This window comes from Pseudoalteromonas rhizosphaerae, assembly GCF_028885455.1.
GTDB lineage: Bacteria > Pseudomonadota > Gammaproteobacteria > Enterobacterales > Alteromonadaceae > Pseudoalteromonas > Pseudoalteromonas rhizosphaerae.
In genome coordinates this window covers 3978924-4036594 of the sequence record NZ_CP118496.1, presented here as the reverse complement: position 1 = coordinate 4036594, position 57671 = coordinate 3978924, and the positions used below count along the sequence as shown (strand labels likewise).

General features: G+C 41.4%; 54 protein-coding genes and 1 pseudogene (1 of these 55 only partly in view). 31 read left to right on the top strand and 24 right to left on the bottom strand.

Features of this window, described 5'->3' with window-relative positions; translation table 11 throughout:
- The first annotated feature begins 22 nt into the window (after positions 1-22).
- From PVK79_RS17380 to PVK79_RS17295, 18 genes are all read left to right on the top strand, one after another.
- Positions 23-733, top strand: coding sequence for a Crp/Fnr family transcriptional regulator (locus tag PVK79_RS17380; RefSeq protein WP_257326256.1), 711 nt, complete (start codon positions 23-25; stop codon positions 731-733).
- Between the two features lie 164 nt (positions 734-897).
- On the top strand, positions 898-1071 hold the full coding sequence (locus tag PVK79_RS17375; protein ID WP_257326255.1) for a hypothetical protein: 174 nt from the start codon (positions 898-900) through the stop codon (positions 1069-1071).
- Between the two features lie 100 nt (positions 1072-1171).
- On the top strand, positions 1172-1294 hold the full coding sequence (locus tag PVK79_RS17370; RefSeq protein ID WP_257326254.1) for a hypothetical protein: 123 nt from the start codon (positions 1172-1174) through the stop codon (positions 1292-1294).
- A gap of 85 nt (positions 1295-1379) precedes the next feature.
- Positions 1380-2579: an acetate/propionate family kinase gene (locus PVK79_RS17365; RefSeq protein ID WP_257326253.1), complete on the top strand. Its 1200-nt coding sequence runs from the start codon at positions 1380-1382 to the stop codon at positions 2577-2579.
- Positions 2580-2750: 171 nt separating this feature from the next.
- The gene (locus tag PVK79_RS17360; protein ID WP_257326252.1) at positions 2751-3566 is read left to right on the top strand and encodes a PRC-barrel domain-containing protein; all 816 of its coding nucleotides are present in this window, start codon (positions 2751-2753) and stop codon (positions 3564-3566) included.
- Between the two features lie 2 nt (positions 3567-3568).
- Positions 3569-4768 (top strand): magnesium/cobalt transporter CorA, encoded by a 1200-nt coding sequence (corA, locus tag PVK79_RS17355; RefSeq protein WP_257326251.1) that lies wholly within the window; start codon positions 3569-3571, stop codon positions 4766-4768.
- 311 nt (positions 4769-5079) lie between these two features.
- Entirely contained in the window at positions 5080-5316 is a 237-nt protein-coding gene (locus PVK79_RS17350; protein WP_182731035.1) for an SHOCT domain-containing protein, read from the top strand.
- A gap of 74 nt (positions 5317-5390) precedes the next feature.
- A complete protein-coding gene (locus PVK79_RS17345; protein WP_257326250.1) occupies positions 5391-7784 on the top strand; it encodes a phosphoketolase family protein in 2394 nt (797 codons plus the stop codon).
- On the top strand, positions 7781-9301 hold the full coding sequence (gene atpD, locus PVK79_RS17340; RefSeq protein ID WP_257326249.1) for a F0F1 ATP synthase subunit beta: 1521 nt from the start codon (positions 7781-7783) through the stop codon (positions 9299-9301). Before PVK79_RS17345 ends, atpD begins: the two co-directional genes overlap by 4 nt.
- Positions 9285-9680, top strand: a complete 396-nt coding sequence (locus PVK79_RS17335) for a F0F1 ATP synthase subunit epsilon (protein WP_257326248.1) — start codon at positions 9285-9287, stop codon at positions 9678-9680. The genes atpD and PVK79_RS17335 overlap by 17 nt, the downstream gene beginning before the upstream one ends.
- Positions 9681-9704: 24 nt before the next feature.
- The gene (locus PVK79_RS17330; RefSeq protein WP_257326247.1) at positions 9705-10061 is read left to right on the top strand and encodes an AtpZ/AtpI family protein; all 357 of its coding nucleotides are present in this window, start codon (positions 9705-9707) and stop codon (positions 10059-10061) included.
- A complete protein-coding gene (locus PVK79_RS17325; protein WP_220493566.1) occupies positions 10051-10419 on the top strand; it encodes an ATP synthase subunit I in 369 nt (122 codons plus the stop codon). Before PVK79_RS17330 ends, PVK79_RS17325 begins: the two co-directional genes overlap by 11 nt.
- A complete protein-coding gene (locus PVK79_RS17320) occupies positions 10409-11101 on the top strand; it encodes a F0F1 ATP synthase subunit A (protein ID WP_182731039.1) in 693 nt (230 codons plus the stop codon). Before PVK79_RS17325 ends, PVK79_RS17320 begins: the two co-directional genes overlap by 11 nt.
- Before the next feature lie 78 nt (positions 11102-11179).
- Positions 11180-11461, top strand: coding sequence for a F0F1 ATP synthase subunit C (locus PVK79_RS17315; protein WP_145242870.1), 282 nt, complete (start codon positions 11180-11182; stop codon positions 11459-11461).
- 3 nt (positions 11462-11464) lie between these two features.
- Positions 11465-12370, top strand: coding sequence for a F0F1 ATP synthase subunit B family protein (locus PVK79_RS17310; RefSeq protein ID WP_257326246.1), 906 nt, complete (start codon positions 11465-11467; stop codon positions 12368-12370).
- Positions 12363-14021: an alternate F1F0 ATPase, F1 subunit alpha gene (locus PVK79_RS17305; protein ID WP_257326245.1), complete on the top strand. Its 1659-nt coding sequence runs from the start codon at positions 12363-12365 to the stop codon at positions 14019-14021. Before PVK79_RS17310 ends, PVK79_RS17305 begins: the two co-directional genes overlap by 8 nt.
- A complete protein-coding gene (locus PVK79_RS17300; protein WP_182731042.1) occupies positions 14018-14935 on the top strand; it encodes a F0F1 ATP synthase subunit gamma in 918 nt (305 codons plus the stop codon). The genes PVK79_RS17305 and PVK79_RS17300 overlap by 4 nt, the downstream gene beginning before the upstream one ends.
- Before the next feature lie 421 nt (positions 14936-15356).
- Positions 15357-16982: a methyl-accepting chemotaxis protein gene (locus PVK79_RS17295; RefSeq protein ID WP_182731043.1), complete on the top strand. Its 1626-nt coding sequence runs from the start codon at positions 15357-15359 to the stop codon at positions 16980-16982.
- Between the two features lie 70 nt (positions 16983-17052).
- On the opposite strand, the gene PVK79_RS17290 is transcribed toward PVK79_RS17295, so the two are convergent.
- From PVK79_RS17290 to PVK79_RS17280, 3 genes are all read right to left on the bottom strand, one after another.
- A complete protein-coding gene (locus tag PVK79_RS17290) occupies positions 17053-17460 on the bottom strand; it encodes a type 2 periplasmic-binding domain-containing protein (protein WP_145242880.1) in 408 nt (135 codons plus the stop codon).
- Between the two features lie 10 nt (positions 17461-17470).
- Positions 17471-18616 carry a porin gene (locus PVK79_RS17285; protein WP_257326244.1) on the bottom strand — a complete coding sequence of 382 codons (1146 nt, stop codon included), beginning with the start codon at positions 18614-18616 and terminating at the stop codon, positions 17471-17473.
- A gap of 296 nt (positions 18617-18912) precedes the next feature.
- The gene (locus PVK79_RS17280; protein WP_145242884.1) at positions 18913-19281 is read right to left on the bottom strand and encodes a hypothetical protein; all 369 of its coding nucleotides are present in this window, start codon (positions 19279-19281) and stop codon (positions 18913-18915) included.
- Between the two features lie 95 nt (positions 19282-19376).
- On the opposite strand from PVK79_RS17280, the gene PVK79_RS17275 reads away from it, so the two are divergent.
- Positions 19377-19913: a GNAT family N-acetyltransferase gene (locus tag PVK79_RS17275; protein ID WP_145242886.1), complete on the top strand. Its 537-nt coding sequence runs from the start codon at positions 19377-19379 to the stop codon at positions 19911-19913.
- Positions 19914-20005: 92 nt separating this feature from the next.
- The gene (gene ggt / locus PVK79_RS17270) at positions 20006-21676 is read left to right on the top strand and encodes a gamma-glutamyltransferase (RefSeq protein ID WP_257326243.1); all 1671 of its coding nucleotides are present in this window, start codon (positions 20006-20008) and stop codon (positions 21674-21676) included.
- A gap of 454 nt (positions 21677-22130) precedes the next feature.
- On the opposite strand, the gene PVK79_RS17265 is transcribed toward ggt, so the two are convergent.
- Positions 22131-22589 carry a hypothetical protein gene (locus PVK79_RS17265; protein ID WP_182820353.1) on the bottom strand — a complete coding sequence of 153 codons (459 nt, stop codon included), beginning with the start codon at positions 22587-22589 and terminating at the stop codon, positions 22131-22133.
- Between the two features lie 115 nt (positions 22590-22704).
- Positions 22705-22926 (bottom strand): hypothetical protein, encoded by a 222-nt coding sequence (locus PVK79_RS17260; protein WP_257326242.1) that lies wholly within the window; start codon positions 22924-22926, stop codon positions 22705-22707.
- A 408-nt stretch (positions 22927-23334) separates the two neighbouring features.
- On the opposite strand from PVK79_RS17260, the gene PVK79_RS23600 reads away from it, so the two are divergent.
- Positions 23335-23415, top strand: a complete 81-nt coding sequence (locus PVK79_RS23600) for a hypothetical protein (RefSeq protein ID WP_425607896.1) — start codon at positions 23335-23337, stop codon at positions 23413-23415.
- 306 nt (positions 23416-23721) lie between these two features.
- Here the strand turns inward: PVK79_RS23600 and PVK79_RS17255 are convergent, their stop codons facing one another.
- Positions 23722-24834 carry a hypothetical protein gene (locus PVK79_RS17255; protein ID WP_257326241.1) on the bottom strand — a complete coding sequence of 371 codons (1113 nt, stop codon included), beginning with the start codon at positions 24832-24834 and terminating at the stop codon, positions 23722-23724.
- Positions 24835-25001: 167 nt separating this feature from the next.
- Between PVK79_RS17255 and PVK79_RS17250 the strand changes: the two are divergent.
- Positions 25002-26229, top strand: a pseudogene (locus PVK79_RS17250) (IS110 family RNA-guided transposase).
- Positions 26230-26240: 11 nt separating this feature from the next.
- On the opposite strand, the gene istB reads toward PVK79_RS17250, so the two are convergent.
- From istB to PVK79_RS17235, 3 genes are all read right to left on the bottom strand, one after another.
- Positions 26241-27014, bottom strand: a complete 774-nt coding sequence (gene istB / locus PVK79_RS17245; RefSeq protein WP_182762799.1) for an IS21-like element helper ATPase IstB — start codon at positions 27012-27014, stop codon at positions 26241-26243.
- On the bottom strand, positions 27011-28045 hold the full coding sequence (gene istA / locus PVK79_RS17240; protein WP_182762801.1) for an IS21 family transposase: 1035 nt from the start codon (positions 28043-28045) through the stop codon (positions 27011-27013). Before istA ends, istB begins: the two co-directional genes overlap by 4 nt.
- 908 nt (positions 28046-28953) lie before the next feature.
- A protein-coding gene (locus PVK79_RS17235; protein WP_257324972.1) for an IS3 family transposase occupies positions 28954-30113 on the bottom strand; the annotation gives its coding sequence in 2 pieces (ribosomal slippage) (positions 28954-29840 and positions 29840-30113; 1161 coding nt in all).
- Positions 30114-30904: 791 nt separating this feature from the next.
- On the opposite strand from PVK79_RS17235, the gene ltrA reads away from it, so the two are divergent.
- Entirely contained in the window at positions 30905-32260 is a 1356-nt protein-coding gene (gene ltrA / locus PVK79_RS17230) for a group II intron reverse transcriptase/maturase (RefSeq protein ID WP_257326240.1), read from the top strand.
- 68 nt (positions 32261-32328) lie between these two features.
- Here the strand turns inward: ltrA and PVK79_RS17225 are convergent, their stop codons facing one another.
- Entirely contained in the window at positions 32329-33063 is a 735-nt protein-coding gene (locus PVK79_RS17225) for an FRG domain-containing protein (protein ID WP_257326239.1), read from the bottom strand.
- A gap of 409 nt (positions 33064-33472) precedes the next feature.
- On the opposite strand from PVK79_RS17225, the gene PVK79_RS17220 reads away from it, so the two are divergent.
- Positions 33473-34447 (top strand): transposase, encoded by a 975-nt coding sequence (locus PVK79_RS17220; RefSeq protein ID WP_257326238.1) that lies wholly within the window; start codon positions 33473-33475, stop codon positions 34445-34447.
- 362 nt (positions 34448-34809) lie between these two features.
- Here PVK79_RS17220 and PVK79_RS17215 read toward each other — a convergent pair whose 3' ends face one another.
- The 4 genes from PVK79_RS17215 to PVK79_RS17200 form a co-directional block, all read right to left on the bottom strand.
- Positions 34810-35739 carry a hypothetical protein gene (locus PVK79_RS17215; protein ID WP_257326237.1) on the bottom strand — a complete coding sequence of 310 codons (930 nt, stop codon included), beginning with the start codon at positions 35737-35739 and terminating at the stop codon, positions 34810-34812.
- A gap of 67 nt (positions 35740-35806) precedes the next feature.
- A complete protein-coding gene (locus PVK79_RS17210; protein ID WP_257326236.1) occupies positions 35807-37315 on the bottom strand; it encodes an SIR2 family protein in 1509 nt (502 codons plus the stop codon).
- A 909-nt stretch (positions 37316-38224) separates the two neighbouring features.
- Positions 38225-38776 carry a hypothetical protein gene (locus tag PVK79_RS17205; protein ID WP_257326235.1) on the bottom strand — a complete coding sequence of 184 codons (552 nt, stop codon included), beginning with the start codon at positions 38774-38776 and terminating at the stop codon, positions 38225-38227.
- A 138-nt stretch (positions 38777-38914) separates the two neighbouring features.
- Positions 38915-39244 (bottom strand): SUI1 family translation initiation factor, encoded by a 330-nt coding sequence (locus PVK79_RS17200; protein WP_145240330.1) that lies wholly within the window; start codon positions 39242-39244, stop codon positions 38915-38917.
- A 157-nt stretch (positions 39245-39401) separates the two neighbouring features.
- Between PVK79_RS17200 and PVK79_RS17195 the strand changes: the two genes are divergently transcribed.
- The 4 genes from PVK79_RS17195 to PVK79_RS17180 all read left to right on the top strand — a co-directional run bounded on the left by PVK79_RS17195 (position 39402) and on the right by PVK79_RS17180 (position 43348).
- Positions 39402-39707, top strand: a complete 306-nt coding sequence (locus PVK79_RS17195; protein WP_145240332.1) for an STAS domain-containing protein — start codon at positions 39402-39404, stop codon at positions 39705-39707.
- Entirely contained in the window at positions 39707-41365 is a 1659-nt protein-coding gene (locus tag PVK79_RS17190; RefSeq protein ID WP_257326234.1) for an ATP-binding SpoIIE family protein phosphatase, read from the top strand. The genes PVK79_RS17195 and PVK79_RS17190 overlap by 1 nt, the downstream gene beginning before the upstream one ends.
- Before the next feature lie 53 nt (positions 41366-41418).
- Positions 41419-42078, top strand: coding sequence for a histidine kinase (locus PVK79_RS17185; RefSeq protein WP_182731054.1), 660 nt, complete (start codon positions 41419-41421; stop codon positions 42076-42078).
- 79 nt (positions 42079-42157) lie between these two features.
- The gene (locus PVK79_RS17180) at positions 42158-43348 is read left to right on the top strand and encodes an amino acid aminotransferase (protein WP_149983417.1); all 1191 of its coding nucleotides are present in this window, start codon (positions 42158-42160) and stop codon (positions 43346-43348) included.
- A gap of 119 nt (positions 43349-43467) precedes the next feature.
- Here the strand turns inward: PVK79_RS17180 and PVK79_RS17175 are convergent, their stop codons facing one another.
- From PVK79_RS17175 to PVK79_RS17135, 9 genes are all read right to left on the bottom strand, one after another.
- Positions 43468-44307, bottom strand: a complete 840-nt coding sequence (locus PVK79_RS17175; protein ID WP_257326233.1) for a Tim44 domain-containing protein — start codon at positions 44305-44307, stop codon at positions 43468-43470.
- Positions 44308-44519: 212 nt separating this feature from the next.
- Entirely contained in the window at positions 44520-45323 is an 804-nt protein-coding gene (locus tag PVK79_RS17170) for a DUF3379 family protein (RefSeq protein ID WP_182735578.1), read from the bottom strand.
- Positions 45323-45838 (bottom strand): sigma-70 family RNA polymerase sigma factor, encoded by a 516-nt coding sequence (locus tag PVK79_RS17165; RefSeq protein ID WP_246175621.1) that lies wholly within the window; start codon positions 45836-45838, stop codon positions 45323-45325. Before PVK79_RS17165 ends, PVK79_RS17170 begins: the two co-directional genes overlap by 1 nt.
- 112 nt (positions 45839-45950) lie before the next feature.
- Positions 45951-47597, bottom strand: coding sequence for a BatD family protein (locus PVK79_RS17160; RefSeq protein WP_257326232.1), 1647 nt, complete (start codon positions 47595-47597; stop codon positions 45951-45953).
- On the bottom strand, positions 47591-49498 hold the full coding sequence (locus PVK79_RS17155) for a VWA domain-containing protein (RefSeq protein WP_145240349.1): 1908 nt from the start codon (positions 49496-49498) through the stop codon (positions 47591-47593). The genes PVK79_RS17160 and PVK79_RS17155 overlap by 7 nt, the downstream gene beginning before the upstream one ends.
- Complete coding sequence (locus PVK79_RS17150; protein WP_145240351.1) at positions 49498-50484, bottom strand: vWA domain-containing protein; 987 nt, start codon at positions 50482-50484, stop codon at positions 49498-49500. The genes PVK79_RS17155 and PVK79_RS17150 overlap by 1 nt, the downstream gene beginning before the upstream one ends.
- Positions 50477-50914 (bottom strand): DUF4381 domain-containing protein, encoded by a 438-nt coding sequence (locus tag PVK79_RS17145; RefSeq protein ID WP_145240353.1) that lies wholly within the window; start codon positions 50912-50914, stop codon positions 50477-50479. Before PVK79_RS17145 ends, PVK79_RS17150 begins: the two co-directional genes overlap by 8 nt.
- Before the next feature lies 1 nt (position 50915).
- Positions 50916-51860 carry a DUF58 domain-containing protein gene (locus PVK79_RS17140; RefSeq protein WP_145240355.1) on the bottom strand — a complete coding sequence of 315 codons (945 nt, stop codon included), beginning with the start codon at positions 51858-51860 and terminating at the stop codon, positions 50916-50918.
- Between the two features lie 3 nt (positions 51861-51863).
- Positions 51864-52820 carry an AAA family ATPase gene (locus tag PVK79_RS17135; protein ID WP_064667661.1) on the bottom strand — a complete coding sequence of 319 codons (957 nt, stop codon included), beginning with the start codon at positions 52818-52820 and terminating at the stop codon, positions 51864-51866.
- A 285-nt stretch (positions 52821-53105) separates the two neighbouring features.
- Here PVK79_RS17135 and fadI point away from each other — a divergent pair, with 285 nt between their 5' ends.
- The 3 genes from fadI to PVK79_RS17120 all read left to right on the top strand — a co-directional run bounded on the left by fadI (position 53106) and on the right by PVK79_RS17120 (position 57373).
- Positions 53106-54416 (top strand): acetyl-CoA C-acyltransferase FadI, encoded by a 1311-nt coding sequence (fadI, locus tag PVK79_RS17130; RefSeq protein WP_145240359.1) that lies wholly within the window; start codon positions 53106-53108, stop codon positions 54414-54416.
- The gene (fadJ, locus tag PVK79_RS17125) at positions 54416-56710 is read left to right on the top strand and encodes a fatty acid oxidation complex subunit alpha FadJ (protein ID WP_257326231.1); all 2295 of its coding nucleotides are present in this window, start codon (positions 54416-54418) and stop codon (positions 56708-56710) included. Before fadI ends, fadJ begins: the two co-directional genes overlap by 1 nt.
- Before the next feature lie 144 nt (positions 56711-56854).
- Complete coding sequence (locus PVK79_RS17120; RefSeq protein WP_182735582.1) at positions 56855-57373, top strand: GNAT family N-acetyltransferase; 519 nt, start codon at positions 56855-56857, stop codon at positions 57371-57373.
- 52 nt (positions 57374-57425) lie between these two features.
- On the opposite strand, the gene PVK79_RS17115 is transcribed toward PVK79_RS17120, so the two are convergent.
- Positions 57426-57671 carry the 3' portion of an MmcQ/YjbR family DNA-binding protein gene (locus tag PVK79_RS17115; protein WP_145240364.1) on the bottom strand. It continues 141 nt past the right edge of the window, so 246 of the gene's 387 nt are visible here — the last part of the coding sequence; its start codon lies beyond the right edge, outside the window; its stop codon occupies positions 57426-57428.

Below are 57671 nucleotides of genomic sequence, written 5' to 3'. Positions count from 1 at the left end.
AATAAAGCGCTCAAGGAATAATATGAATAGTCCAATCGCTAACAAGTTATTAAATTTCTTCCCTTTAGCAGCTAAAAATAAAGTATTTCCTCAACTTAAACTCGTCATGTTGCCTTTGGGAAAGGTGATATATGAGTCTGGGCAAAATCTTACTTGTGTGTATTTTCCGATAGATTGTATTGTTTCGCTTCTTTATGTGACTGAAAATGGCTCATCAGCTGAAATATCAGTTGTCGGAAATGAAGGGTTAGTGGGAATTGCTGTTTTTATGGGGGGAGAAAGTACTCCTAAAAGGGCGGTTGTACAAAGTGCAGGGTACGCGTATTGCCTACCAGCGGCGATATTACGTAGCGAATTTAATAATGATGCCACAATTCGCATGTTGCTATTACGGTACACCCAAACATTAATTGCGCAAATGGCACAAACTGCGGTTTGTAATCGTCATCACTCGATTGACCAACAACTTTGCCGATGGCTATTACTCTCTCTCGATCGGCTGAGAACCAATAACCTAACGATGACTCAAGAGTTAATTGCAAATATGCTAGGCGTTAGAAGAGAAGGCGTCACTGAAGCTGCGGGTAAACTACAAAAGTTAGGCGTGATCACTTATAAGCGAGGTCATATAACGGTGACAGATAGATGCAAACTTGAGATGCTGTGTTGTGAATGTTACGCAGTGGTTAAAAAGGAAACAGACAGATTAGGAGAAATTCCAAGCATGGTATAATTTTTAATCTTAGATGTTCAGCACCTATTAACCGCCTTAATCGCAATTGATACAAATTTCAGCATGTAAAGTGCCCTAGCGTACAGATAGTTAAATGAGCTCACCTTAAACTCATCTTGTTAGCCTTTTACAATGACGTAATGGGCAAGATGGTAGAGGTCATTATGAACATTTCAAATACTCAGGAACAGTCTGTTACACAAGTGCCAAGTGAACAAAAAGCCGCTGCAGTAGAGACCAGTTATAGCGGGCAAAAACCACAATTTAAACAATCCGCTAATAAACCCAAAAAGACATTAGCAGAGCACCGTAAACACTCAGACATAAGCGATATATAAAGTGTATTACAGCAGCAAGTACACTTACCGTCGACTCTAACGCTTACGTTTTTACACCGAGTTATTAAGAGATTAAGACAATCATAATCCAGAGGTAACTATGAAAAAATTAGCTCATACTGTCAAGCTGAGTGATAAAAAATCAGCTAAAGCTAAAGCTAAAGCTGCTAAAAAAGATTTACCAGATATCATTTACCTAGGTCAACAAAGATTAAAAAGCTAAAAGCCATATTCACCAATCACTAATTTACGCGGTAATAAAGTGAGCATGCTGTTCACTTTACTACCGTTATGCTTAAGGAGTCATAATGTCAGTTGTGAATATGCACATCCTTACTATTAATGCGGGTTCATCGAGCATCAAATTTGCTGTATTTACTCCTGCGGGTTTAGCAACGCCATTGTTAAGTGGAAAAATTGAGCGCATTGGTATGGCAGGGACTTTATTAACCTTTGTTGATAAGCAGCGTAATCTGGATGGCCGCCTTCAACCTGATTGTGATGATCATCAAGAAGCAGCCAAGTTTCTAATCAATTGGTTGCAGCAACACATTGGTTTTGAAAAAATAACTGCTGTAGGCCATAGATTGGTTCATGGCTGGCAACATGCAAAGCCGGAGCTTATAACGCCTGCACTGTTGGCTGAGCTACGAGATATAATTCCTTATGCGCCAGAGCATTTACCGAATGAAATATTGCTGATTGACACTCTGCAGCAACAATTTCCTAAACTACCGCAGGTCGCTTGCTTTGATACCGCCTTTCACCATTCATTACCACCAGTAGCAAAGTTGCTGCCAATTCCGCGTCGGTTTGATGCATTAGGTATTCAGCGTTATGGCTTTCATGGTATCTCCTATACATATTTAATGACCGCATTGGCTAATAACTATCAAAACACTCCATTGCCGCAACGAATTATTCTCGCCCATTTAGGCAATGGTGCGAGTATGGCAGCAGTACTTGATGGTCGTTGTATTGACACCAGTATGGGGTTTACACCTTGTGGTGGGTTAGTCATGGGGTCACGTTGTGGCGATTTAGATCCTGGTGTTATCCACTACATTAAGCTGCATGAAAATATCAATAGTCAACAATGCAATCATCTCCTTAATCATCAATCCGGTCTGTTAGGGGTATCTGAAATTAGCGCAGATATGCGAGATTTATTACCACTTGAAAATACCGATCAACGCGCAGCACAGGCAATCGAACTATTTTGTTATCAGGCTAAAAAATGGCTCGGGGCTTATAGCGCCTCTTTGAATGGACTAGATACTTTGGTATTTAGTGGGGGGATTGGTGAAAATGCGGCAAGTGTACGGGCAAAAATTTGTGCAGGCATGCAGTACCTTGGTATTGAACTCGACCAAACTCGTAATAATAACCACGAAAGTATAATTTCCATTGCTGGTGGGGCGGTAACCGTCCATGTTATTCATACCGATGAAGAGCAAATGATTGCCAGTATGGTGTGTGAGTTACTTATGCTGGATGGATCTCAGTAATTGTAAGCTGCAATTTTGCCGCGCTATAAGCTGATTTAGGGTATCAGCTAAAGTTAAAACCTCTAGTAAAGCTAACTCTTTCGCTAATGTATGCTATCGAACGGAACATCTGATTATTTACCGTAAAATCACGTAAAGAATATCGAACTTTATGCTACTAGGAGTAAATTTATGTTGCACAGCGCAGATGACTTGAAGGCATGTAAGATCCAATCAGTTGATGGCGATTTAGGTAAAATTAATGATTTATATTTTGATGATGAAGGTTGGGCTATTCGTTATCTTGTGGTTACCACTCATAATTGGTTTTTTAAACGCGAAGTTTTAGTTTCACCCATCGCATTAGATACACCTGATTGGCTAAATAAAATGATGCCGGTGAATTTGAGCCAAAAACAAGTCGATCATAGTCCTGACATTAGCGCCCATAAGCCGGTTTCAAGACAACAAGAAATAAAATATTTTAGCTACTACAGTTACCCTATTTATTGGGGCGGCACTAGTATATGGGGCAATGGTCTTTATCCTGTCGCGGGGATGCTAGAAAACGACACCACTAATCAACAACCCAATACCAGTGAAGCCAAGCAAGATAAAACATCTCAAAACAATGATCCACATTTACGCAGTTGGCAAAAGGTCAAAGGATTCGTCGTTAATGGCTCTGACGGTGAAATAGGACATATACAAGGCTTATTAATTGATGAGCACACCTTTGCCATACGTTATGTCATTGTGCGAGCCAACGATTGGTGGATAGGTCATGATATTTTAGTGGCTCCGCATTGGTTTAATGACCTGAAGTGGGCTGAGTCATCCGTCAAAGTGAATCACACTCGTGCAGAAATTCAAGGTGCTCCCGCTTATGAGCCTTTAGTTAAAATGGACCGTGATTGGGAAATTGCTATGCACGATCATTACGCAAGGGAAGGATATTGGAGTAAGGAATCCGACTCACCAATAAAACAAAGCTCAACGTCACCATAACCATGAAGCGGATTAAAAAAACAATCAAAGGGCAAGTTTCAAAAGAGCAGCTAGTCGCTTCATTACTTGATTCTACACTTGATTTATCGCGAACTAATTCAGTCAATAAACAGAACCATCAAATTGAGCCGGGAGAATTACCCGGCATTGAGCATGTTGCTGATGCCCAGAATCCGCCCGCCCCCGGCACTGTATTAATTACTTATACGGATTACTCGCCAACACGAATCGAAACCAATGAAATTACTAACCTTGATGAGTTTCTGAAAAAGCCGATGCCCAAATGGGTTAAAGTCAGATGGTTTAATGTCAGTACAATCCATCCGTATATTATTAGTTTGTTTCAACAACATTTTGCCTTTCATACATTGATTGCAGAAGATGTTTTGCACATTCCGCAACGACCCCGCATTGAGTTTTTTGATGATCATTTGTTTGTTGTTTTGCGCATGCTCAAGCCTTCAACACATAAGTCTGACGATACGTTAATAAACTCGGTGCCAGATATCGAACAAGTAAGTATATTTGTGTATGACAAAGTACTCATTTCTTTTCAGGAAGCCCCAGACGATGTTTGGCAACCGATCCGTGGTCACCTGCAGAACGAAAATCGTCGCATTCGAAAAAATGGTAGCGGATATTTGCTCTATACCTTGCTTGATGCTGTCGTTGATTATTGTTTTCCCGTACTAGAAAAGTATGGCGATATCCTCGAAGATCTCGAGCTTTTGACCTTAGAAAGTCCATCACCACCGGTGCTGCATCGTATTTATTGCATCAAACGAGAGCTGATACTGCTGCGGCGTATTATTTGGCCACTACGGGAAGTTGTTGATCACTTATACCGTGAAGAGGGCGGCAGAATTGATGAGACCACACGGCCATATTTACGCGATGTTTATGAACACACGATTCAAATTGTTGAAATTGTTGAATCGTATCGAGAGATCGCAAGTGGTTTAACTGACCTGTATATGTCAGCTATCTCTAATCGGATGAATGAGATCATGAAAATGTTGACTATTATGGCGTCGGTATTTATCCCATTAACATTTATTTCCGGAGTTTATGGTATGAATTTTCAATTTATGCCGGAGTTGACGTGGCGTTGGGGTTACCCGCTTATTTGGGCTGTTTTTATTATGATTACTATCGGATTACTCATATTTTTTAGGCGCAAAGGCTGGCTCGGCAATAGCTAATCTTAGCTGTGTTAAAGCTTGTTTTAATGGAGTCTAAATGCCTATTAGTTATCTTTAAATTGTTGTAACTGTAATTTAAATACATGTACTTAGGGTAAATGCCAAAGCAACGACGATAGCGAAAAATCTTGTATATTCTTGATTTAGTTTATTGCTCAGGGCAATACCTTTAAGCCTTATAGTATTTCAGCAAAGATTAATGGTGATGAGTACGCTATCGCACAGAGCTTGAAGTTATCTCGTTTTACAATGGTATAGAAGGCGGCAGCAACGTTGTTGTCTTATTTTGATTATTCAATAGGAGAATACAAATGGATCATGGCTATTGGAACGATTGGTATATTGGTTGGGGTTGGTTTTTATGGATCGGTATATGGTTTTTGTTAATTTCGAGTTTTAGTCATTGGGGTTACAGTTATCGCACACATCGTCGTTATGTTGCGAACACTGATAAAACGGCGCTCGACATTCTTAATGAGCGGTATGCGCGTGGTGATATAGAGCAACAAGAATTTGTCAAAATGAAGGAAGAAATCAATAAAAGTTAGTCTTTTAATTGAATAATTTTAAGACTCCTTATGTCTTTATGAGCGTAGCACAAACGCTCTTTGGAGCAGCTAAGATGCAAGCCAAGGATAATAGTAGAACACTGACATCTGAACAATTATATCTGATTGATGCTTATTGGCGAGCGACTAATTATTTGTCGGTTGGTCAAATTTATTTGTCCAACAACCCTTTGTTAAAACGTCCTTTAGAACTCAGTGATATAAAAGTTATGTTACTTGGACACTGGGGGACAACTCCAGGTCAGAACTTTATTTATGTGCACTTGAATCGAGTGATCAAACAACACGATTTAAATATGATTTATGTTTCAGGTCCTGGTCACGGCGGACCTGCTGTGGTTGCGAATACTTACCTTGAAGGAAGCTACAGCGAAATCTACCCAGACATCAGTCAAGATGAAGCAGGATTACAAAAGCTGTTTTTACAGTTTTCTTTTCCAGGGGGGATCCCTAGCCATGCGTCACCCCAATGCCCTGGCTCGATCCACGAAGGTGGTGAGTTGGGTTATTCCCTAAGCCATGCTTTTGGGGCAGCGTTTGATAATCCCGATTTAATTGTTGCTTGTGTGGTTGGTGATGGTGAAGCTGAAACGGGGCCGCTTGCAACTGCTTGGCATAGTAATAAGTTTCTCAGCCCTGCCACTGACGGCGCTGTATTGCCAATACTGCATCTCAATGGTTATAAAATTGCTAATCCAACAATTCTTGCCCGTATTCCTAAAGACGAATTAACGCAGTTAATGCGTGGTTATGGTTGGACGCCTATTTTTGTTGAGGGTGATGAGCCAACTCTGATGCACCAAGCGATGGCGGCAGCCCTTGATAAAGCCGTGCAGCTTATTAAAAAATTCCAACAAAATGCGCGTGAAAATGGTGACTTAAATCGTCCAGCGTGGCCGATGATCATACTTAATTCGCCAAAGGGCTGGACCGGTCCTAAAGAAGTCGATGGATATAAAATTGAAGGAACCTTCCGCGCTCATCAAGTGCCAATTTCAGCACCGGTGAATCATCCCGGACATTTGGCGTTATTAAGTGACTGGTTAAGTAGTTACCGACCCCAAGAACTGTTTGACGAACGTGGTTGTTTGTTACCAGAGATAGCCGCGTTGGCGCCAACAGGTGAACGCCGTATGGGGGCAAATCCTCATGCTAATGGCGGTTTATTACTACAAGATTTAAAAATGCCCGATTACCGAGATTACGCCTGCGAGGTGACAACGCCTGGTGTACGCGGTGTGGGTGATACCCGAGTGCTTGCGCCATTTCTGCGTGACGTCACTAAGTTAAATGACAAAGAGCAAAACTTTCGGGTGTTTGGTCCCGATGAAACTATTTCCAACGGTTTGGCTGCCTTGTTTGAAACCACCCGTCGACAATGGGATGTGACCACGTATGCGAATGATGAATATTTAGCACCGAGCGGCCGAGTGGTCGAAATGCTCAGTGAACACCAATGTGAAGGCTGGCTTGAGGGTTACTTGCTGACTGGCCGTCACGGGTTGTTTAACTGTTACGAAGCGTTTATTCATATTATTGATTCTATGTTTAATCAACATGCAAAATGGTTAAAAGTATCATCGGCATTGTCGTGGCGGCCTAAAATTGCCTCGCTTAATTATTTATTGGCATCTCATGTTTGGCGTCAGGATCATAATGGTTTTACCCATCAAGATCCGGGTTTTATTGATGTTGTAGTCAATAAAAAGGCGGAGATTGTTCGCGTTTACTTACCACCCGATGCGAATTGTTTATTGTCGGTGATGGATCATTGTTTACGCAGCCGTCATTACGTCAATGTGGTGATTGCAGGCAAACACCCAGCTCCGCAATGGTTAACAATGGAAGAAGCTGAAAAACATTGCGCACAAGGAATTGGTATTTGGCATTGGGCTGGCAATCTTAGTGACGATGCCATTGAGCAAACGCCTGATGTGGTTATGGCTTGTTGTGGTGACGTGCCTACACTCGAAACATTGGCGGCAGTATCAATTTTGCGTGAATATTTGCCAACGCTTAAAGTGAGGGTGGTTAATGTGGTTGATTTAATGCGTTTACAGCCAGAAACCGAACATCCGCATGGATTAAATTGCCAAGATTTTGATGCGTTGTTTACCACCGACAAGCCAGTAATATTTGCTTTTCATGCTTACCCATCACTTATCCATCAACTTACTTATCGTCGCACTAATCATCACAATATCCATGTTCGCGGCTATAAGGAAGAAGGCACAATTACGACCGCCTTTGATATGACGGTATTAAATGAAATTGACCGTTTTCACTTGGTTATTGATGCACTCGAACGATTACCGCAAACCGGCGCTAAAGGCATCGAGCTTAAGCAGTTATTACATGAAAAGTTAATTGCGCATAAAAAATATATCAACAAAAATGGCCTTGATATGCCAGAAATTCGTGATTGGCACTGGACTTCATCAGTATGACCACATCTGTCCTGCAACCCGCTGATAATAAGTTAAATGTTGGCAGCATAATAGCAATACGTGGCAGTGTCATTGACGTCTGTTTTGCGACAAAGTTGCCGCGTATTCATTCAATACTGACCGTAGATCTGAGTGATATCGCGCTAGGTGATACAGAGCAAGTCGTTATTGAAGTGTTAGAGCAACGCAATGCCAAGCAGGTACGGTGTATAGCTTTAACACCAACGCAAGGGCTCGCCCGCGGAATGCAAGTTAAAGACAGTGGTAACCCTTTGTTAGCACCGGTTGGCAGCGGTATTTTATCGCGGATGTTTGATGTGTTTGGTAAACCGATAGACCGTCAAGGCAGTTTGACAGATATTAAATGGCGCTCGGTTCATCGAGCACCACCAACACTTAGTGAGCGCTCTACACAGTCGCAAATTTTCACAACCGGTATCAAAGTAATTGATGTACTCGTGCCGCTAGAAAAAGGCGGCAAAGCAGGGTTATTTGGCGGTGCAGGGGTCGGTAAAACAGTTTTGCTCACTGAAATGATCCATAACATGGTAGGCAAGCATAAAGGGGTGAGCATTTTTTGCGGTATAGGTGAGCGCTGTCGAGAAGGTGAAGAGCTTTATCGGGAAATGAAAGCGGCAGGTGTATTGCCTAATATGGTGATGGTGTTTGGTCAAATGAATGAACCACCAGGGAGTCGTTTTCGGGTTGGTCAAGCGGCATTAACCATGGCTGAGTATTTTCGCGATGATGAACACCGTGATGTATTGTTATTGATTGATAATATTTTTCGGTTTATTCAGGCAGGCTCTGAAGTATCTGGTTTGATGGGACAAATGCCGTCACGACTCGGTTATCAACCGACGATGGGCACCGAGTTGGCCAGCTTAGAAGAACGTATTGCGAATACCAATAATGGGGCTATTACCTCTATTCAAGCTGTGTATGTGCCTGCTGATGATTTTACTGATCCGGCTGCGGTACATACGTTTTCTCACCTATCTGCGTCCATTGTATTGTCGCGACAACGCGCCAGTGAAGGACTATTTCCTGCTATTGATCCCCTACAGTCAAACTCCAAAATGGCCAGTCCAGGTATTGTTGGTGAACGGCATTATCAACTGGCGCAAAAAGTGCGCAGCACTTTGGCTCAGTATGCTGAGCTTAAAGATATTATTGCGATGCTTGGCTTAGAGCAACTGTCGCCGGAAGATCGTTCCGTCGTTGGGCGTGCGCGTCGGCTGGAACGTTTTCTTACTCAGCCATTTTTTACCACCGAACAGTTTACTAATCATAAAGGTAAACTTGTTAGTCTTGATGAGTCGTTAGATGGCTGCGAGCGTATCCTCAACGATGAATTTAAAGATTATCCTGAAAGTGCGCTTTATATGATAGGCAATATCGATGAAGCAAAACTAAAGAGCAGACCAAATAAACAGGCATCAAGTGCCACTGACACCGCAAGTACAGTGAAAAATGCCGCCAAAGCAGCGGGAGCAGACAATGAACATGCACCTTAAACTGCTTTTACCCTCACAGGTCTTTATTGATAAAACCGATATTAGCAACATTATTGTCGAAACGAGCAATGGGTCGTACGGCTTATTACCGCATCGGCTTGACTGTGTGGCGGTGCTTACGCCGGGCATTCTGACTTTCTCAATCATCGCCGAGGGCGAAATATTCGTAGCCGTAGATGAAGGAGTGTTGGTGAAAACAGGACTCGATGTTTTGGTGTCTGTGCGTAATGCCCTAGTTGATAGCGATTTAACTAAGTTACGCGCCGCTGTAGAGCAAGACTTTCTCGCAATCAATGAGCAAGCCCTGCAAGTGCGTGCAGTAATGGCAAAATTGGAAAGCGGTTTTCTGCATAAGTTTGTTAGCTTTAAACAACAGTAAAGCGCCCTCAGCAAGGCAAATAATATGAATGAGCGTAAGTTGAAAACAGCTACTAAAGCAAAGCCGACATTAGCGACAAAAGTCGGCATTAAAGCCACGCGCAAGTTAAAAGCGCGCAGTCATTCGCAGCAACGAGTGTGGTTTGGCTTAGGAATGATGGGGTTAATTGGCTGGTCAGTCGCGATACCTACCTTAGTGGGAGCAAGTATCGGAGTCTATGTTGATGGTCATTATCCCAGTGAAAGATCTTGGACACTAGCCTTGTTAGTCGCAGGTTTGGCACTTGGTTGTTTTAATGCATGGCATTGGATAGAGAAAGAAGATCTGGCAATAGGTGAAGAGCACAAAGCCACCGCAGAGAAGGAACATAATGATGAGTGATACAGTGAACTTAATGCTGATCTGGTGCTTAGGTTTAGCATTGGGTGGTTTTTTTTTCGTAGGTCTTTGGTGGACGGTACAAAAAAGTATTCGTTCAGCGCATCCGGCGTGGTGGTTATTAAGCAGTTTGCTGGTGCGTATGACAGTAACTATCGCAGGCTTTTACTTAGTTGTAAGTCATGAAATGGCTAATGCGTCATTGCTACGTTTACTGATCTGTTTGTTTGGATTTATTTGCGCACGACTTATCACAGCCCGCGTGGTTGCGAAAATGACAGCTAGATTGGATACACCAGTACAGCAAGTAGCCGTTATTGAGCAGCTTAATCCACATGAAGGATCGCAACATGCACCTTAGTCCCGATGTAGTGATTTATTGGCAGCTTGGCTTTGTGAAAATTAATGCAACCATTGCTTTTACATGGGCACTGATGCTGCTGTTGACCCTTGGCTCTATGCTGATCACTCGAAATATATCAACTAACTTGCAACGTTCGCGCTGGCAAAATTTTTTAGAAATTATAGTCACGGGGATTGAAACGCAAATAGAAGAAGTTGGTTTGCAACAGGCGAAAAAATACCTCTATTTTCTTGGTACCTTATTTTTATTTTTGGTTAGTGCAAGTATCTTCACTATTGTTCCCGGCTATGAGCCGCCCACAGCGTCACTCTCAACGACAGCGGCACTGGCACTTAGTGTATTTATCGCGGTGCCAATGTTTGGCATTGCACAGCAGGGCGTTGTTAACTATCTCAAATCTTATATGGCGCCGACTATGATTATGTTGCCATTTAATATCATTAGTGAATTGTCACGCACATTGGCATTGGCTGTGCGCTTGTTTGGCAACATGATGAGTGGTGCGATGATTATTGGTATTTTGTTGACCATCACCCCTTTTATTTTCCCTATCGTGATGACGGCACTAGGGCTACTAACTGGCATAGTGCAAGCCTATATTTTTACTATTCTTGCAGCCGTCTATATTGCGGCCGCAACACAAACTCGCCAACCGGATAACAGATCAGACAGCAAGTGAATGCCACAATAATGAACATCAATTAATCTTAACATTACATTTTTGCTTACTTTAACAATGAAAGATTTTGGAGATCACATGGACAGTATGACAATGATTGCAATCGCCTCGATAATTATTTCGGGCATCACTACCAGTATTGGGTGTATAGGTCCGGCTCTTGGCGAAGGACGTGCAGTCGCTGCTGCACTGAGTGCCTTAGCTCAACAGCCTGATGCTTCAACGACCATCACGCGCACCTTGTTTGTTGGTCTGGCGATGGTTGAATCCACAGCGATTTATTGTTTTGTGGTATCGATGATCTTACTTTTTGCAAACCCGTTTTGGAATTATGCCATCGCGCAAGCCACAGGATTGTAAGCCATGTTAATTGACTGGTTCACTGTAGCAGCACAGGCTGTTAATTTTTTGATCTTGGTATGGTTGTTAAAACGTTATCTTTACCAACCTATTTTGCATGCTATTGACGACCGTGAGCAACGCATTGCCGATGAGCTCGATGCTGCTGCGGCAAAACAGCAACAGGCCAGCGCTGAGCGAGCTATATTTGAAGATAAAAATAACCAATTTGCTCAAGAGCGTGACACGTTATTACAGCAAGCAAAAGATGATGCTGATGCAAAACGACAGCAGTTACTGGCTCAGGCAGAACAAGACGTTGCTGCATTACATGATAAACATCAAGCAATAATCGCCGCAGATGCTGAACATCTGACCAATATACTGAGGCGTAAAACCAGCGATGAAGTATTTGCTATCACCCGCAAAACCTTACACGACCTTGCAAGCGCAAGTTTAGAGCAGCAAGTCACTCAGGTATTTATAGCGCAATTAAGTGAGTTGCAGCCAGCGGCAAAAGCGACGCTAGTAAAAGCACTCAAAGCCAGCAAAAAACCGGCATTATTAACGAGTGCATTTGAGTTGCCTGATACAGAGCGCGCTGCTATTGATAAAGCGATTAAAGCAACATTTGGCGCTGACATTGACTTAGAGTTTGCCACCTCAGCAGAGCTTATTAGTGGTATTGAATTGAGTACTAATGGCCAAAAATTAGGCTGGAATATTGCTGACTACCTGCAGTCGCTTGAACAAGACGTTGTGGCGCTGCTAAAACAAAATGGCAAAGCTGTTGAGCAGGGAGCAGCTGACAACAAAACCAAGCGCAGTAGTGATAATAAACCAAACGATGAGCTGCCTGAACAAGAGCAAGATAAAGGCAAAGTACTTACTAGCAAACCCATTACTAACATTGAAAACCACCATGAGTGATGCAACTAATACAACTAATACAACTAATACTACTAATACAACTAATAGCAGCCAATCTTCGGCTTTAATTCGCCAAGCAACAACAGCTTATCATAGCGAAACACTCGATAATATTTTCGACAACTCATTCGCTCTAATCGAAAAAGCTCGTAAGGCATTTTCGCCTCAAATGAAATCGTATGAGGTGGGTATAATTACCAATATTGCAACCGGTATTGCCAAAGTATCAGGATTACCCAGTGCCGGTTTTGAAGAGATGTTGATCTTTGCTGGCAATGTGCGAGGTATCGTGTTCAATGTCGATATAGATGAGTTAGGCGTGGTATTACTTGGCGATTACGCACATTTACAAGCTGGTGATGAGGTTCGACGCAGCGGTCATGTTATGGATATCGCTGTGGGTAATGAGTTATTGGGGCGCGTTATTAATCCTCTTGGTCAGGTGCTAGATGATGGGTTACCTATTCAAGCCACGCAGCATTTACCAATCGAACGCACGGCAACGGCGATAATGGATCGCGCTGCGGTGACAGTGCCGTTACAAACGGGATTGATTGTTATTGATGCCTTGATCCCAATAGGACGAGGGCAACGGGAGCTTATTCTGGGTGATCGACAGACCGGAAAAACCGCGATTGCCATCGACACTATTCTCAATCAACACGATAAAAATGTGATCTGTGTTTATTGCGCGATAGGGCAACGGGCTTCGAGTGTGGCAAAGGCTGTGGCGACTTTACGTGAACAAGGCGCAATGGCTTATACTGTGGTGGTGGTTACCGAAGGCAATGAACCGGCGGGCTTACAGTACATTGCCCCGTATGCAGCGATGAGTATCGCGGAATATTATATGCAACAGGGGCAAGATGTACTGATTGTTTTTGATGATTTAACCAAACATGCGCGCGCATACCGTGAACTGTCGTTGCTGCTTCGTCGTCCACCTGGGCGTGAAGCATTTCCTGGCGACATTTTTTATATTCACTCACGTTTACTTGAGCGCGCCACTCAATTAAATAAAGCACTTGGCGGTGGCTCACTTACTGCACTGCCTATCATTGAAACAGAAGCACAAAATATCTCAGCTTACATACCCACCAACTTAATTTCGATCACCGATGGGCAAATATATTTATCTCCATCGTTATTTGAATTGGGTGTTTTACCCGCTGTTGATGTTGGTAAATCTGTTTCGCGTGTTGGCGGCAAAGCTCAACTGGCAGCGTTTCGGGCTGTAGCGGGCGACCTAAAATTGACTTATGCACAATTTGAAGAGCTAGAAACATTTGCTCGCTTTGGTGCGCGTTTAGATCAAGATACCGCAAAATCAATTGAACATGGCCGCCGTATTCGCGCCAGTTTACGCCAGCCAGAATCATCTCCGCTTCCAGTCGCTGAACAAATCATATTATTACTTGCTTTGACTTCGGGCCTATTTGATACCATTGCATTAGCAAAAATGAGCGCAGCAAAAAATGCTTTACGAGGTATTATCAATCGTTTGCCTGCTGAATTATCAACGCGATTAGCAACCTCAGGATCATTAAGTGACGAGGATCATCAAAATATCATTGCTCTATCAAAACAAGCGCTGGCGAGTATTGAAGATAGTAATGCGCCATTGCTGGCTGACGGCTCTGAACAACCATGAGTAATACCGCTGCTAATTTGCGTCATAAAATCGACAGTGCCAGCGATTTAAAAGGAGTTGTGCGGACGATGAAGGCGCTTGCCGCATCGAGTATTAGTCAATACGAAAAATCGGTCAGCTCATTAACTGATTACTATCGAACGGTAGAATTAGGATTAAGCGCTACGATACAGGCGGTTGATGTTAATTTACCTGCGGTGGGTGCAATATCGAATACAGATAAGCAGGGCGATAATATAGTCAGTGCTATTGTGTTTGGCTCCGATCAAGGTTTAGTTGGGCAGTTCAATGAAGATATTGCTGACTTTGCAATTAAAGCACTGGCCGATTTAGGCGCGCAATCTCAGACCACACAACTGCAAGTGTGGGCGGTGGGTGAGCGAGTCTACTCACGACTCGCCGATGCCGGTTTATCTATGGAAAAAAGTTTTACGGTGCCCACTAGCATAAATGAGATCACCGCGTTGGTTGGGCAAATTCAAATTGATAGCGAAACACACCTTGCTAATGCAAGCGCTGCCCGTGTTTATGTATTTTATAATCAGATGCAATCGGGCGCTCAGTATCAGCCAATATCACAACGATTACTGCCGCTTGATCAAAAATGGCAACGAGAGTTAGCACAAATCCCTTGGCCGACAAAACGATTACCCGAAATTTTAGGTAGTAATGATATGACACTACGGGCATTGATCCGCGAATACATATTTATTTCGCTTTATCGCGCCTGTGCTGAGTCGTTGGCCAGTGAAAATGCTAGCCGGCTTGCGGCGATGCAGCGTGCAGAAAAAAACATAGAAGAATTATTAGACAATCTCGGTAAAGAGTTTCATGTGCTAAGGCAAAGCTCTATTGATGCAGAGCTAAGCGATGTACTGGCAGGTTATGAATTACTTAACTTGAATGCTGATTAAATAATCTATTAAGCCTTGTAACTCAAAATGAAGTTAGAACTAAGATATTTGCGTATTTCGCATCTTAATTTGTTGAGTTATTGAGTAACACGTTTTTTATAGTCAAGGTGATGTAATATTTGTTGATATTTCCAACATAGTGTAGCCATATTTCAGCTCTTTTAACGATAAGTTCTGCTATATTGAAATAAAGAGAGTATATATTGTTAATATTAGTTAGTTATTGTGTGCTCAAATAATAACCTTGCAAGCACAAAAACAACAGATTGCTCTAGTTATCTAGTTTTTATCGGGCGATTGATATATTTTTTGTGCCTTTTGTGAACTTTTATGGCAATAAAGCTAGATAAATTAAAAATATAGTTAACACTTATAACTAATAGGCCGATAATACACATAGTTAAATAATAAGGTAGATCGCATGGCTTCAAGTTTGTCTTTTCAGGACCTAAGCATAAGTAAAAAAATTCACGCTATCACGAGTATTGCTGTTATCGCTTTTGTGGTTATTGTATTAATCAATTATATTTCGATGGTGGACAATCGGGGCTCATTAGACGAACTTGAAAAAACATCTTATCAAGTGGTAAAACTAACATCAGCGAACGTCGGGTTACTTGAAAAATTAGATGAGCTTTATACACAAGCAGTTACATTTGGCGAACAAGATATTGTTGATAAAGCAAAAGAGACGCTGACAGCATTAACTGAGAACCTTGACGCAATAAATAATATTAATAGTACCTACATTGATAGGCAAACACGCACACAGTTAACCGAATACGCTGCTATATCAACAAAAATTGCTAACGATATGATCAGTGGAACTGCTGATTTTAGTAAAATCCAGCAGCAAGCACAATCTAAAACCAATATGTATAACTCGGTGTTGCAAAGTCTTAAAGCTGCTCAGCAACGTGCTGATGCGCGCTTTTTTGAGTTGGTAAAAAATACCAAGTCACGCTCTGATCATGCATTAACGTTAATGCTGGTTGTGTCATCTGTTTCATTGTTATTACTATTATTTATGGCTATTTGGATTGCTCGTGGAATTGCTGCCGCCGCCAGTGATGCGGCTGGCAATTTACGCTTATTAGGTGAGGGGAAAGGCTCTCTTAGCACGCAGCTTACAGTTCGTAGTGAAGATGAAATCGGCCAAGTTGCAATTAACTTCAATACATTTATAGCCTTGTTAAGAGAGTCGGTACTCGAAGTAATGGCGGTGTGTGAACCCTTGATGGAAAACTCAACGCGCTTAGTGCAAGGCATGGAACAAGCAGAAAATGCGACCAGCAAGCAAACCGCAGATGCTGAAATAGTTAAACAGTCGATGGAAGAAATGAAGCAAAGTGTAGGAGACATTTCACATTCGGCAGCAAGTGCCTCACGTGCAGCGCAAACGGCTGAGCAAGAAGTGGAACAAAGCCGTTCACAGATCCGAACATCGGTCACTGAATCTCAGACGTTAAGCGCTGAAATTAATCGTGCCGCTTCGACGATTAACAAGCTAGCGGATGATACAAAAAATGTAACTCAGATACTTAATGTGATCACTTCGATTGCAGAGCAAACCAACTTGTTAGCACTTAATGCTGCTATAGAAGCTGCGCGAGCGGGTGAACAAGGACGTGGTTTCGCTGTGGTTGCTGATGAAGTCAGAGAGTTGGCATCGCGTACGGCTAAATCAACCAATGAAATTCGTGAATTATTAAACACCTTAACCAGTGCTGCAAACGAGTCGGTTAGCGCTATGACATCGGCGCGTGATATGGCCAGTAATAATGCAACAGCGGCAGAAAATACAGGTATTTCAATTGAAAAAATTGCAGAGCAAATGCTTGAAATTAATGGTATGAACTCACAAATTGCAGCAGCCACTGAAGAGCAAACATCAGTTGCGGCAATGGTGGTCGAAAATGTATCTAATATGCATACATCATTCGAAGATACTATGGCTTCGCTTACTGCAGTTCGTGATGTGGCGAAGAACTTACATTACTTGTCTGATAATCTATTGGATGCGACGGCTAAATTTAAAGTCGAATAACCTTGTAGTTATAATAAAAAACGCCTTGTGGTTAGATACCACAAGGCGTTTTTTATTTAAGTTATAACAGCTAGAAAGTTGCGATTACTTTCACTGCATCACTGACTTTACTGCTATCAATATAGCCAATAGCATCGGCATTACTCGAAACAAAGTCGATCACCGCTTGGTCATTATCTAGTTTTTCTGGCGGTGTACCTTTACCAGTAAAAACCAATTTTGACCAATAGGCATTAAGTTGGCTACTTGATTTACCAACCACTTTGTCATTGAACTCATCAGCAATACTGTTGCCGTTTTGATTTACTGGATTTACTTTCACACCATCCGCGAATGACTTGCTTTTGCCAAGGTAGATTTTTTTGATTTCATCTTGGTCTATCGCGTTGGCATTACCTGTATTTACGATCACAGTAACGCCTGCAAACGCACTAAATGAACAGGCAGACATAAGACCCGCTAAAATTAGTTTTTTCATAACCATCCCCTTAAAAAACCAAATCAACAGCAACGGCAATAACATCCGTTTCAGTATCTGAGATATCATCATTAAAACGGCTAAAATCAACTTTTAGTGCCGCAGATGGGTGAAAGTCGTAACGAGTTCCGATAGTGTATACATTACTTTGTGCACGAACACCATCGAGTGCCTGATTAATCCCATTATTGAGAGGAGGCACTTGGGTTAATTGATCAAAGCGAGATTTGTCATGTTTGTCGTCATTATCTTCATAGGTAAAATGAACGATCCACTCATCCATACGATAACCAATCGACGCATAATATTGTGATTGTTTTGCTAAGATACTTTTTTCAACTTCAAACTGTGTATATTCGGCATCAAATAATATGTTGTTATAGTCAATCGAAAAACCCACACCAATAAATGTACCGTCATCTTCATTTATAGCAATATCATCAGCTTGAGTTATTAGGCCGTTGTCGCGCAGTAATTGTTCAAGGCCATTAATAGCTTGTCCGCCAGCTTCACCATTGCTTAAATCAATAGAGGTTTCAGCGACTAAGTAAGCAGCGCGAACACTAAACCAATCATACGATAGAGTCCAGTTAACCCCTGCGATGTCGTTTAGTTTGGCTTCATCATTGTTTGTAACTGCTGCAATGTCACCATCAAAGCCACCATAAATGACTTGTAAGGTTGAATCCCAATCTCCTATTTGTGAAGTGTGCAGTAGGCTCAAGCCTTCATAGGTAGAAAATGGAATACTATAAACAGACTGCGGTGGTCTTACCCAGCGATAAGCATAGCCAACATCTAAGAAGTCAGAGTAGCGATAAAAAGGCACACGCATTTTACCCGCACTGAGTTGCAGCTCATCGGTAAATTCGTATGTTAAATAAGCCCATTCAAATTCGGCATCAAAGCTATTGTTACCACGGGCTACAATTTGTGCAGTTGCACTGAGCTTATCTTGTAAATCAGCCGATAATTGTAAAGCAAAAACGCTTTCATTTTTAAATGAAATGTCGTTGTCGTACCCGTATCGAGTTGTATTATCATCCAATGTTTTGCCACCAACAATAGAGGCAAAACCATTAATACGCACTTCTGCAAATGAGCTCGCAGGTGCGCATACAGCACATAAAGCAATTGCGAGAGGAAGTTTTTTCATTGTGTATCCTAAGTTTTTAGTATGTTGATTTCAGCTAGAGTATAGGAGTAAATATGTGAATTATCGACAGTTTAACAGTATCATTTTGATTTTATATATGTATTTTTTAAAATGAGGTAAGTGTGGTAGGTAACTTGAAAACAACCCGTACGATCAGCCGAGCTGATCTAATTATATTGCGAATGTAGGCTGCCCTAATAGCAGCCTAATCAGATAAAATAGGTGTTAACATCAACTCTGACGAGAAATTCAGTAATGCAGCGAACTATAAAAATAGCAGTTTAAAGTGCAGGGGGTTAGTTATTACTTTCTTTGTCATGTTCTTCACGTGCGGCTTGTAATTCTTCAACGAGCTGTTGGGCTTTTTGCTTGGTTTTTTCGGTTAACTCGCCTGCTGCTTCTTTACTTTCAAGCCAGGCATCTAAAGCCACCTCTTTGCCATCATCATACATATCAAGGCCAAGTTTTTTACTTTCTTGCAGTAGCTCATCAAGTGATTCACCTTTAAATTGATTGCTGGTTTCTTTTACTTCATCCCATGCATCATTAAGTGCTTTTTTAACCTCAGCTTTTGCTTCAGCCGCTTCTTTTTTTGCTTCGCTGGCGTCTTCGCAACCGGTTAGTGCTACACAGCCTAATAAAACTAAACTTGCTAATTTGTTCATATTTGTTCCTTTGTATAATAATGATGTCCCGAGGAATATTTCCTCTGGTACAGTATTGATGGCAATCTTAAAACAAGCAATATACAGGCTAGAAAATGAATATACCTCGAACAGCACGACTTAATTTTAAATTAATGGATGAAAATGACAGTGCGCTACTGTTTGAACTCGATAACGACCCACAGGTTATGGAGTACCTTACTCGTGGCAAGACGACGACCATGAGCACCATCAAAGACGTTTTTATTCCGCGCATGCAAGCCTACCGCAATCCACAACAGGGCTGGGGGCTTTGGCAAGTTAACCTTAATGATAATGACAGCTTTATTGGTTGGATATTAATTCGGCCAATGGGGTTTTTTACTGCAGAGCCGGATTTTAGTGATATTGAAATTGGCTGGCGTTTTAAACGCACAAGTTGGGGTAAAGGTTACGCCAGTGAAGCCGCGCAAGCCGTTGCCGATGTGATCACCGCCAATGCTGAGATCAAGGCACTTAGCGCCACTGCACTAAAAGACAATAACGGCTCGATTAAAGTGATGGAAAAGCTGGGTCTGCAGTTTATTGAACACTATACCCATAGCGACGAGTTCGGCGAGTTACCAGCCGTGTTATATCGAAAATTTGTGTAAAGTTGTTCATTGTAGTTTGACCCTTGTTAACTGAATGTGTATTAATGGGGTTAATAAAATAATCAAAAAATAAAGTCAACAAGGAATTAAATATGTTTGCAGGTGTAAAACATTTACTGATTTTTAGTGTCATTGTAATGCAGTTACACATAATGGCATTGGCAGCTAGTGGCAAAACAGCTCAAGCAGCAGTGGCTATGCCCGATAGTTACAGTAGTGACGTAGCAAGAGCCATTTTGGAGCAGGGCGGTAACGCGGTTGATGCAGCCATTGCTGCGCAATTTGTATTAGCCGTTACTTTGCCTGAAGCGGGAAACATTGGCGGTGGTGGTTTTATGCTGATCCAAAAAGACGGGCAAGGCGACTTTATAGATTACCGCGAAACAGCTCCAATTGCCGCTCATCGCGATATGTATTTGGATGACAAAGGTAATGTGGTTGCAAATAAATCGATATACGGCATTCACGCCAGTGGGGTACCCGGTAGTGTGGCGGGTATGTGGCTTGCTCATCAAAAACACGGCACACTTGATTGGAAAACCCTTGTTGAGCCTGCAGTAAAGTTAGCCGAACAGGGTTTTATTGTTCACCCGAAATTAGCCAGCAGTATTGAGCGCTACATTGCCCGCATGGCTAAAAAAGACGTAACAATTAACTTTGCTGATTATTTTGCCAGCGCTAAAGCGAATCAAAACTTTAAGCAACCTGAGCTTGCAGCCACGTTAAAACGTATTCGCGAGCAAGGTAAGGCAGGATTTTATGAAGGAGAAACTGCTAAAATCATTGCCGATTTTATGGCTGAAAATGGCGGGATCATTACGCAAGCGGATTTAAAAGCCTATCAAGCAAAATCACGTACCCCGATGAAAGCCGCTTGGAACGGTTACCAAGTACTCACATCACCACCACCAAGCTCCGGCGGTATTGCAATAATACAATGGTTAAAAATGTACGAGCTGACTAAACCCAAAGCAGGGCTTGAGAACAACTCCACAGCATATATTCATTTATTAGCAGAAATTGGCAAACGCGTATTTGCTGATAGAGCAGAGTACTTAGGTGATCCAGACTTTTTTGACGTGCCAAAGAGCGAATTAATCGCCATGGATTATCTTAAAAAGCGCAGTAGCAGCATCACACTCGATAAAATATCGACGACTGAAAACATTAAACCAGGGTTATATGAAAGCGAACAAACCACGCATTTTTCTATAGTTGATAAATGGGGTAATGCAGTATCGAATACCACCACCATTAATTTAGGTTATGGCAGTGGTGTAGTCGTTGCTGGCGCGGGCTTTTTGCTTAACGATGAAATGGATGACTTTAGTGCCAAACCAGGGGTGATGAATGTATTTGGCGCGCTCGGTGGTAAAGCCAATGAAATCCAGCCGCATAAGCGTATGCTTAGTTCAATGACGCCAACTATCTTACTCAAAGGCAATAAAGTTAAAATGGTTACCGGCTCACCTGGCGGCACCACCATAATAAGCTCGGTGTACGAATCTATTTTAAACGCGGTTGAATTTAATATGAGCGCCGATGAAGTGGTAAATAGCCCGCGTTTTCATCATCAACTTTGGCCTAAAAATGTCATACGTCATCATGCAGGGTTAGATGCAAGCGTTGTTAAAGCACTAGAGAAAATGGGCTACACCTTAGACGAGCGCCATTTTGGTGATATGCATGTGATCATCGAACGTGATGGCAAACTAGATGCCGGCTCAGAAGCGTCAGGGCGCGGTAAGGCGATGGTGTTTTGATTGCAGCTTTAAGCGGTAAGTCATAAGTTGTAAGATTGCTTGGTGATAAATCAAGCGATTGTAGTTGGGGTGAGGGTAACGAAGCCCAATTACAAAAAGGTTTTAGGAGCTAGGTAACTAGGTGTTAGGGGAGTGACTCGTAGGCGCGAGTTTACCTCGCGCAGTACGCAGTTTAATGAAATTGGGTGTAAACGAACGACTCGCCGTAGCATGTGGTATCACCAGCACCAAAAGTAGGCGTTTGGAAGCGAAGACCCTTGTCGAAGCTCAAAAACAAAAGGAATTAACATTGCGCTGAGCAATAACTATTTAGCGTTACAAGGTTTAGTGTCATTGAGAGATATTTGGATCAATATTCATTACGGGAGATGAACCGCCCATTGCACTTTTTGCTAATGAAAAGCGCATGATGGGTGGTGTGAGGGCTTGAGGTTAGAGAACTCCGGCTACCCGATTATATGCTGAACTTTGCAACAGCGTGCTCATATATGGGCCTATATTTATCAAGCACGGGCATAGCATGCACAATAGCTTGAGACTCTGCAGAATCGTGCCAGCCAAAATAATCTTCCGCTATATATAGTTCTTGCCTCTCTTCTTCAGGTAATTCCAAATCAAGATCAAACAAAATACGGGATATTGCTGCATACAAAGACTGCTTGTCTTCTGAATATGCTTTCGCAGCTTCCCCAGCTAAAAATTCATTACTCGGCTCACCGTAGACTTGGTAAGTATTGCTAATAAATCGGATTATTTCGGCGACATCTGATGCCAAGGACAACTTTTCAACAAACGGATCAATTCCGTGGTCAGTATATTGAGCGTACGCCCATGCAATAGCCTGATCATAAGAAATTAAATTCTGTTTGAGAATGTAACTCAGAACATTGTAATCTTCGGCACTAAATTTCATGTTGGTTGCATATAACGCTTTGAATATGTGGATTTTAGGAGCGCTTTGGCCGAAGGCCAGCGAGTAAAATTCCCAGTGAGTTTACGAACGACATTATTCATTTGTTATATGCCGATTACTCTGCAAACTTTACGTTTGCATTTGCTGAATTCAACGCAGATAACAAACCCACAATATTGAATGATGCCTCTATCGGTATCTCTACAATACCATTAGCTAACAACTTATCAGTGATTGCCTTGGACTCTTTGAGATTAAATTGCGTATTTGAGTTTATAGCCTTACTCATAGCGACTTTATTCAATTTTTCAAAGCCTTCGATTAAAATTTTAGGCACCGATCTTCCCTAGGCATATAACGAGGCTGTAGAATAACTCGTTTTTAATTTATTTTTATTGATGCATTAACCATAGCTGAGTTCCTATTTTGATTCAATCGACAACTGACTTTTACGTAAAATATAAAAAGAGGATTTACTGTTGCTTTAATGGGCGTTTTGGAAGTTATGACAGGTGTTTAAGTGGCTTATTTGGAGAGGTAGCAGCTTACCTTTATTAATGCATCGTGTTTTACGCATGCTAGTATTAGCCTTTAAGATAATCCTAATTTACTTCTCTTTCTCTGCTCTTTGTGCAAAAAATCTTTTATTGAATTATTCACAAAGAGGTTCAGAGACGCTGCGCTTTAGAGTCATACAGATGCTGGACCCAAGAAGTATTTACGCGGCTGGGGACACTACTACCTAATAACCAATGCTTATCAGCTAACGGTGGATTTAGATGATTGGATCCGCCGCAGGATAAGAATGTGCTACTGGCGGCAATGACGCTCTTTATAAAAGGAATAGCACGCACTAAAGTACGCAGTTTAATGAAATTGGGTGTTAGCGAACGACTCTCCATAGCCTGTGGTATCACGAGTACAAAAGTAGGCGCTTGGAAGCGAAGGCCCTTGTCGAAGCTCAAAACAAAAGGAATTAACATTGCGCTAGGTAATGACTATTTAGCGTCACAAGGTTTAGTGTCATTGAAAGATATTTGGATCAATATCCATTACGGGAGTGAACCGCCCATTGCGGACCCGCATGATGGGTGGTGTGGGGGCTGGAGGTTAGAGACCTCCGGCTACCCGATTATGCACCGTCACCTATTACCTTAACTTCACCTGTTACTTTAATTGGCGAATCATCATGATCCCAAATATATCTTGAGCGTTTAAATTCACCTTTTCTTTTTAAATAATTTATAAAATCATTGAGCACTGACAACCTTTGTTCATCCACGATTACTAATTCATTATCGATTTGAATAAACCCTTCACTTTTTAACTCTTCAAATAGGCCTTTGGGTTTGTATACGTCATATTTTTCGCCTATTTCAATATCTTCTGATAAGTCTGAAAGTAGTTCTGGGGTGCTCATTATGTAATGTATATCTTTCAATTTCCGAGCATTATTAGACATGTAATAATCAAAGAACATATCATCCTTTTCAGTGATCTTATCACTATCATAATCTTTAAAAGTACGGACTAGTTTTAACTTTCTGATTTTTTCACGACGATCACTTACTTTCTCCTCTACCGTAATAAGTCCAATAATCCCAAAAATAAATATAAGGCCATAAGTAATTAATCTAGTTACATTTGCATAAACTCCTCCCCCGAATGTTTTTTCAACAAAAGTTTGTTCATTTACAGGAGAAAAATCTCGTAATACTTTGATTGCATTGATTGTCGCTATTTTTCCAAAAGCTTCAATCGACGGCTCTTTTCCGACTTCATGTAATACGAGTATTTTTATTTCAAAGAATTCATTAGGTTCAAGTATTACATTTGAAAATGAAACGCTCGTATTACTCTTTTTAGTTGTGATTAACTTTTCTTTTAAATAAGTATTGCTTGCGCTAAGTAGTTTAGGGTCATCTGCTAGCTCACCGTTTATTACAGTAAAACCTACAGGGTAATTAATATCATAAAGATTTGATAGAATAGAAGAATCGCCTTGGTTAATTACTTTAAATGTAATAAACCTTAAATCTTGTTTTCTTTTACTTAAGCTTTCACCTTCATACAACACATCTAAACTGCCAAGTTTTTCTTTTATATCTAGAACACTTGAATCGGCAGTTACCACAAAATTTAGGTCAGGCTTAGTTTCTTTTACAAACCCTAAATAAAGGGAGATCCCTCCAAAAATTAGCGCCATTAAAAAACCTAAGAATGACCATGCAAATTTATTTTCCATGTTCTTAAAACTACTTATAAATGACATTTACTTCCTCTGAGCTCAAATTTAAGGTGCATAGACATAATGACTCCCACACGGTGTTAGCCTCCGCTTTTCGTGGGTTAGCTTAATTCAAAGCCAGAGCCATAATTAGTTTGTCAATTAACTAAACAGCAGAGGCTAACATGAATAAACATAGCATACTTTTTATCGGACTTGATACACATAAAGAATTCAATGAAGTCGCCTATATTGAAGAACATAGAGGTGCACAACCTGTTCACCTTGGTCGAGTTTCGTCTTCCAAAATTGCCGTTCAAAAGCTTGTTCGTCAGTTTGAATCTAAATACCCTGGCGCAACGCTACACTTTGTTTATGAAGCAGGCCCTTGTGGTTATTATTCGTATCGTCCCTGATACTCACTAAAGCCCGCTACGCGGTTCAAATTTATTCCCTATAAATTTGTGGATTTACAGATTAATCACAAGCCTTGGCCATTGCTGTTATGTGGTTGCCCCGTCTCTTATTCCTAAAAAACCAGGCGAGAAGATTAAAACCGATAAACGTGATGCCCTTAAGCTCGCTAAATTACTTAAATCTGAAGATTTAACACCTATCTATGTTCCCGAGCCTGAAGATGAAGCTGTACGTGATTTATCTCGCGCACGCGAAGTAGCCATGAAAGATTTAAAAGATGCTAAATATCAATTAAAAGCACTGCTGCTTCGTAATAATATTAATTACAAAGGCACTGCAAATTGGTCACAAAAACATTTACGTTGGCTCACTGAGCTTGTGCTTCCACACCCAGCACAGCACATCGTCTTATAAGAGTTTTTACAAACAATTACCGAGCGAATAAGCCGACTTGAACGATTAGATAATGAACTTACACATCACGTCCATCAATGGCGTTATTATCCCGTTGTTAAAGCAATACAAGCAATGCGAGGTGTTCGTTTGTTGGTCGCCACCGGTGTTGTTGCTGAGCTTGGCGATTTAACGCGCTTCGATCATCCCCGTAAATTAATGAGTTATCTCGGTCTTGTACCCAGTGAACACTCGAGTGGTGGCAAACGCCATATTGGCGCTATCACAAAATGCGGAAATGGCCGAGCAAGACGCCTCCTTGTTGAAGGCGCGCACACTTATCGCTATGCAGCAAATATATCGACAGATATGCAAAAACGACAAGAAGGTTTATCAAAGGACATTATTGATATTGCGTGGAAAGCACAACTTAGGCTCTGCAAGCGCTATAAAAAAATGATAGCCAAAGGGAAACACTACAACCTGGTTGTCACCGCAATTGCCCGAGAAATGATTGCGTACATATGGGCCATTGCTAAAGAAGTGGTGCTTACGCCAGTGAATGTCAACAACAACCGAAAAGTGATCCACTCCACCATTTGAATAATGATCCACTATTTATTAAGGTTTTCCATTAATCCGGCTTGTTTCTTTTCTTTGATCCTATAACTTTCCCCCTTAATTTGAACAATATGTGAGTGGTGTAAAATTCTATCTAACATCGCTGATGTTAACGCTGTGTCATTCGCAAAAATGCTCCCCCATTGTCCAAATGGGAGGTTACTGGTGAGTATGACCGCTCCTTTTTCATAACGCTTTGCAATGACATCAAACAATAATTTAGATTCCTGAGCACTAAACGGTAAATAGCCTATTTCATCAATTATTAGTAGCCTGGGTGCCAGAACTGAGCGCTGCATCACTTGTTTATACTTATCTTGACGTTGCGCTGTGGTTAATTGCAATATTAAATCAGACGCGCTAATAAAGCGGGTTTTTAAGCCTGCTTGCACTGCCTTGTAACCTAGCGCACTGGCAATATGTGTTTTGCCTACACCTGATGGCCCGAGCAGAACGACGTTTTCTTTTCGTTCAATAAACGAGAGTGTGGCAAGCTCGTTAACTTGTTTTTTGGGCACACCGGTGGCAAACGTAAAGTCAAACTCCTCAAGCGATTTTAATGACGCAAATCCAGCCATACGCGTAAACATAACCTGTTTACGTTGGTGCCGGTACGCCTGCTCACCTTGCAGTACGCGCTCTAAGAACTGTAAATAATCCCATTCCTCTTTTGCTGCTTGCTGCGCTAGCGCTGTTGCATTTGTTTCAACACCGGCGAGTTGCAGCTCCTCCGTTAGTTCATGTAAGCGTGCGAGTTGCAAGTTCATAGTGCCTCCGAGAATTGCGCGTAAATGTTTAAGTCATGATGTAACGGGTGAGTCTCGAAGGACATATCAAATACAGGTATAGCCACTTCTGCCGGCTGTGGTGGTGCAACAGGTTGGAGCGGGGGTAAAGGTTGTAGGTACGCTTGCTCTTCTTTTAATCTATCTGCGGGCTTTACTTTTATTGTGTCGTGAATGCGCTGGTTAGCCACTGTGTTCAACCAGTTAATGACTTCAACATTGGCTGTTTCAACGTCCAAAGTAAGTTCAAGGGCAAATAATTTAGTGGCTAATGGCTGATAAAAGTTATCGCGCACATAGCGCACCATTCGCTCTACTTTCCCTTTTGTTTGTGGGCGGTAGGGTTTACAGAGCTTTGGAATGAACCCCATTTCTTTACTAAATTGATAAAAGCATTGATTAAAGCGATGTTTGCCTTCACCGTAAGCATCACGCTCTATTACCACTGTTTTCATATTGTCATACCACACTTGCTGTGGAATGCCTTGGAAATACTCAAAGGCTTGGCGATGACACGCTTCGAGTGTTTCATAGCGCATGTTATCAGTGATTGCGACAAACAATGCACGGCTGAAGCCTAAAACAGCGACAAAGGCGTGCAGTGGTGATTTCCCACCTCGCATTTGGCCCCAATCAACTTGCATTTGTTTGCCCGCTTCTGTTTCAAAGCGAATAATGGGTTGGGGTTCAACGCTACCTCGATATTGATACAAGTACTGGCGTAGTAACGATATTTCTCCGGTATAGCCTTGCTCTTTAATTTCTCTGAGTAAAACAACGGCTGATAAATGTATTGGAGCGGCTTTAGCTAATCGAGAATGTAAATACGGTTTAAATGCCTCTAATTTTGAAATACCCGTTTTACGAGTAGCATAATGCGGCTCGTCAAAGTCACCTTGAAGGTATTTTTTAACGGTGTTGCGCGATATGCCCAATTGTTTAGCGATGGCTCGTTGAGACATGCCTTGCATGGCTAAGACTTTTATTTTCATGAACTCTTCTTTTGAAATCATGGTGCTTATCCAAAAGCACCAGTGTTAAGTTAACTGGATCAGATTTCAATTGTTGAAGTGGATCATTTTTGCATTGCTGGTAACAGTGAATACAAAACTTAGATTGGCAAGAGTACCCGCATGATAAACGAATTAGAGTTAATGCATGGGATCAAGCATCGGGTGTGGCACAACCACCGACGGCGTTGCCTACATGGATGTAGGTAAGGGGCGTGAGCAGGACGCGGAAGCTTTAGGATGGCAATGCAGCTAACGCTGCATTGAACCACGAACATAGACTGAAGACAGGTGCCACGACGAAATAAGTAAGGTCTGCTCTGTTACTAGAAATAGTAATAACCAACGACAAAATTGTCAGGAACAATTTTGAACAGCGCAGCTGATTCACGAAAGGCAGGACGCCTGTAGTCATATCAGCAAGATAACCGACGAAATTACTTGCTTCATCCTATGTATTAACTCGCTCTAATTCGAGCTGAAGTAATTATGGCTTAAAAAGTTAGGCAAGGATCTGTGTGTTTAACTTGACAGTGGGAGTCATACCAACGTTGCCAACAGGGGCGCGCTATAAGCGCGTCCCTAGCCTGCTTGGCCTTGTTATAGCGCATTGCGAACCAACTCCTTTATCTTAAAGGTTAGCTCTTTTGACTCTAAACTCATGGGCAGCTCAGTTAAGGCCTGATGCTTTATCGTTGCAACAACAGGGAACCCAGGCACATTGTTCTGTAGAAGGCGAAACAGCCGAGGGAGAAAAGGGTAGGACTCCACATATTTTGTGACTTTATAGACCCCAGGCTCGATCGGCTGAAAATCTAGACGATGAATGTCCGAACCAAAAATGACGGAATATTCGTAATTGAGAGCGTCATAGTGGGTATCTGTAATGGTCAACAAATTCTGTAGAGATTCTAAGCGGCATTTTTTAATTCATTATATTTCTGATGTGGCGTCATATAATTAAGCGTAGAATGCCTACGTTTGTAATTGTAAAACTGAATATAACTGTCCACCTCACTTATAACTGAATGATGATTTATAAATGACAGGCGATTCAGTCGCTCTGTTTTTAAACTTCTAAAAAATCGCTCCATTACTGCATTATCCCAACAATTACCTCGACGACTCATACTTTGTGTTATAGTTAGTTGTGATAACCGAGCTCTAAACGAGGCCGCAGAATACTGACACCCTTGATCGGAATGAAACATCAGTTGATTAAAAACCGGCTGTTGACGCTTAATAGCATTATTCAATGCTGCTATAGCCAATTCAGCATTTGGGCTTGTTGATAAGGCATACCCTACAACTTCCCTCGTTGATAAATCTAACACACAGGCCAAGTAACTCCACCCTTGGTGATTCCTAATATAGGTAATATCACCGACCCAATGCGTGTTATGTGAATCAGGGTTAAACTCTCGTTTTAAGAGGTTCTGTGCGTACTTATGTTCATCACCTGAATTAGGGTAGTAATGTTTTTTCTTCGGCCTGATGGCTTTTATATTCAACTTTTTCATCAGTGCCGCTGTTTTATATATTCCAATCGTATGATTTAACGCATTCAATTCAACGTGCACTCTGCGTCTACCATACGTATAACCGGAATCGTCAGCGATAGATTCAATTAACGCCAGCAGTGCCTGCTCTGACTTATTTGGCGTGACTGGCGCATAGTAATAACTACTTGTACTGACTTCTAAAGCACGACACAACTCAGATACCGTATAGCTTGGGGTCGCTTTCTTCAACGCTTTAATTACTTTAAATTTTGATTGTCGCGAATGAAGAAAGCGGTGGCTTTTTTTAATATATCATTATCCCTTAAAGCGCGCTGTAGCTGCTTCTCTAGCAATTGAATACGTTGCTGCTCAGGTGTTAGTGCTTGTACATTTCCCGGGCTCTTACCATCTAGCTCAGATAGATATTGTTGCTTCCAACGTGATACTGCTGACTTTCCTGCGCCAGACATCTCTTCAATTTGCTTATTGGTATAACCTTCTTCTACCATTAATTTGGCATATTCAAGTTTTTGTTGTGCACTGAGTGTTACTTTTGATTTTCTGGTCATAGTGATACCTTTTTGGTTTAGCTCATTTTACGCTATAAACCTCTCCAGTTTCATTAGACCATTACAATCATGAGCAAGCCTGACACCGAGCTCCTTGCCCACCCTCTCAAATGGAACTCGATTCTCTTGATTTCTCTCAATCATGCCCATTCTGAGCCCTATAACGCCTTGCATTTGCGGCGGTTTGTAGCGAGGTACGAGCGGAAAACCGTCCAAACCACGCAGTGGTTTACGCAACATGCATTTGTGTACGCCCGACATGGGCATTGACTTATGAGGTGAAAGTCCTCTGTAGAAGATCACCGTTTAAATAACATACTGTTATTAAACGATAACTACTAGCGAATGGCAAGGGCTAAATCGCGAGAGATAGTCTGGAGGAAGCCGCTAGCAAATCTGCGAGCTGATGAACAAAAACATCATATGAGGCGTAGGCTGAAGACGAGCTAGCACAAGATAGCGAAGTCATGTGATCTAACGGCCACCGTAAATGATGCAGTTGTGCAGAGAAAGTCGATGCACCTTATTCGGGGAGATCTGATAAACACGCATCCGCGCTAACGCTTGGAGATTACCAGTTAGGGACTGGTTGATCAACCCTTGGCGCTTTGGTTGCTGCGACCTACAGCGAGCGAAATAGCAGTAAACAAGCGTTAGTTTAGACGCGCTTTATCGAGTAATCGCTAGAGTGATTTATCAGAAGTCAGCAGACGGCATAGTAGCCAAACGCCCATCGTAATGGAGGGGACACGGTGAAGGCCTGAACATCTTAACCAGAGGAGATACTACAAATGAACTTGAATTCACATAGATCACCGTGTTGCGATAGTGATGAACAGCGTTCTACTGTGAATAATACCTCGAATGAATATAGCCAAACAGATCATGACCTGATGGCAAGGGTACTAAGCAACCACAATATTGGTGCAGCATGGCAACATGTTAAGCGCAATAAAGGGGCTGCGGGTATTGATAATATGAGTATTGAAGAGTTTAATCACTTCGCTAAGTTACATTGGCTGAGTATTAAACAACAATTACTTAACGGCACTTATCAACCCTTGCCAGTCAAACGCGTGATGATACCCAAACCCGATGGCGGTGAGCGAATGCTTGGGATCCCTTCTGTTATCGACAGAGTGATCCAACAAGCCATTGCTCAAGTGATCAGCCCTTACTTTGAGACTCAATTTTCACCACATAGTTATGGTTATCGTCCTCATAAAAGAGCCAGTCAAGCAGTGAACCATGTTCAATTTTGTGTTAAACAAGGTTATAAAACAGCGGTTGATATCGACTTGTCTAAGTTCTTTGATGAAGTAAACCATGACATGCTAATGAATCGTGTTGGTCGTAAAATCAAAGACAAAGCACTCATGCGCCTACTCGGTAAATACCTACGAGTGGGAGTAGCAGAGTGCGAAACAGGTCTGTGGTTTGAGTCAACCAAAGGAGTCCCTCAAGGTGGGCCATTATCCCCTTTACTTTCCAATATTTTACTCGATGAATTAGATAAGAAGCTAGCCTACAAACACCTTAAGTTTGCCCGTTACGCTGATGACATAATCATTTTAGTAAAAACCAAAAGCGAAGGACTAATAATCCAACGGGAAATTACTGCGTTCATCACTAAGCGATTAAAACTCAAAGTGAATGAATCGAAAAGTCGGGTCGGTCCAGTATCAGGCTCGAAATTTCTCGGGTTTACCTTCCGCTACGGTCAAGTGCAGATCCACGAACAGGCGCTAAAGAAATTTAAAGCAAATGTCAGGGAGCTCACTAACCGCAACTGGGGGATCTCAATGACCCTACAAATTCATAAACTCACACAGTATTTGCGCGGCTGGGGACACTACTACCTAATAGCCAACGCTTATCAGCTAACGGTGGATTTAGATCACTGGATCCGCCGTAGGATAAGAATGTGCTACTGGCGGCAATGGCGTAAACCTCGCACCAAAGTACGCAGTTTAATGAAATTGGGTGTTAGCGAACGACTCGCCATTGCATGTGGTATCACCAGTAAAGGTCCTTGTAGAAGCTCAAAAACAAAAGGAATTAACATTGCGATAGGCAATGACTATCTAGCGTCACAAGGTTTAGCGTCATTAAGAGATATTTGGATCAATATTCACTACGGGAGATGAACCGCCCATTGCGGACCCGCATGATGGGTGGTGTGGGGGCTGGAGGTTAGAGACCTCCGGCTACCCGATTACGCGTCTCTTTCCCAAGACCTGTAGTGATCTTCACGGATGTTCTTTAAATGAGAAGCCAAGCCATCAAGATCAGGAAACATGGATGAATCATTGATTCCATATGCATTCAAAATTTGTCTAAATTTAATCCGCAGATGTTGAGGAATTATATATTTTTCTAAGCGACTGCCATAAGAGAATGGCATGCTTGGATCTTGCTGTACTGATAGGACTCCTGATTGTGCTTTAATTCTAGGCGTTGCATGTGGAGGCCAAAAGAGCCCATGTCCTCTACCGTCTTCATTATCGACATAATCAATAGGGCTTTTAGAAACAGTAATATCTAGCGGGGGAGTTTTATATACTAAAAAGTAAAAGGCACTACTACCGTCATACCCATTTGATTTTTCTTGTTCACTTATTTCGATGTCATCTTTTACCGCAAAGTAAAGTGCAACCAATGGATTAGTTGTCCAATCTAGTAGTCGCGTTGGTAAGCCATGATGTTGGGCAAGAGCAAGCCACTCCCAGTCATTGTTCGGAATTTTATTGATGTAGGCTTGAGCCTGACTTTTGAACTCACGAAGCATTCGTTGCTCATCATAGTACCCCGTCACATCATTACTTCTGCCTAGTGATGGGATCAATTCATAATAGCTTTTTGAAACACCACGAAAATAATACCTAGTTTGTGATGGCCAACCTGAAAATAGCTTATGAAAGTGCTCAAATGATTCGATAACTTTTTCCATAAATCCTCAACATTACTTCTATAAACTCATAACAGCTTATTCAAAGGATCTAAACCCACAAGTTGCAGAGAGAAAATCCTTTGAGTTTTTTAATACTTTCAGTCTAACTCTGTATCTAAATGTAAATCAAGGGATTTATATTTGCTGTTTTTTTGTTGTTGTAAAATACAAGAAATAATCCCGCGAGTTGTTGAAAAAAACCAAATACAACCACTGTTTATATATGGCTATGTTGTAGTTAAGTGTGGCTAGGCGAGAATTCATTTTATAAAGCCTCTTTTATCCATGTTTGATCTGAGAACTCCGTGTTATCTTCCATGGGTGCTAAGAAGACACCCACCTTATGATTTGCAATGTATCAGTTACGTACTAACTTTATTATTAGAACAATAAGTGAGCAGGTTGTCACATGGCTATTGCGAGAAAGCGTCAGATAAGTTTGGCTGATACAAAGTACTATCATTGTATTTCTAGGTGCGTACGTCGAGCCTATCTATGTGGCGAAGATCGTTTTACTGGCCAATCATATGAGCATCGCAGGTGTTGGGTTGAAGAGAAGCTATTGGCTCTTTCTAACGTGTTTTGTATTGATGTTTGCGCATATGCAGTGATGAGTAATCATACGCATTTAGTGTTGTATGTTGATGATAAAAAAGCGAAACGACTGAACGATAAAGCCATTATTATCCGTTGGCATAAATTATGTAAAGGCACCATGCTGACAAATAAATATGTTCAAGGGGGCAAGCTAACGAAAGCAGAGTGCTTCTTTTTAAATGAGACCGTCGATGAGTACCGTGAGCGTTTATCAAGTATTAGCTGGTTTATGCGATTATTAAATGAAGATATAGCTCGCAGGGCGAATAAAGAAGATGGATGTACTGGGCGATTTTGGGAAGGCCGTTTCAAATCACAAGCACTGTTAGATGAAGCCGCATTGGCTGCATGTATGGCGTATGTTGATTTAAACCCAATCAGAGCGAAGATAGCTCACACACCAGAAACATCGGATTACACGAGCGTACAAAAACGGATTGAAAGTGCAACCGACGGTAAACAACCAATACAATTACTACGCTTTGCAGGTATGCCAAGGCAGCACATGCCAAAGGGCTTACCATTTGAGTTAAAATCTTATTTAGAACTTGTAGAGTTAACAGGTCGTTGTATACGAGAAGATAAGCGCGGTTATATAGATAATACTCATTCACGGTTATTGGAGCGGATACATATCTCAGCAGATAATTGGTTAAAACTCACGAGCCACTTTACACGGGTGTTTCATGGCGCAGTCGGGAGGCCAACATCGCAGGAAGGATACTGTGAACATTTAAATAGAAAGCGGCGAGCAAATGTGAGAAATTGTGAAAAGCTATTAGCATAAAATAGAGCGATGTAGTAAACCATCTAAAGCAATTCAAAAACTGCGAATTTGCAGCCTTCTATGTCTAAAATTCAGTATTCAGCGGACATTAGTCACGTTATTTATTACAAACAACATTTCCTCGAAGAGTAATTGCGGGCAGGCAGTTTTTTGCACGGTTAAGTTTGATGACTTCAGCATTTATTTATAATGGGTGTCAATTTTGTTTTCTAATACTATTTAGGTGCAGGAGTACTCATACGCTCTACTGTGAATCAACCTACCTAACGTTATTGAAAAGTAAGGTTTTATCGCTGTTAAAATTTGCGGTAGAAAGTGAGCTTTAGTGCTTGCTGCCTACCTCAAGGCGTTTTGTTATGTGCTTACTTTAGCAAATGTTCATATTTCTCTGGTAGCAATGAAAACTCACCCCATTCTAAGCTTTCAAAGCAAAGCCCAATTCCGCTGATAGTAATAACGCCATACATCAAAACAATGCGCCCAACAGAATGGTCGCCTATCCCATGATTTTTCTGCTGCTCATCGGTCAACTTAATTGTAAAGTGAGCGACACCATCTGACTCCATATTATTATCTAAATACGTCATCCTAATATTTGTTGGTCTTTTATATTTACCTAAATGACTAGTACTTGTTATACGGCCAAAATAAAGCCTAGGCTTATCATTACCTTTAGATATTGTTTTTACATTTTGAAGTAAATCAATTAGGCGAATCGGATTATTTTTACCCGGCAAATGAAAATATTTATAAAGGTTTTCATCAAAGTTTCGGCATAAGCCTGCAACAGTTGTAATTTTGCTAGGTAAAGTAAAGCTCTCACCGTTATGGCGACCTATTGCCACTTCTGTTTCAGGCCCATCAACATCCTCTACAGGTGTTTCATCATATGCAACAGGCTTATCTATTTTCGGCTCTGGTTTTGACTTTAAGAAGCTACTGATAATCACTAAGTTTTCATCATCAATAGCCTGTTTAGCTTCTTCCCAATTATTAAACTTTTTACCTTCTGGCTTTATCGATTTCAAATCACACTTTGTATCTTTGAATTTTGTCATGTGTGAAAAATATGCATCACGTCCATTTGTAAAATGCTCTTTTTCTTTTGGAACCCGATTTAGATTAGTAAAACAAGCTGGGCAATAAAGTGTACCATCCATTTCAGGTTGATATTCAGAAGGAATTAATTTTCTTGCATTTGTTTTTAATAGTAAACGATCGCCTGTTTCATAATCCCAATCATCCATCTGGTATGAAAACTTTATTCTTCGATTGGGTTCACTAACACTCATTTTTAATTCCTTTTAAATAATAATTCACAATCGGGTAGCTGGAGGTTTAAAACCTCCAGCTACCCGATTAGTTTTCGTATTGCGAAATTCTATTTACAATTTCAGGTATATCATCGTACGACTCATACCAAACAATAGTTACCCCTAACTCCTTCATTAACTCTTCATTAAGGGTATGGTGACGATCTAAGAACTTTTCGGCAGCGTCAATATTTTCGACAACTTTTTTCTTTTCTCGGTAACAAAACTCTTCTATCGAAAGCCTTTTCATAAATGCGAAGTGCTTACTGCGTTCGATATTCTTGGATGATATATCCAGTAACCTTCTTAGGTTTGGATCCGTCATTGAAAGACCTATCATAAGGCAGTTATTTTCTCTAAAAGAATTTAGTTGCACCAGATTAGACCAATGGTAAGAATCGGAGTAAATCTGATGGTAGCCTTCCTCTGAGAAAACCAAAGTTGAATTATCTAACCCGTCATAACCTTTTCTGTCTTCAGGTAAAAAACCATGCACATGATAGACGGGCAATTCATCTGGATCATAACTTTCATTATCAGTATAAATACAGCTATGGTGAATAGTATTTTTTTGTAGTTGCCTTTCTAGTAAGTCATCAAAATTGTATGTAATAACCGTTTTGACCTTGGCCCCAGTTCGCCTTGGCAAACACATTGATGCAATGGATTTTATTAATTCTGAATCTATATCTCGATCAGAATTTCTCAATTTATATAAGTTTTTTGTTACCGCTGATATAAACTCTTTAGCCTCGGCATCTCTTTTGGATAGGCCCTTTCTTAAATACCTTGCAGCCATTAAAGCTGAAGGTTCGTCTATTTTATTCAATCGAGAAACAAGCTCACTTATATCAAAGTCTCCAATAGCAACATCTCCATTAAACTCTTGGGTTAGATAAGTTACAAAAAGAGAGTTCAAAAGCGTATTCCAATCGGGCATTCCTGCGCTACTTGAAACACCAGCGCCGAGCAATAAAGAAAACTGCCCTTTTTTATAACAATCTTTAAGGTTTTCAACTACGAGCTCTCTTTCTTGCTTCCAGTTTTTTAGAGGCTTCGAAATTGCAGTTTCTAATCGCAGTGAAAACAGGTTGTTAGTAATGGTATTTACAATTCTTCGATGCTGAGCAGCAATTTTATTTAATTCGGTTGGCCCCCAAAATATAATTTTGAATGGCAACTGGTGTCTTTCCAACTCGCTTTCAAATCGAAATATAACCTTCTTTGGTATTGGTTTTGCGGAAATAACCAATAGGTTTGCAAATGCATTCTCAACATATTCGTTCAAAAACTGGTTTGCTAATTTATTTAGAAGACCTGTAATAGAGCCTGTCGCCAAATTGAATTTTATTTCAATTATTGTTGGGCCTTCAAAAGAGTCAAAACCTTCTGGAGCTATCGCATCACCAAATCTATAGCGGTCTTCGGATATTTGAAAAATCTTATTCTGTTTTTCAATGTGATGCTTGAGTAAATGTTGTACAAATGTTTCAAATGAATAGTAACTTTTGGGGCCACCAACATCTATCCCTGAAATAATGTTATCTATTATCATGTACGATAAATCCTTAGAAAACTTACAGATTATTGAACACCATTTTGGTGGTTAATAACACAATAAAACGGCTTATATTACATACTCTGATAATTCCACCAATAATTACTTTTGTAAACAAGTAATTAAAAAAGTTAAAATTCAAAGCTTGTTATTTTGCACCAAAAGGCGGTTAATAATGTTATCGGACAAATTAGAAGCCAACTCATCAAAACAAGGCTAAGTTTAACTTTTACCAGCGTCCTGTTATCGCTTAATCCCGCCGCTCAGATCGTCACGGACAACTAATTAAATACCACTACATACGACTAAGTACCACACACCATAAAACCGGGATTCCCCCCACGGCAATTTTTACTTTGAATTTAAGTGCTTTTTGTATAGCTTTGAGTTTTTCGCGGTCGTCGCCTTGTATTTCGATGATGCCGTCTTTTATTGCTCCGCATTAGCTCCTCTGGCTTTGCTGCTATCTATTAGTTTATTTTGACCTGAATTTAGCACCACATTTATGGCAGAGTTTAGGTCTGATTTCTACGCCTTCACTACCTGATGCAAATGGAATAGAGTTACATTTTGGACACCTGTAATACAACCAAATACCAACGTTAAATATGAGCACTCCGATTAATGCACCATAAAAAGGATTTAGAAACTCAATATCAAAATATTGAAGAATAAAGCCACTTGAAAAGCATACAACAGTTAATAGTAATATGGGATAAAACCGTTTTTTTACTGGTTTTAATTGCTTCGATACATCATCCATAATTGAGTGTTGCTCCAGTTAAATTAACGCTGCCGTTGGCGGTAAAATGAGAGTGGCTAAATCGCGAGGAACAAGCGAAGCAAGTTACCACGCTACTTTATTACTTTATTTTATTGTATCAACAGCACCGATAAAGTTTTGTGCTATTCATATTCGCTGAATACTTGGTGTACCCTTGCTGGTGTTATTTTATTAAAGTCATCTTGGTAGTAGTCCTTCGCATACTCAATAAAATATTCTGGAGTTATAGTGATTGCAGGGAGCAGCCAATTAGCTCCGTTATCTTCATTGTTTTGGAAATTAACAGTTCCTTGTTGCCATGACCCTGAGTTGGAAGTACGCCAAAAACAAAAGGTCACATGAGCTATTTCGAAGAAATCGTTATCTAAAACGCCGAGCAGTTCTTCAGGAGCCCCTTCATACAGCCCTGGCCAAATTCTAAACTCTTCTTGAGCATGAGGACTAACTTCTGATTCATGATCGAAGCCTTTAATTAAAATAGCATCACCTTTTATGACAATGACGATTTCATCACCACCACCATTTTCATATGAAGCAACGTCTATCCCTGGCGCCCAATTAGCTTTGTAAGAAAAGCACCTTAGGTATTCGTCTTCACAAAGCTCTATATCCAAAGCTGCACTAGCTTTTAGAGCAGAGACTAGTTTTTTATTGGGTAGATTATCTAATATCATTTAAGCTCTCTTTGTGTGGGTAGACAATTTTATCTCCAATGTTTTTCTTTGTATTACAATACATTGATCATAAATTAAGAAAGTACAGATATGCAATTAGGTCATCAAGTCTCTGCTTTTTATAGGCAAGCCGGCGGCTCACCCTCCGGCAATTTTCACTTTGAATTTGAGTGCTTCGAGGATGGCTTTGAGTTTTTCGCGGTCGTCGCCTTGTACTTCAATGATGCCGTCTTTTACCGCGCCGCCTTGGCCCATTTTACTTTTAATGGTTTTGGCGAGTTTTTTTAAATCGTGTTGCTCGCTGTCAATACCAGTTACCAACATAACACCTTTACCTTTACGGCCTTTGGTTTGGCGTTCGATGCGCAGGGCGCCGTCTTTAAATACTTTACTAGCCACTTCTGTGCTTGGTTTTGGTTGGCTGATACGGCCTGTTTCGGTTGAATAAACGAGATTACTATCACTCATGCTTAACCTGCATTTAAAAAGTTAAATAAACAATGGCCTAGATAATATCAAATCTAAAACAAATTTGTGCATAGGGTGTTTTATTTTTGGTGATTTATCATTAACAAGTTATATTTAATACTAATTAAGAATGGATAATCTGAGCAGGAGTTAACTAATGGGTCTAAGTAAGAGTGCATCAGCAGATGGTGCTACACTGACTATTCAAATTAAAGGGAAGTTCGACTTTAATTTAGTGCAGTCATTTCGACAGTCGTATTCCGATATCAATGAAAAAACCGCTAAGGTCGTAATTGACTTGCGAGAAACAGATTACATGGATAGCTCCGCCCTTGGTATGTTACTGAATATGAAAAAGACCTTGGGTACCTCAGTTGATGCAATTCAAATCAGTAATTGTCAGCCGCAACTGAAAAAAATCCTGCAAATATCACGTTTTGATAAAAAGTTTGATATTGATTAATGCATATTCTCGTTGTTGATGATCAGCCACTTAATTGTACGCTTTTGAAAGTAATGCTGGTGCAACAAAATTACGAGGTATCGACTGCCGCTAACGGTGTTGAAGCATTAGCAATATTAGCACAGCAAAGCATTGATATTGTGCTACTCGATGTAATAATGCCAGTAATGGATGGCTATGAAACAGCGACAAAAATTAAGCAGTTATACAACGATGTTCACCTACCAATTATTTTTATAACCTCTTTGGAAGATCAAAACAGTTTTGAACGTTGTTTAGAGGTCGGTGGTGATGACTTTATTCATAAACCGTTTGATAAAGTAATTTTAACCGCGAAAATAAAAGCTCATAGCCGCACCCGCAAGCTGAGTTTAAAAACCCACGAACAAAATAAATTATTAGAATATCATTACAATCAAACCGAGCGCGAGCACGAAATCGTTGAGCATATTTTTAATAATGCCTTAGAAAACCAACATAAGTTTACCAACAACATTGATTTTCATCTTTCACCGGCTTCTATGTTTAATGGTGATATGTGTTTGGTTGGGCAAAGTCCTATTGGTAGTTTGTATTGTATGCTGGGGGATTTTACCGGCCATGGCTTAGCGGCAGCGGTAGGGGCATTGCCGGCGTCGAAAGTGTTTTACACTATGGTTAATAAAGGCATGGCGGTCAGTGATATTGCCGCAGAAGTTAATGCCGTATTAGTACAATTATTGCCCGGGCATATGTTTTGTGCCGCGACAATTATTGAGTTAAGTAGCTCCGGGAAAAGTGTTTCTGCTTGGCTTGGTGGCTTGCCTGACGCTTATTTAATTGATCAACAAGGAAGCGTATTAAAAACCTTAGAGTCACAGCACATGGCTTTAGGGATTTTAGAAGGCGATGAATTTGAGCGTGAATTAATTCATTTTGAAGTCGATAGCAGTATGCGTTTGGCACTGGCCACCGACGGTATTATAGAAACTACCAATGCAGACGATGAATTTTTTTCAGAGCAACGCTTTATAAAGGCACTTGCAAGCAAGCCCCAAGTCAGCTGTAAAGATGTGATCAATCAAGTTACTAAGTTTGCTCATGGCAGTAAACAACAGGACGACCTTAGTTTAGTGCTTTTTAACTGTATGGCGGTTCCTGCTGCGGCTGAAGAGCAAGCCGCTTACTCTCGATTACCGTTCAATTTTTCTTTAACGCTTAATTCACAGCAAATAAAACAAACCGATCCAGTGCTTGAAATCGTCGAAGTGATCACCCAAGTTGGCGGGCTAAAAGAGCACCGCTCTGATATTTTTTTACTGCTCTCTGAGGCATATAATAATGCACTTGATCACGGTGTATTAGGGCTCGATTCAGCGATTAAAAATAAAGAGGATGGTTTTATTGAGTATTATCAACTTCGAGAGGCAACATTAGCCAAACTCGTTGATGCATTGATCATTGTAGATATACGTTATTGTCCTGATACATTGAGCCTTTATTTTACAATTTGCGATTCAGGCAATGGTTTTGCAAACACCGACAGTAATGCTAACAGTAATAATCGCGAGCACGGTCGTGGGCTATCTATATTAGAAGAAATAGCAGAGCAGGTGACTTATAACTCATCGGGTAATCAAATTGAAATGTGTTATCGATTAGCGCAGCAACAAAGCTAGTCGTGGTTGTTTAGCCATGCTATGATTCGTTTTTTAGATGTTTGGATGGCTAAATGGTTTCTTCTTATTTATCTCTTGCGCAGTTAGATGTGCCTGCTCAGTTAGTCTCTGCTGAGCTTACTAAGCTCGAAAGCTATTTATCAAATCAGTCGCTTCCTGAGGTACGCTGGCAATATCAAATACCAGAACTGGGTGAAGGCGGGGCGTGCAGTTTATTTGGCTATTTACAAGATGAGCCGTTTAAACTCACTGATTTTTTACCGCAAGATCAGCACACCACGCAAAAGCTTGCTCAATTACAACTAATTGTTGATTACGTTGTAGCGCAAACTAAGGTTGATTGGTACGGCATTTACCAAAGTACAGCAACACCTGAGGGTCAGCAATTACTTAAACTGACTTACTTTGGCGCGCCAAGCCGACCGCTTTTTCCGCTTACTGAAGCATTTGCTGCTGGTAGTAATAATGTGCAGGTGGCACTGAGTAGTAAAGGGCGAGTGATCAACAACGTTGAGCAGTATTTGGCTGCGGGTGGTGAATATTATACCTGTGACCCTAAAGTAAAATCAGAAGCCTGTTTACCGCTTTTTGACAGTGCAAATCGCTGCGTTGGTATTGTTGATGGCGAAGCCTTTAATAACGATTTTTTCAACCAGCAAACATTAGCGCTATTAATTGCGTGCTGTATTAAAATTCCTCACTTTTTAGTGTAAATAACACTAGTCAATCTAGTGAGCTTTTATGTTAAGCTAAGTGCAACAGCTAACCCCTAAATAATGAAAGAGATAGTCAATGTTCTCAGTATTAAAACCATTACCCACTGATCCTATTCTTGGCCTTATGGCGGCCTATAAGCAAGATACTAACCCAAATAAGATTGACTTAGGGGTTGGTGTTTATAAAGACGAATTCGGTAATACGCCGGTATTAAAAGCAGTTAAAAAAGCTGAAGCGTTTCGTCTTGAAAACGAAACTAGCAAATCATACATTGGTTTGGCGGGTAACTTAGATTACTGCCAAAAAATGGAAAACCTATTATTAGGTGAGCACCAAGCGTTATTAGCTAATCGTGTTCGTACAGCACAAGCTCCAGGCGGTACAGGTGCACTGCGAGTTGCAGCTGAATTTATAGTTCGCTGTAATCCAGGTGCGACAGTATGGGTTACTAATCCTACTTGGGCAAACCACATTAGCTTGTTTGAAGCCGCTGGCCTAACAGTTAAAGAATACCCGTACTACGATTATGAAAACAAAGACTTATTATTTGATGAAATGATCGAAACCCTTACCCAAGTGCCAAAAGGTGATGTGGTATTACTGCACGCATGTTGTCATAACCCAAGTGGTATGGACTTAAACGAAGCACAGTGGAACACGGTTGCTGAACTGGCAAAAGATGTTGGCTTTACACCGCTGGTTGATATTGCATACCAAGGTTTTGGTTCAAGCCTTGAAGAAGATGCAAATGGTTTACGTATTTTAGCCAATGCAGTTGATGAGTTAATCATTTGTTCTTCATGTTCGAAAAACTTTGGTTTATACCGCGAGCGTATTGGTGCATGTTCAATTATTGCTAAAGACAGTGCAACAGCAGACATTTCAAACTCTGTTATGTTAAGTGTGGTACGTAGCATTTATTCAATGCCACCTGCGCACGGTGCTGACATTGTAAATACCATTTTAAGCAGTACAGAACTGACACAACAATGGCACAGTGAACTTGATGAAATGCGTAACCGTATCAATGGCCTACGTACTTTGATCAAAGACAGTCTAGCGGCAAAAGAGATTGCTCAAGACTTCTCATTTATTGACCGTCAACACGGTATGTTTTCTTTCTTAGGTATTAATAAAGAACAAATTGAGCGCCTGCAAAAAGAATACGGTATCTACATTGTTGGTTCAAGCCGCGTTAACGTAGCGGGTATCAGTCAAGCTAATATCGATTACTTTGCAAATGCTGTTGCAGATGTTTGTAAATAATCTTATTTAAATAGCGTTTATTGAAATAAAAAACCGCACTAACTTATTGTTGTGCGGTTTTATTTTTTAACCTAGAACCTAGAACCTAGAACCTAGAACCTAGAACCTAGAACCAAGAACTACGCGTCAATTAAATCTTCAACACCAACAATCAGCCAAGGCGCATCATCGCTGGCGGCACGCTCTAAGTGCCAAATTTCTAAAATAGGCTGTTCTTTATTATCGCCTAAGTCACGGTACTTCCCTTTAAAACGTACACTTACTTGCCATTTTTGTGTGTCGGTATCGGCACGTACAAGTTCTGCATCAATAAACATCACGTCAGTTGCAACGCTGTCAATCGCTTCACGTTCCGCTTTAAATTCAGCGACTAGTTCAGGGCTTAAGTATTCAGCCATCGTTGAATAGTCAGCATTATTCCATGCTGTTTGCAAAGTATGATAATGGCTACGCGCACCTTGTAAAAAGCCGTTAGTATCAAAGTTAGCGGGTAAATTAAACGGTACGTCATTGGTTTGACTAAATCCACTTGTAGTGGTGTGCTCAGACGCAGTTTGTTTCATTTGCGGTGCAGTAAATGCTCCTTGCGCATGCGCCATTACAGGGGCGTTTTTACGACGTATTATACCGATGATAAGTTTAAAGATAATAAAGGCAATACCTGCCATTAAAATTATCTCAAGTAGTTGCATCCCTTCAAAGTCATCGCCCATCATTGCGGCGATTAATCCACCGGCTAATAAGCCGCCAAAAATACCTGCCATCATGCCTTTTTTGCTTGATTTTGGTTTTGCAGCAGGGGCGAGGGTATTGGTATCTGTTTGTTGTTTTTGTGCGGTTTGTTGTGTTTCTGGTGTTTGGCCACGTTTTTTACTACCAAACTTTTTACGTGCTTGTGCATCAAAACTTGCAGTACATAGTAGAGCAAGCAATGAAAATATAACAATCAGGTTTTTCATGAAGTTCCTTAAAACAAATTAGAACGGCGATTCTAAAGTAGTTCAGGAATTAGATAAATAGCGACAAACTGAATTAGTTCTAAAATGCTCAGTAGCTTGGTCAATAGACTAATTTAAAAGCAATTATTGGTTCAAGCAGGAAGAATATAACGATTGTTTCGCGAAGGTATAAATTGCATTGCCGTTATAATAACGGCAATGCAAAAGGAAGGTTAATTTAACCAGCGGATCGCACCATTAATACGATCATTGTAATTTTCTAATGGCGCACCAAGACTTGCTACTAAAATAGTATCTGCGTCAGCACCACGGTTAATATGGCCTTCAAAACGATCGTCTTGAAAATCATCGTCGCCGATGCCAAACGATTGCTGTTTTGATGGCACTATAAATACCGTCATCGGGCCATAGTCTGATTCAAAAACCAGGTGTAATCCCTTTTGGCCTTTAAAGTCACAAAACATTAGGTAAGTCACTTTACCTGGCAATTCATCTAAATGGCCGCCTAACACAGCAAATTTTTCATTTACCGTTGCTAAGCTGATTGCTTCGGTCTTTTGCAGCGAATTAATTTCATAGTAAACATGAGCAAGCGCATGTTCGCCAGCTGCGTACGCAACATTTTGTTCGCTGCTAAATAAAAATGCTCCCACAGCCACTAATACTGAGGCTGCCATGGCAAGTGGTAAACGAGCACGTTTAAAACGTGTACTTGCCTCAACTACATTATCTGTTCGTTGCGGCGGTGTTTGCGCGCTGGTATCAGCTGGTGCTTGGTTGAGTTGCTCAGTTGTGACCGACTCGTTTTGTGCATGCGCTGCGGTGTTTGCCAAAATACGCTCGGCAAGACCTGCTGGCACCGGTACGTCAAGTGCATTGGCAAGCTCTAAATCAAAGGCCTGCATATCATTAATAAATTCTTGTCGCTCAGAGTGTTGCTCTGCAAACTCCACAAGCTCCTTATCTGTGCTGTTTGGCTGTGCGCTAATTCGGCGACGAAACTCGAGATCATCCATTAATTTGATGCCCCTTTAAGTTGTTCATCATCACGGCTCAATGCCTCTTTTAACTGGTTTCTGGCGCGGTATAAACGCGTCATAACCGTGTTTTTATTTAAATCTAATATTTCTGCTATCTCTTCACCGGAGCAGCCCATAACGACTTGTAATAATAATGGCTCGCGGTATTCATCAGGTAACTTAGCGATTTGACGTTGGATCACTGTTTGTTCCATTTCGTCATCCAAGGTGACGCTTTTTTCGTCAACTAAGGTGTCGTTTTCAACATCGCTATAATCAAATTGTTTGCGTTCAAAACGACGGGCATTTTCCCGGCGTAAAATCGTCAATAGCCATGGCTTAGCTGCTTTTTGATCTAATAATGAATCCAGAGATCGCCAAGCACGTAAAAATGTTTCTTGGACAAGATCTTCGGCAATATTAGGGTCGCGGCAGAGCCAATAAGCAAAGCGATATAATTCGCTATGATAAACATGAACAAGTTTTTCATAGCGTGTTTTTTTCTCTGCCATATCAACTAAGACCTGACTTTTAGAGTTTTCATTTCCAAGCATAAGCACTTTTTTTATTTATTTTAAGTTATTTACTATTTGAGCGCGGGGATTGCTCCCCGTCACTTAAACTCTATTTATAAAGTCCTTTTAATACAGCTTGTTGTGATTTTTTTTGTACTTTACGTTGCTCTTCTAACATGCCGACAATCGCAATTAAATCAACATCTGTATCATTAGGACTATAGAGTGCAGCCCTTAGTTTAGCAATATGTTGACTAAGCTGTGCATTATCAGCTAGTTGTTCGAGCTTGTCTATTGCACCGCTCGATTGTTTTGTTAAGTGCATTGCGTAACGATTTAGCGCCTGATAAAAGGCACTTACATCATTGCTTTTAGCGTGTTTCTTTAATTCATCTAATGAAATTGATGAATCACTATGGGTTACTGTCGGCTTTGCTTGCATCAAGCTGCGCTGAGATTGACTGCGCCACCATAAAATCAAGGTAATAAACCATAATAAATAACCAATCACACTGATAATAATTAACCATAGCGGATACTGATTTATCGGCGTTGCTTGATAACTTATTGCTGCAGCATCTGTTGTTGCGCTTTGTGATGGCGTAAGTGGCTGCGCAGCAACGGCTGCTGGAGTGCTTGTGCTACTAGGTGTTACTGTAATAGTACGAGCTGGTAGTGTTGCATAACTGATCCGGTTAATCTTGGTGTTATACCAAGGCACGCTTACCTCTGGCAGTGTATAAGTGCCTGGCATCTGTGGTAACAAAGCGTACGAGGCTGTTTGTTGTGATATTACCCGACCATCGCGAACCAAGTGATTATTTTCTTTTTCATCTGGGTAACTGCGAATACCTTTGATTTCAGGCAGTTCAATATCAGGTAGTTGCTCTTTGGTGATACCAAGTGCAGTTAAGGTCAGCGTTCGCGTAATAGGTGTACCCACTGCTACTGTGTCGTCAGCGGGTTGCCATTGCTCATCTAAATTAACTAATTCACTAGGCAGCCATGCACCTTGGTAGTCACTTGGTATCGGTTTAATTTCAATATCGACATTATCACCCAGTGCAGATACATCTAATTGGCGATAGTCTTGGCGAATTCGACCTTGAAAAGTTGGTGCTTGAATCGTGTAACTACCACTTTTTTGGGGCTGTACTAAATACTCGCGAGTGATCACTAAGTAACGCTTACCATCAACAAGTTCATAGTTTTCAGTCTGCTTGCCGATTTGACTTAGCTGCGCATCGGGCATCGCGGGGGCACTTAAATTACCATCAAGTAACTCTTTGGCAAGATATAGCTTAACCGTGTAAAGCCCTGCCTCTTGAACAAATAGGCTGTCACTTGAAAGCGATGCTTTAATAAAAATATCGTTGTTTTGCTGCGCATCTTTACTGCGTTCAGCCACTTTTAATGCAATGGGCGCAGAGCTGACACCAGCTACACTAAATGCTGGGATTGTATAATCACCGGCAGTGCGGGTCATAAGTTTAATAGACCAAGTGGTTTCTTTTGAAATACTACCATTAATGATGTTTGTGCGGGTGCTGACACTGGTGCGGCCAACCACGAAGTCTTTTAACAGGACTGAGGTATCAGGTTGATCATTTTTTATGGTGTCATCTGCACTGATATTGAGCATAAAAAATTCACCCGCTAGTACCGGGTTTTTATCAACACTGGCTTGTAATTGCGTAACGGCCCACGAGGGCATAGCGCTGATAAGCAATAAACAACAGATTAATCGCATTACCATGATTTTTCGACTCCTTGTGGACGGCGTTGATTGTTTCGTTTTTGGGCTTCTAATTGCATTTTGTTACGTAACAGGATTGCGGGATCATCGGGTACTTTTCGCAATAACTGACTAAGCTGCTGCGCTTTCTCTTTCTCTTCGTTGGTAAGCTCTGCGGTTTGTGCTTGCATAGCTTGTTGCTTTGCCGCTTCTTCAGCTTGTTGCTGTTGTTCAGGAGTCATTTGTGGCTGCGCCTGCTTATCATCGTTTGCAGAGTCATCTTGGGGCTCGGTTTGCGCATCTTGTTGCTGTTGCCCATCAGTTTTATCACCTTGCTCAGGTTCCGCCTCCATTTGTGGCTCGTTTTGCTTGTCAGTTTGTTGATCAGATGGTTTGCCATCTTGCTGATCATCACTTTGCTTAGATTGATCGCCTTGTTGAGATTGCTGGTCCTGATTTGGCTGTTCACCTTGCTGTGACTTATCTTTATTTTGCTGATCTTGACCTTGTTCACCATCTTGGCTTTTTTGATCTTGGTTTTGTTCGCCGTCTTGGCCTTGTTGATTTTGCTGCTGTTGCTGTTGATTTTTCAATTGCTCAACGAGTGCCTGATTTTCTTTTGCTTGGGTAAAGTCGTCTTGCAAAGTTTGTGCTTGCTGATAGGCGGCAATTGCTTCGTCGAGCTTGCCTGCCTTTGCTAGAGCATTACCGTAATTATATAAACCAGTGGCGCTTTTATCTTGGCTAAATTGTGCCAATGCAGCATCAAAATTACCTTGCTGGTAAAGCGCCGCGCCTTTTAGTTGACTAGAATCTGCTGTGGCAGCTTGCTCATATTCACCTTGTTGATAGGCGTCCAGCGCACGTTGATCTTGATTTTTAAATACCGAAGGCAGCTCTACTGCATAAGCATTGTGTTGCGGTAAAAAGCTCACCACTAAAAATGCAGCTGCAAAAGCTCCTCGGCGAAAAATCCACAGCATCATTGGCAGTAAAATAAACAAGCCATAAATCCCCGCATCAATACGCCAGAGCGCTTGACTTTGTTTTTCATTTTTCAGTATTTCACTATTTGCACTGGGAGCAAAAATTTGAATATCGCGGGCACTCGGTTGATAAGTCGCAAATTTACCGCCACTGTTTCTTGCTAGACCATTAAGCATACTGATGTTGATGGTGGGCACCACAATTTGCCCGTAACTATCTTTTAAAAACCCACCTTCAGGAAGTTTAATTGGCGCGCCTTGCTCTGTTCCGATACCATAAATGTTTAATCGATAAGGGTTAGCGTCTGTAAATTGGCTGATATCTTGTTGCTCACTTTGTTCAATGCCATCTGTTACTAAGATAATATCGCCTTCAAGGTATCCAGCTTGTGTTAATAACTCTTTTGCAGCATCAAGCCCAGCAAGCACGTTGGAGCCTTTATCAGGCATGATATCTGGGCTTAAACTTGGGATCAGGTTTTCAAGCGTCGCGGCATCATTGGTTAGCGGCGAAATGGTATAAGCAGTGCCTGCATAGGCCACTAACGCAGTGTCACCTTCTTTAAATAGTTTGATCATATCCAGCGCTTTGAAGCGCGCTTGCACTAAACGACTGGGCGCAATATCCGTGCTGTACATCGATAGCGACATATCCATCACAATTACACGGGCATTTTTGCTTTGAAATACCGGCACTTGTTTTTCTTCAAAACTGGGCCCTGCGCTAAAAATGACGGCTAACACTGCAAAGAGGGCAATTAGCCACATGGGTTGCGTGTTTTTTTGGTTGTTGGTGTTGATCACAAATTTTGCTAAGTGAGCTGCTATTAATTCACCTTGGCTGGTTTTCTTGTGCTTTATTATTGCAATAGTAAACACTAAACACACAGGAACTAATAACCACAATACGGTCGGGCGGATAAATTCAAAGTCCATTAGGCCTCCTGTCTTAATGCTTTTGCACTGATAAACATAACGCGCAGACCAATCAAGGTCAGTGCAATTAATAAAGGGAAGTAAAATAACGCACTTTGTGGGCGAAAGGTTTGCTCATCAGCGCTGATCGGCTCAAGTTTATCAAGTTCTTGATAAATTTGTTGTAAGCCGGCAACGTCTTTTGCGCGAAAATAAAGGCCGCCAGTTTGTTCGGCAATACGTTTTAGCAGGGTTTCATCTAAACTACCTCCGCTCATGCCTCCCATATTAAATAAGCTAAAGCCACGCGGATTATCAGAGCCTACGCCGATGGTATACACTTTAATGCCTTCTTCGCGGGCAAGCAGTAAGGCTTCTTCTGGATCTAAGTTACCGGCGGTGTTTTGACCATCTGTTAATAACACCACAATGCGATTGCTTTCATCTTTACTGGCAAAACGTTTTACTGATAAGCCCAGTGCATCGCCAATGGCGGTGGCACGGCCAACCAAGCCTATTTGCGCTTCTGATAGCATTTGGCTTACGGTTTTAACGTCTCGCGTTAGTGGTGTTTGTAAAAATGCCGTATCACCAAATAAAATCAGCCCTAAACGATCGCCTTGACGTTGCTCAATAAAGTCACTTAATACCGCTTTTACCATAGTTAAACGGTCAACATATTGGCCCTGATAAGCCATATCTTGCTCGGTCATTGATCCTGACAAATCCACAGCTAGCATGATATCGCGGCCTTCGTTAGGTAAGGTAATTGGCTCATCAAGCCAGGTTGGGTTAGCTAAAGCGGTGACTAAAAGCAACCAAACCAACCATTCAAATATACTAATACCACGCGCCTGTTGCTGGACAACTTGCGCGCCTAAATTGTGTTTGGCGAAGCTTGGAATACGTAAGCGGGTATTGCCTTCACTGTGCACTGGCTTAAATAAGCGCAACAACCAAGGCAGCGGTAATAATACAAATAACCAAGGCCAGCTAAATTCAAACATTCAGCGGCTCCTTTAATTTAAATTGCACAATGGCGAGTTTTAATTTCTGTGCCAGCGCAGTTTGATTGCTTTGTGATTGATAAAGGCTCATCAGTTCGTGTTCAGTAAATTGTTGTCCGGTCAGCTTATTTAGAGTAATACACCATTGTTTTGTGCCTTGTGATGCAGCACTTTGCTGATAATAGTGTAAAACCAGGCGTTTAATTAAAATATGTAGTTGCTGGGCATCTTCTGCGTGTTGTTCACTGAGGGAAATAGCTTGGCGTTTAGCTTTTTTAAACTGCCGTGCCCGGTACAACTGGTAACTTATAAAGCTGACAGTTACGAGTAACACGACAATGATGAGCCACCAAATAGGTGCTAAAGGCCACCAAGAAACATGGCTTGGCACAATCACATCATGGAGGCCAGCTAATGGAGAGGTTTGCATATTACTTTCTCACTAATTGCAGCTCAAGAGGTGTGGCTGCATTGAATGATATTAAATTAAGACCCGATTTAGTTAAGCGTTGCATTCGTGTGGTAAATGCTTGCTCAGCAGTTTTAGCAAATTTATCACGAAAACTTTTATCCATCAGCGGTAACGCAAAGTCACTGCCGTTGGCGCTAACCGTGACTGTTTGTTTAAACGCCGGTAGCTGATGCTCAAATGGGTCGCTAATATGGCAGCCGATCAGTTCACAATGTCGACTCAGTATTTCTAGTTGTTTAAAACTGGCATCATCAAGGGCGCTAAAATCTGACACTAAATAGACTAAGCTGCCCGGCTTGGCTAAATGATTCAAACGTTTTAGATTATCACTGAGTTTATTGTCTGCGGGCTCATCAATCTGCGCGAGTGCTTGCTGGTGGTTATTACACAAATTGTGGCATAGTTTTAACACGGCTTTTTCGCGGGCGCTGGGCTTGAGCTCTAAATGACCGTGTTGATTAAACACGATGCCACCGATGCGATCGCCGCGTTGGCACGCTGACCACGCAACCAAGGCACTGATATGCGCCGCTTGCACAGATTTAAGTAATAGCTTTGAGCCAAACAGCATTGAATTAGAAAAGTCTGTAAACACAAACACTGGCCGTTCTTTTTCTTCTTGAAACAACTTAGTGTGTGTTTCGCCAGTACGTGCTGTAACGCGCCAATCAATTGAGCGAATATCATCGCCTTGTTGATAATGACGTACTTCAGCAAACTCCATACCACGGCCTTTATGAGGCGCGAGATATTGGCCGGTCAGGCTATTTCTAATTTTAACTTTTGGCGCAAGCTCTAATAAGCGAGCTTTCGCTTTATAATACATCAGCTCTTTCAAGCCTAAGTCGACCCCATGGCTATGACTTAGGCTGAGCCACTGTTGGTTATCTAATTGGCTTTGCATGATTTATGGCACGGCAACAAGTTCTAAAATACGGCTAATGACTTGATCTTTAGTAACGCCATCGGCTTGTGCTTCATAACTTAAAATAATGCGATGGCGCAGAACATTATGTAACACAGCTTGAATATCATCTGGAGCAACAAAGTCACGACCTTGTAACCATGCATGAGCACGGGCACATTTATCTAAGGCGATGGTGGCACGCGGACTTGCGCCATATTCAATCCAGCTGCCTAATTGGGCGTCTAGTTTTGCGCCTTCACGCGTTGCAATAATAAGTTGCACTAAATATTGCTCAAGTGGCTCAGCTAAATACAGCCCTAAAATTGCTTTGCGAGAGGCAAATAAATCGCTTTGACTAATTTGTTGTGCTGGTGCTTGATGCTCGCTCAACGCTTCGCCACGGGTAAGGCGTAAAATATCAAGCTCATGCTCGGCGCCTGGATAATCAATACTTAGGTGGAGTAAGAAACGGTCTAATTGCGCCTCTGGTAGCGGGTAAGTGCCTTCTTGCTCCAGTGGATTTTGGGTTGCCATCACCATAAATAAATCCGACAGCGGATAAGTGTTTTTACCAACCGTGACTTGGCGCTCAGCCATGGCTTCTAATAAGGCTGATTGTACTTTAGCTGGGGCACGGTTAATTTCGTCGGCTAAAATTAGGTTATGAAATAGTGGGCCTTTCTCAAAAACGAACTCGCTGGTCTGTTGGCGGTAAATATCAGTACCGGTTACGTCAGCAGGTAATAGATCTGGGGTAAACTGTACGCGTTGGAATGAGCCTTCAACGCCTTTGGCTAATGCATTTACTGCGCGAGTTTTAGCAAGCCCTGGAGGGCCTTCTACTAATAAGTGACCATCGGCTAAAATAGCAATAAGTAGTGCTTGCGTTAATTCTGGCTGGCCAATAATTTGGCTATCTAAATAAGTTTTTAATTGTGAAAATACGTTAGTGGCCATAGTAAAAAAACTGTCCTGATTTGCAAGGTTTATAAAAGCTTAACTAGTAATATGGGTAAATAGTTTATAACACAAGTGTTAGACTCAAGTTTTCAAAATAGTTCGTTATTTTTTAACGATTTTTACCCTAACATAGAAAGCGCAGTATTTTTTGTAAATATGCTAAAAAAAGCCTATGGTTGGTAACTAATTATACTATTTTCAATTTCGCTATTGGCTTTAGCACACGGGTTGTTTAGAATCGAGGAAAACAAACAGGTCAGACCTGTCAGCGGGAGAGCATTAATGTCTGAGCAAAATATACTAAAAACAGCAAAGGGCGATCGTATTGCCATCGTCAGTGGTTTACGTACGCCATTTGCTAAACAAGCAACTGCATTTCATCATGTACCAGCCCTTGATATGGGGAAGTTAGTCGTTAACGAAATGCTTGAACGCCTTAACTTTGATAAATCTGAAATTGATCAATTAGTGTTTGGTCAAGTAGTACAAATGCCAGAAGCGCCAAACATTGCCCGCGAAATCGTATTGGGTACTGGTATGCCAGTATCTGTTGATGCGTACTCCGTATCACGTGCTTGTGCTACTAGTTTTCAGGCGATTGCTAATGTGGCTGAATCAATCATGGCAGGTTCGGTGCAAGTGGGTATTGCTGGTGGTGCAGACTCGTCATCGGTATTGCCAATCGGCGTAAGTAAAAAATTAGCAGGTAGCCTTGTTGATCTCAATAAAGCACGTACCTTAGGTCAGCGCTTAAAAATATTCTCTAAGCTGCGTTTAAAAGATTTATTACCAGTACCGCCTGCGGTTGCAGAATATTCAACTGGTTTATCTATGGGTCAAACTGCCGAGCAGATGGCAAAAACTCACAGTATTAGCCGTGAAGATCAAGATGCCTTAGCACATCGTTCACATACTCTTGCTAGCCAAGCATGGGCAGATGGTAAACTTGCTGATGAAGTGATGACTGCACATTTACCGCCGTATAAAAGTTTTATCGAACAAGATAATAATATTCGCCATAATTCAACGGTTGAAGGGTACGCTAAATTAAAACCAGCGTTTGACCGTCAGCATGGCTCAGTCACTGCTGCAAACTCAACACCGCTAACTGATGGTGCAGCAGCGGTATTAATGATGAGCGAAAGTAAAGCCAAAGCATTAGGCTATAACATTTTAGGTTATGTACGTAGCTTTGCATTCTCTGCCATTGGTGTGAATGAAGACATGCTAATGGGGCCGGCTCATTCAACGCCTGTTGCCTTAGCGAGAGCTGGCATAACGCTTGCCGATCTTGATTTAATTGAAATGCACGAAGCCTTTGCAGCACAAACGTTAGCGAACATGAAAATGTTTGCCTCAGATAAGTTTGCGCAAGAAAAACTCGGTCGCAGCAAAGCGATTGGTGAAATTAACATGGATAAGTTTAACGTTTTAGGCGGTTCGCTTGCATATGGTCATCCATTTGCAGCCACCGGCGCACGACTTATCACCCAAAGTTTACATGAACTCAACCGCCGTGGCGGTGGCTTAGCACTAACAACTGCGTGTGCCGCAGGTGGCTTAGGTGCAGCCTTTGTATTGGAGAGTGCGTAATGACACAGTCAGTATTTAATTTAGACGTTGATGATAGCGGTATTGCCGTTGTCACCATTGATGTGCCGGGCGAAAAAATGAATACCCTGCGCGACACTTTTGCAGATGATTTAACAGCCTTGCTTGATGACGCAAAACAGCAGTCAGTGAAGGGCATGGTATTCATTAGTGGTAAAAGCGATAACTTTATTGCTGGTGCTGATGTAAAAATGCTTGATAACGTGCAAAGTCGTGATGATGCACTGGCGATCAGCGAATTATGCCACAGTGCATTTTTTGATATGAAAAAACTGCCATTTCCAACTGTTAGTGCCATTCATGGTGCGGCATTGGGTGGTGGTTTAGAATTTGCCTTGGCGTGCGATTATCGCGTATGTACAGACAGTGATATCACTAAACTAGGCTTACCTGAAGTACAACTTGGTTTATTACCCGGTGGTGGTGGAACGCAACGCTTGCCTAAACTGGTTGGTTTGCAAAAAGCCCTTGAGTGGACGTTAACAGGTAAACAAATTCGCGCTAAACAAGCTAAAAAATCGGGTTTGGTAGATGATTGTGTACCACAGACCGTATTGCTAAAAGTAGCAAAAGAATTTGCTTCAAAAGGTAAAGCGAAAGCGGCCAAGCCTAAGCTTGATCGTATTAGCCAATTATTAGAATCGAATCCGTTTGGCCGAAACTTCATCTTTAAAAAAGCACAAGAAAATGTACTGAAAAAAACCGGTGGTCATTATCCTGCGCCGTTGGCTATTATCAAAGCAATACGCGCAAGTGTTGAGCTGGATGAACTAAAAGCTTATAAAACAGAAGCGGAAGGTTTTGCTACTTTAGTAATGAGTAGCGAATCAAAGTCATTACGTGGGATATTTTTTGCCACCACTGAAATGAAAAAAGAGTGGCGCAACGACGACGCTCCAGCAATCACTAAAACAGCCGTACTAGGCGGTGGTTTAATGGGCGCAGGTATTGCCCATGTTAGTGCTGTAAAAGCCGGTGTACCAGTTCGTATCAAAGATGTTGCAGAGCAGGGCATAAGTAATGCCATGAATTACAGCTATAAAATTTTAGATAAAAAGCAAAAGCGCCGTATTTTATCTAAGGCTGAACTGCAACAAACTATGAACCGAATTACTGGTACAACTAACTACAGTGGTTTTAAACACATTGATTTAGTGATTGAAGCGGTATTTGAAGACCTAAGTCTTAAGCAAGGTATGGTGGCAGATGTAGAACGTGAATGCCAAGCAAACACAATTTTTGCTAGTAACACGTCATCATTGCCTATCTCACAAATTGCGGCAGAAGCTGCCCGTCCAGAGAATGTAATTGGCTTACATTATTTCTCACCAGTTGAGAAAATGCCATTGGTTGAAATCATTCCACACGAAGGCACCTCAGAAGAGACTATCGCCCGGATTGTAAATTTTGCCCGTAAGCAAGGTAAAACACCAATCGTTGTTAAAGATAGCGCAGGCTTTTACGTTAACCGTATTTTAGCGCCTTATGTGAATGAAGCGGCTAACTTATTACTGGCAGGTGAGCCAATTGAAAAGATTGATGCGGCACTCGTTGAGTTTGGTTTCCCTGTTGGACCATTAGCACTATTAGACGAAGTCGGCATTGATATCGGCTCTAAGATTGCGCCAATTCTTGAAAAAGAACTCGGTGATCGTTTTAAAGCACCCGATGCGTTTTCACGTTTAATTGATGCCAAACGCTTAGGCCGGAAGACTGGCCGTGGTTTTTATCTTTACGATAAGAAAGCTAAAAAAGTAGACGAATCAGTTTACGAATTACTCGGCGTGAGCCCATCACCACGTTTAAATAAAAGCGAAATTGCTAAACGTTGTGTGGCACAAATGCTTAACGAAGCTGCCCGCTGTTTAGACGAAGGCATTATTGCCAGTCCTCGTGATGGTGATATTGGCGCAATCTTTGGTATTGGCTTCCCGCCATTTTTAGGTGGTCCATTCAGCTATATGGATAAACTTGGCGCAAACAAAGTAAGCTCAGAAATGGCTACTTTTGCTAATTTTAATCCGGTATTTGCGCCGTGTGCAGCTTTAGTTGCGATGGCTGATGATGGTGCAAGCTTTTATCAGCCTGAGCCTGCACAGCCAAGTAAAGCAGTTGTGGTAGAACAAACCGTGGCGGCTACGCAAGACGTTGCCGATGTAGAACCTGTCGAAGCGGTTGAGGCTCAAGAAGTTATTGTTCCGCCAGCGCCAGCTACTGAAGCTGAATCGGTAACCGACGCGCACCCAGCTGATGCAAGCGATGATAAAGTGAAATAGTATTTAATTGCTAGTTATAAAAACGCACGGATAGTTTGAAGTGCGTTTTTTTATGCCTAGAATTTAAAAAATTTAGTTGCTGAAATCATTTTGCTTTGTTGTTATAACAGGGGCATCCTAACTGATACCGCGTAAAGACGAATAATGAACATCAGCACTGCAAGATTACAATTGAGACTCCTTGAACAAGACGATTGGTCGTTTTTTCTAGCTTTGCATGATGAGCCATGCGTTATTGAAAAATGTTTTGACAGGCCTTCTGATACGCAAATACGTAGTAAGTTTATGCAGCGGTTGGCGCCGTGGCACCCTACAGCCAATAAGTCTTTGTGTTTGATGATCATTGAAATAAAAACAGGCAAAAAAGTGGGCGTTACAGGGCTTACAACATCATCATCAAACACTCCCGAAGTTGGTTATCTGTTAATGCCTGAGTTTTATGGTCAAGGTTATGCAACTGAAGCACTACAAGCATTTTTAACATGGGCGACGACAGCGTTTAACATTCAACAATTTACTGCTGTGGTTACGAAAGGGAATGTAGGCTCAGAAAAAGTGTTGGCTAAATGTGGCTTTAAGTTAGTTAGCGTTGAACCGTCAGCTTACGAAATTGGTGGGGTATTATTTGATGATCATCATTTTTTACTAACGTGTACGGAGTAAGGCTAAGTTGTACTGAACAAGTAGCTTGCGCAGTACAACATAAAATTGTGACTTACATATGAATTTCAATCGCTTTGCGATCTTTTTCCGGCATATTGGCAACCACTAAGTTAAATGAATTATCAATCATACGTTCAATTTCACCTTGCGGGATTGAGCCATCTAAAATAACAGTATTCCATAACCGTTTATTCATATGATAGCCCGGGATCACTGAAGGAAAAATATCACGAAGTGATTGCGCTTCATCCGGGTCGCATTTTAAATTCATCCACCAAATAGGGTTGCCGTCTTCGTC

Excerpts from the sequence above, each read along its gene's own strand:
- PVK79_RS17380 (WP_257326256.1), top strand. The coding sequence starts at position 23 with ATGAATAGTCCAATCGCTAACAAGTTATTAAATTTCTTCCCTTTAGCA.
- PVK79_RS17375 (WP_257326255.1), top strand. The coding sequence starts at position 898 with ATGAACATTTCAAATACTCAGGAACAGTCTGTTACACAAGTGCCAAGT.
- PVK79_RS17370 (WP_257326254.1), top strand. The coding sequence starts at position 1,172 with ATGAAAAAATTAGCTCATACTGTCAAGCTGAGTGATAAAAAATCAGCT.
- PVK79_RS17365 (WP_257326253.1), top strand. The coding sequence starts at position 1,380 with ATGTCAGTTGTGAATATGCACATCCTTACTATTAATGCGGGTTCATCG.
- PVK79_RS17360 (WP_257326252.1), top strand. The coding sequence starts at position 2,751 with ATGTTGCACAGCGCAGATGACTTGAAGGCATGTAAGATCCAATCAGTT.
- corA (WP_257326251.1), top strand. The coding sequence starts at position 3,569 with ATGAAGCGGATTAAAAAAACAATCAAAGGGCAAGTTTCAAAAGAGCAG.
- PVK79_RS17350 (WP_182731035.1), top strand. The coding sequence starts at position 5,080 with ATGGATCATGGCTATTGGAACGATTGGTATATTGGTTGGGGTTGGTTT.
- PVK79_RS17345 (WP_257326250.1), top strand. The coding sequence starts at position 5,391 with ATGCAAGCCAAGGATAATAGTAGAACACTGACATCTGAACAATTATAT.
- atpD (WP_257326249.1), top strand. The coding sequence starts at position 7,781 with ATGACCACATCTGTCCTGCAACCCGCTGATAATAAGTTAAATGTTGGC.
- PVK79_RS17335 (WP_257326248.1), top strand. The coding sequence starts at position 9,285 with ATGAACATGCACCTTAAACTGCTTTTACCCTCACAGGTCTTTATTGAT.
- PVK79_RS17330 (WP_257326247.1), top strand. The coding sequence starts at position 9,705 with ATGAATGAGCGTAAGTTGAAAACAGCTACTAAAGCAAAGCCGACATTA.
- PVK79_RS17325 (WP_220493566.1), top strand. The coding sequence starts at position 10,051 with ATGATGAGTGATACAGTGAACTTAATGCTGATCTGGTGCTTAGGTTTA.
- PVK79_RS17320 (WP_182731039.1), top strand. The coding sequence starts at position 10,409 with ATGCACCTTAGTCCCGATGTAGTGATTTATTGGCAGCTTGGCTTTGTG.
- PVK79_RS17315 (WP_145242870.1), top strand. The coding sequence starts at position 11,180 with ATGGACAGTATGACAATGATTGCAATCGCCTCGATAATTATTTCGGGC.
- PVK79_RS17310 (WP_257326246.1), top strand. The coding sequence starts at position 11,465 with ATGTTAATTGACTGGTTCACTGTAGCAGCACAGGCTGTTAATTTTTTG.
- PVK79_RS17305 (WP_257326245.1), top strand. The coding sequence starts at position 12,363 with ATGAGTGATGCAACTAATACAACTAATACAACTAATACTACTAATACA.
- PVK79_RS17300 (WP_182731042.1), top strand. The coding sequence starts at position 14,018 with ATGAGTAATACCGCTGCTAATTTGCGTCATAAAATCGACAGTGCCAGC.
- PVK79_RS17295 (WP_182731043.1), top strand. The coding sequence starts at position 15,357 with ATGGCTTCAAGTTTGTCTTTTCAGGACCTAAGCATAAGTAAAAAAATT.
- PVK79_RS17290 (WP_145242880.1), bottom strand. The coding sequence starts at position 17,460 with ATGAAAAAACTAATTTTAGCGGGTCTTATGTCTGCCTGTTCATTTAGT.
- PVK79_RS17285 (WP_257326244.1), bottom strand. The coding sequence starts at position 18,616 with ATGAAAAAACTTCCTCTCGCAATTGCTTTATGTGCTGTATGCGCACCT.
- PVK79_RS17280 (WP_145242884.1), bottom strand. The coding sequence starts at position 19,281 with ATGAACAAATTAGCAAGTTTAGTTTTATTAGGCTGTGTAGCACTAACC.
- PVK79_RS17275 (WP_145242886.1), top strand. The coding sequence starts at position 19,377 with ATGAATATACCTCGAACAGCACGACTTAATTTTAAATTAATGGATGAA.
- ggt (WP_257326243.1), top strand. The coding sequence starts at position 20,006 with ATGTTTGCAGGTGTAAAACATTTACTGATTTTTAGTGTCATTGTAATG.
- PVK79_RS17265 (WP_182820353.1), bottom strand. The coding sequence starts at position 22,589 with ATGAAATTTAGTGCCGAAGATTACAATGTTCTGAGTTACATTCTCAAA.
- PVK79_RS17255 (WP_257326241.1), bottom strand. The coding sequence starts at position 24,834 with ATGGAAAATAAATTTGCATGGTCATTCTTAGGTTTTTTAATGGCGCTA.
- istB (WP_182762799.1), bottom strand. The coding sequence starts at position 27,014 with ATGAACTTGCAACTCGCACGCTTACATGAACTAACGGAGGAGCTGCAA.
- istA (WP_182762801.1), bottom strand. The coding sequence starts at position 28,045 with ATGATTTCAAAAGAAGAGTTCATGAAAATAAAAGTCTTAGCCATGCAA.
- ltrA (WP_257326240.1), top strand. The coding sequence starts at position 30,905 with ATGAACTTGAATTCACATAGATCACCGTGTTGCGATAGTGATGAACAG.
- PVK79_RS17225 (WP_257326239.1), bottom strand. The coding sequence starts at position 33,063 with ATGGAAAAAGTTATCGAATCATTTGAGCACTTTCATAAGCTATTTTCA.
- PVK79_RS17220 (WP_257326238.1), top strand. The coding sequence starts at position 33,473 with ATGGCTATTGCGAGAAAGCGTCAGATAAGTTTGGCTGATACAAAGTAC.
- PVK79_RS17215 (WP_257326237.1), bottom strand. The coding sequence starts at position 35,739 with ATGAGTGTTAGTGAACCCAATCGAAGAATAAAGTTTTCATACCAGATG.
- PVK79_RS17210 (WP_257326236.1), bottom strand. The coding sequence starts at position 37,315 with ATGATAATAGATAACATTATTTCAGGGATAGATGTTGGTGGCCCCAAA.
- PVK79_RS17205 (WP_257326235.1), bottom strand. The coding sequence starts at position 38,776 with ATGATATTAGATAATCTACCCAATAAAAAACTAGTCTCTGCTCTAAAA.
- PVK79_RS17200 (WP_145240330.1), bottom strand. The coding sequence starts at position 39,244 with ATGAGTGATAGTAATCTCGTTTATTCAACCGAAACAGGCCGTATCAGC.
- PVK79_RS17195 (WP_145240332.1), top strand. The coding sequence starts at position 39,402 with ATGGGTCTAAGTAAGAGTGCATCAGCAGATGGTGCTACACTGACTATT.
- PVK79_RS17190 (WP_257326234.1), top strand. The coding sequence starts at position 39,707 with ATGCATATTCTCGTTGTTGATGATCAGCCACTTAATTGTACGCTTTTG.
- PVK79_RS17185 (WP_182731054.1), top strand. The coding sequence starts at position 41,419 with ATGGTTTCTTCTTATTTATCTCTTGCGCAGTTAGATGTGCCTGCTCAG.
- PVK79_RS17180 (WP_149983417.1), top strand. The coding sequence starts at position 42,158 with ATGTTCTCAGTATTAAAACCATTACCCACTGATCCTATTCTTGGCCTT.
- PVK79_RS17175 (WP_257326233.1), bottom strand. The coding sequence starts at position 44,307 with ATGAAAAACCTGATTGTTATATTTTCATTGCTTGCTCTACTATGTACT.
- PVK79_RS17170 (WP_182735578.1), bottom strand. The coding sequence starts at position 45,323 with ATGGATGATCTCGAGTTTCGTCGCCGAATTAGCGCACAGCCAAACAGC.
- PVK79_RS17165 (WP_246175621.1), bottom strand. The coding sequence starts at position 45,838 with ATGGCAGAGAAAAAAACACGCTATGAAAAACTTGTTCATGTTTATCAT.
- PVK79_RS17160 (WP_257326232.1), bottom strand. The coding sequence starts at position 47,597 with ATGGTAATGCGATTAATCTGTTGTTTATTGCTTATCAGCGCTATGCCC.
- PVK79_RS17155 (WP_145240349.1), bottom strand. The coding sequence starts at position 49,498 with ATGGACTTTGAATTTATCCGCCCGACCGTATTGTGGTTATTAGTTCCT.
- PVK79_RS17150 (WP_145240351.1), bottom strand. The coding sequence starts at position 50,484 with ATGTTTGAATTTAGCTGGCCTTGGTTATTTGTATTATTACCGCTGCCT.
- PVK79_RS17145 (WP_145240353.1), bottom strand. The coding sequence starts at position 50,914 with ATGCAAACCTCTCCATTAGCTGGCCTCCATGATGTGATTGTGCCAAGC.
- PVK79_RS17140 (WP_145240355.1), bottom strand. The coding sequence starts at position 51,860 with ATGCAAAGCCAATTAGATAACCAACAGTGGCTCAGCCTAAGTCATAGC.
- PVK79_RS17135 (WP_064667661.1), bottom strand. The coding sequence starts at position 52,820 with ATGGCCACTAACGTATTTTCACAATTAAAAACTTATTTAGATAGCCAA.
- fadI (WP_145240359.1), top strand. The coding sequence starts at position 53,106 with ATGTCTGAGCAAAATATACTAAAAACAGCAAAGGGCGATCGTATTGCC.
- fadJ (WP_257326231.1), top strand. The coding sequence starts at position 54,416 with ATGACACAGTCAGTATTTAATTTAGACGTTGATGATAGCGGTATTGCC.
- PVK79_RS17120 (WP_182735582.1), top strand. The coding sequence starts at position 56,855 with ATGAACATCAGCACTGCAAGATTACAATTGAGACTCCTTGAACAAGAC.